Here is a 53,863-nt window from a genome sequence, read left to right on the forward strand (position 1 = left end):
GGCCTCGAATACGGCGCCACCGACGTCGTCGCCGAACGCGGTGAGGCCGGCATCGAGAAGGTGCGCGAGCTCAGCGGCGGCGACGGAACGCACACCGTCCTTGAGTGCGTGGGGCACCGGCCGGCGTACGACCAGGCCCTCGGCGTGATCCGCCCGGGCGGCGTCATCAGCCGCGTAGGCGTGCCGCAGTACGAGGACGCTCCGATCGGTTTCGGCTCCATGTTCGGCCCCAACATCACACTCACCGGCGGCCCCGCCCCCGTCCGCGCCTACATTGAGACGCTGCTGCCCGGCGTCCTGGACGGCACCGTGAACCCAGGCAAGGTGTTCGACCGCACCATCAGCCTGAACGACGTACCCGATGGCTACCGCGCCATGGATTCCCGCGAGGCCCTGAAGGTCCTGGTCCGTCCGTAGCGCCACTCCCGAGAGGAAACGCACCATGACTACCTGGCTCATCACAGGCTGCTCCACCGGACTCGGCCGCGCACTTGCCCACGCCGTGCTCGCCAACGGCCACACGCCGTCGTCACCGCCCGCGACGTCACCACGGTCGAAGACATCGCGGCCACCTACCCGGACACGGCCCTGGCCCTTCCGCTCGACGTCACCAAGACCGCCGAGATCGGCCCGGTTGTCGAACAGAGCAGGGCGCGCTTCGGCGGCATCGACGTGCTGGTCAACACGCCGGCTACGGTTACCGTGCGCGGTTGAAGAAGCGGACGACGCCGACATCCGGCAATTGTTCGACACCAACTTTTTCGGCGCCGTCAGCATGATCAAAGCAGTCCTCCCCGGAATGCGCGCCAACAGGGCCGGGTCCATCCTGGAACATCTCCTCCATCGGGGCGCGCATCGCACCGGCCGGATCCGGATACTACTCCGCCAGCAAGGCAGCCCTGGAGGGCCTGTCCGGCTCCCTCCGCAAGGAACTGCGGCCCCTCGGGATTAACGTCACCGACATCGAGCCCGGGCGTTCCGCACCGACTTCGCTGGCCGCTCACTGACCCAGTCAGCGACGCCAATTGAGGATTACGCGGAGACAGCCGGGAAACGCCGTAAGGAGAACGACACCATGCACGGCACGCAGCCGGGCGACCCTGCCAAGGCGGCGGAAGCCATCCTGGCGGTTGCCGCAAGCCCGAACCCGCCGTCCCTGCTGGTTCTCGGCAGTGACGCCTTCAACGCATTTGCCGCCGTAGCTATCGCGCAGCGCACCGAACTGGACCAGTCGGCCAGCAACCCTCCCGCGCCCGGCTGAATCTGGTGCGCTTCACCCCTGGTGCACACACCGCCTGGCACAAGCATGCCGTCGGGCAGACCCTGCACGTCACGGAAGGCATGGGGTACGTGCAGTCGCGGGGGAAGAGCTGATTGAGCTGCAGCCCGGCGATACCGTCTACACGCCCGCGGACGAGTGGCATTGGCACGGTGCGACGGAAAGCAACTTCATGTGCCATCTCGCCCTGTGGGAAGCGCCCGAGGACAGCGCGAATCCCGAAACGGTCTGGGGCACCAAGCTCACAGCCGACGAATACCCCTCGACGAAGTAGGAAACGACAGGGCACCCGCAGTTGGGCCGCAGCGCGGCGTTACTGCGGGTGCTTTGCAGTTGGTGCCGGTTCGGCAGAGGCCTCGTCGTGCGTGGCAGCCCAGGAGGCCAAGAGCTGCAAGGCGTCAGCCGTCGGGGAACCGGCGGGCGCGGTGTACACGTTCAGCACCAGGCCCGGCTCGCTGGGCAGCTCCATGGACTGGTAGTTCAAATCCAGGTCACCCACCACCGGGTGGTGCAGCCGCTTAAGCCCGCTGCGGTGGAAGACCACGTCCCGGGAAGCCCACCGGTCCCTGAACAGCTCGCTCTGCGTCGACAGCTCGCCAACGAGCCGGATCAGGTCGGGGTCGTGCGGGTGGCGGCCTGCTTCAAGCCGGAGCATCGCCGCGGCATCGTTGGCGATCTGATCATAATCTCGCCAGAACTCCCGGGCCGCCGGGTCAAGGTACGTAAACCGGGTGGTGTTCACGGGCCGGTGCGCGCTTTTGAACACAGGTGAGTAAAGGGCCCGCCCCATCCGGTTTGCCGCCAGGATGTCGTGGCGGCCGTTGCGGACCCACGCCGGCGCGTCAGCCATTGCATCGAGCACCTGCTGGACTTCAGGCCGGACAGTACCGGACGGCTTGCTGCGGCTCCTGCGAGCCGGCCCGGCGGCGCGGGCGAGGTCAAAAAGATGCTCCCGCTCGGCTTCGTCCAGCTTCAGCGTGCGTGCGAGGGCATCCAGCACGCTTTCGGACGCCCCGGCGAGGTTGCCGCGTTCCAGGCGCACGTAGTAGTCCACGGACACACCGGCTAGCATCGCCACTTCCTCACGCCTCAGGCCAGCGACCCGCCGGTTCCCGCCGTACGCAGGCAACCCGGCTTCCTCGGGCGAAATCCGCGCCCGCCTGGAACTTAGAAACTCCTTTATGTCCGCGCGCACGTCTCCCATACCCCTACGGTAAGCGCCCGCGGTCCCGGGCGGCAGGCACTGTCAGTACCTGCCTGCCCGGCGCCCAAGGAATGGAAGCTAGGGAATGCAAGCCCAGACGCCGGGTTTCGACAGGCTCAACCACCGGGAGCAGTCTCAACCACCGCCGCTACCGCTGGGTGGTTCCGCTGGCGGTGGCGCCCAGCATGGCGAGCTCGGCCCGGCTGGGCAGGCCCTCCCAGTCGCCGGCCGTGCTGACGGCGAAAGCCCCCATAACGGCGCCGCGTTGCAGGCGGCCGGCGACGTCCTCGCCGTCGAGCAGGGCAGAGAGGTAACCGGCGGTGAAGGCATCCCCCGCGCCCACGGTATCGATGCTTGTCACTGAGATGGCGGGCGCCTCGAACCGTCCGGCGGCGGTGTGGACGCCGGCGCCGGCGGCACCCCGCTTGACCACAACTTCCCCGACCCCCTGCTCCAGCAACGAGGCAGCGAGCGCGGTTTCGGCGTCGTCGTTCCTTGGGGAATCGGAGCCGCTCGAGGCGGCGGAGGCCACCAGGTCCAGTTCGTCGTCGGACGCTATCAGGATGCTGGCGTGCCGCGCGATGGGGCCCAGGACGACGCGCGCCTCGTCCCGGGACCAGAGCCGGCTGCGGTAGTTGACGTCGAGGGAGACCACCACACCGTCGGCCGCGGCGCGCTCGGCGGCGTATTCAAACGCCTTCCGGGCTTCCGGGCTGAGGGCGGGGGTGATGCCGGTCAGGTGCAGCACGCGCGGGCCGGCAGCGAGGGCGCTGTCCACGTCGTCCCTGCTGACGGTGGAACCCGCAGAACCGGCGCGGTAGTAGAAGGCCCGGGTGACGTCCGCGGTCCGCTGTTCGAGGAACATCACGCCCGTGCTGCGGGACGGATCCACCCGGCACTGCGTCCCAATGCCTTCGGAGCGGAGCTGCCGCAGGATGTATTCGCCGTGCGGATCGGCGCCAACTGCACCTGCCCACTTCACGCTGTGCCCCAGCCGGGCCACGCCCACGGCGACGTTCGATTCGGCGCCGGCCACGTGCATCGCCAGGCTGCCGCCTGCGGACAGCGGACCGGCGGACCGTAGCGACACCATGGATTCGCCGAACGTGAGAAGGTCGACGACGGCGCTCACCGCACGCCCGCGGCGGCGGTTGCTGCGGCGGTCGCTACGGTCGCCGCGGCCGTCCGGCGGGCAAAGGAGTCCGCCAGGTCCACAAACGCGCGGGCACGCCCGCGCATCGGGGCCAGGTCACCGCCGGAGCCGGCATCGCCGAACAGCGGTCCGCCAAGTCCGACGGCGACCGCGCCGGCTTCCCAGTAGCCCGCCGCTTCGTCAATGCCCACGCCGCCGACGGCGATGAACGGGATCCCGGGGAAGGGATCGCGCAGCGCCTTGAGGTAGCCGGGGCCGCCGATGGAGGCGGGGAACAGCTTGATGGCTGTGGCCCCGCGGTTCATCGCTTCGTACGCCTCGCTGGGCGTCAGGGCACCGGCCAGCACCGGGATTCCCCGCCGCGCCGATTCCTGGATGGATGCGGCCAGGGACGGCGTGACCATGAACTGGCCGCCGGCCTCGGCGACGTTGTCCACGTCCTGCACCGTCAGGACGGTTCCGCCGCCGACGTAGCAGCCCGCCGGTGCGGCGGCACGGACCTCGCGTATGGCATCCAGCGCCCCCGGCGTGGTCAGGGCGATCTCGACGAAACGGAACCCTTCCGCCATCGCGGCGAGGGCGGCCTGCGCCGCGGCCGGCCCGTCGGTGCCGCGCACGATTCCCACGAGCCGCGACTCCCGGATTCCGGCCAGCAAGCTTTCGGGCGTGATGTTCGTGCTGTCAGAAACGTCAGTGCTGTCAGTCATGTTGTTTACCATTCTGCAAAGGATCCGTCCGAGTGGCGCCAGACCGGCCCGCGCCAGGCATGGCCGCGCTTGTCCGCCGCGCGGACCACGGCCTCGTCGATTTCAATGCCGAGGCCGGGACCGGTCAGCCGTTCAATGTGGCCGTCCACGAACTTCAGCGGGGACTTGTCCACCACGTAGTCCAGGACTTCGGCGCCCTTGTTGTAGTGGATGCCGATGCTCTGTTCCTGGATCAGGAAGTTGGGCGTCGCGAAGCCCACCTGCAAGCACGCCGCCAGGGCCAGTGGCCCCAGCGGGCAGTGCGGGGCCAGCTGGACGTCGTAGATCTCCGCCAACGAGGCGATCTTGCGGACCTCGGTGATGCCGCCGGCGTGCGAAAGGTCCGGCTGGGCCACGGCGATGCCGGCCTGCAGGGCGGGCAGGAATTCCTGCCGGCTGTAGAGCCGCTCACCGGTGGAAACCGGCGTCGTGGTTGACGAGGTGAATTCGCGCAGCAGGTGCGTGTTCTCCGGGACGACGGGTTCCTCGAGGAAGAACGGCCGGTACGGTTCCAGCAGCGGCGCCACCCGGCGGGCGTTGGCGAGGCTGAAGCGGCCGTGGAAGTCCACCGCGACGTCGCGGTGGTCCCCCAGCACCTCGCGGGCCGCGGCAACACGGCGGACGACGCCGTCGATCTCCGCCACCGAGGCGACGGGGCTCATCCGGCCGCTGGCATTCATCTTGACGGCGGTCAGGCCCACTTCCAGCTGGGCGCTGATCTGGTCCGCCACCTCGTTGGGTTCGTCCCCGCCCACCCAGCCGTACATCCGGATCCTGTCGCGGACGTGGCCGCCCAGGAGCTGGTGCACGGGGGTGTTGAAGTGCTTGCCCGCGATGTCCCAGAGGGCCTGGTCCAGCCCGGAGACGGCACTGGCCAGGATGGGTCCGCCGCGGTAGAAGGAACCTTTGGTCATGACCTGCCAGTGGTCTTCGATCCGGAGGGCGTCGTTGCCGATCAGCAGCTCCGAGAGCTGCCCGACGGCGGTGCGGACCGTTTCGCTGCGCCCCTCGCAGGTTGCCTCGCCCCAGCCGACAATCCCGCTCTCGGTCTCGATCCGGACAAACAGCCACCGCGGCGCGACGAGGAAGGTTTCAATTCTGCTGATGAGTGTCATGCCGGACCTAGCCCTTGGTAGCTCCGGCGGTCATGCCGGAGACGATGTACTTCTGCGTGAAGAGCGCAATGATCATGATGGGGATGGTCACCACGGTGGCGGCCGCCATGAGTCCGCCCCAGTCGATGCTCGCGTAGGAGACGAAGTCGAAGATCGCCACGGGAAGCGTCTTGGTCTTGGACCCGGAGAGCACCAGGGCGAACATGAAGTTGTTCCACGAGAAGATGAAGGACAGGATGCCGGCAGTGGCCATGCCGGCAACGGACAGCGGCAGTGTGATGCGCTGGAACGCGCCGATGGGGGTGAGTCCGTCCACCTGCGCCGATTCCTCCAGTTCCAGCGGGAGCGAATCGAAGTAGCTCATCATGATGTACACGATCAGCGGCAGGGCAACGAACATGTGGCTGAGGATCAGCACCTCGAACCCGCCCACCATTTTCAGGTTGGAGAACACGTAGTACCAGGGCACCAGCAGGGAGACGCCCGGGATGACGCGGGCCATCAGGACCACCAGGGCCGAGCGGTGCATGGTGAACCGGCTCATGGCGTACGCGGCCGGGACGCCCAGCACCAGCGAGAGGGCCGTGGAGACAAAGGCCACCCAGAAGCTGTTGAAGATGAAGACGAAGTAGTTGTTGCGCTGCAGCACGTTTGCGTAGTTCTCGAACGTGGGGCTGAAGATGAACGATTTGGCGGTGTCGTAGATGTCAACGTTGGTCTTCAGCGAGGCCAGCAGCATCCAGAACAGCGGTGCCACCAGGAACAGCACCACGGCGATCAGGGCCGCGACGCGGAAGACCTTGTAGGCGCGGGTGCCGAGGGGCTTCTTCGGGCGTCGGACCGGCAGGGGCTGCCGGGGCTGCCCGGCGGACGTTTGGGTTTTGGTGTTTTCTGTGTTTTTGTTCAGGACGGTCATTTGCTTACCGCTTTCTTGCGCATGGTCAGCAGCCACATGGAGCCGATGATGATCATGAAGAACAGGATCAGCACCGCGGAGGACAGCCCGTACTGGTTGTAGTCGAAGCTCAGGCCGTAGGCGTAGACGTTCAGGGTCTCCACCTCGTGGAAGGACCCGCCGCCCTTGCCCTTGGTGGCGTACAGGATGTCGAAGGTCTTCAGGGCGTCGATGCCCCGGAGCAGGATGGCCACAATCACGGTGGGCATCATCAGGGGCAGGGTGATGAAGAAGAATCGCTGGAACGCGTTGGCTCCGTCCATGCGTGCCGCCTCGTCGGGCTCCTCGGAGAGGGAGGTCAGGCCGGCGAGCAGGATCAGGACCACCATGGGGGTCCACTGCCACACGTCCATGAAGATGGTGGTGCCGAGCGCGGTGTCCTGGCCGGAGAGCCAGGGCTGGGCGGGGATGCCCACAGCGGCGAGCAGCTGGTTCGCGAACCCGATGTTGGGGTCGAAGATCAGCCGCCACATCATGCCGACGGCTACCGGGGTTGCCACGAGCGGCAGCAGGATGGCCACGCGGACCCACTTCTCGCCGCGGAAGGGCCGCCACAGCAGCAGGGCGATGCCCATGCCGAGCGCCACTTCGCAGACCAGGGCGATGCCGGTGAAGGTGAGTGTGCGGCCCACAGCGGGCCAGAAGCGTTCGACGTCGGACAGGACCGTCAGGTAGTTTTCCAGGCCGATGAACTCGGTGGCTGCGCGGACGGAGCCCTGCGAATCGGTGAGGCTCAGGTACAGCGTCCAGGCCAGCGGGAAGATGATCAGGACGCCGACGAAGGCCATCGCCGGGGCTGCGAAGAGCCATTTGCGGTGCCGGTTGGCCCAGTCAGAGAATTTTTCGAGGGCACCGGGAGCACGGCGTGCGTTCCGGGCTGCGCTGCGGGGAGGAGTCATTACAGACATGGTTCGCCTAAGGAGTTGGGGGGGTGAAGAGTGGCCGGGGCAGGACGGCAGCGTCACTGCCGTCCCGCCGGGGCTGTTGGGTGCACCGGGCCTCATTGGCTGAGGCCCCGTGCACCGCGTGCGTTACTTCTTTTCGCTGTCCAGGAACTTCTGGAAGGCCACGTGGGCCGAGTCGGCTGCGGCGGAAGCGTCAGCGCCGGTGATGCTGGCAACGATCGGCTCGCCCACGATTTCGCGGGCCTTGCCAACGGTGACTACCTCGGGACGGTCGTGCCCCACACCGTTTTTGGCGCTGGCGGCAATGGCTTCGGCCAGGTCCTTCGGGTACGTGGAAGTTCCCGCGGAGTCAGCCCAGACGGAGGCGCGGGGTCCGGGGACGCCGGCCTTCTGTGCGGCCAGGGTGCGTTCCTTGCTGGTGGCCCACTGGATGAACTTCCAGGCGTTGTCCTGGTTGCCCGAAGCCTCGTTCACTGCCAGGCCCCAGGACGGGATGTTGTACGGCTTGGAACCGGCGGGACCGGCAGGCAGGGCGGCGAACCCGACAGTCTCGGACACCTTGGACTTGGCCGGATCGGTGGCGTTCTTGTAGAGCGAGTCCGCCTCGGTGTAGAAGGCGGCCTTGCCCTGGGTGAAGATGGCCATCGCTTCGGGCCAGCTCATATCCGTGCTGACGTTGGCGGGGCCGTAGTTCTTGATCAGGCCGCCGTAGTACGCGTAGGCCTCTTTGGCAGCGTCCGAGTTGACGGTGGACTTGCCGCTGGAATCGGTGAAGTCGCCGCCGAAGCTGTACAGGAAGCTGGAGAACTGGGTGACGGCGGCGGACTTGCCGGTGCGGGCCACAAAGCCGGCGGTGTCCGCGTTGGATTCCTTGATGGCCTTGGCGGCCGCCTCAAGCTCCTCCATGGTCTTGGGGACCTCAAGGCCGGCGGCCTTGAGCAGGTCCTTGCGGTAGTAGAGGACTTCGCGCTCGGTGATGATGGGGACGCCCACAACCTTGCCGTCAGCGGTGGTGGCCTTGACCGGGCCCTCCTGGTAGTCCTTCCAGTCCCAGCCGGAATCCGAGGAGACCTTGCTGGTCAGGTCCGCGAGGTAGCCGTTCTTCGCGAACGCCTTGCCTTCCTGGAGCGGGCGGTACATCATCACGTCAATCTCGTCGCTCCCTGCGTTGAGCTTGACGTTGTACTGGTCCGAGAGCTGGTCTTCGCCGAGCTGGGTCAGTTCCACCTTGAGCCCTGAGGACTTCTCAAATTCCGGGATGGCGGCCTTGATGCCTTCGGTCCAGACGTGGTTTGCGAGAGTTACCCGGACGATGCCGGATTCCTTGGCGTCGCTGCTGCCGCTGCCGCCACCGCAGGCGGTGAGCCCCATGGAAAGTGCCGCGGCGACTGCCGCGTACTTCATTACTGAACGTCGCTTCATGACGACTCCCTTGCTTCGAGGCTGACGTCACTGTCCAGCCGTCCACAAATGCATCTTTACATCTGCTCTGGAAGAGAGCATAGGTAAATAAGGCAGACTTAAACAACCCCATTTGGTAGCCAGTATGATTTATTTATGAAAACCCCAAAGGCGGAGTCCCCTACCGACCGGCATACCGCGTTGGTCCAGAGTTTGGGACTCGCCATCGCCGAGGGGACACTCGCGCCGAATTCGGTGGTGCGGCTGGACGAGCTGGAGGCGCAGCACAAGGTATCCCGCTCGGTGGTCCGGGAAGCGGCCCGGGTTCTGTCTTCCAAAGGCATGCTGGCATCCCGCAGGCGGTTCGGCACCGTGGTGCAGCCCGAAGAGGCCTGGAACCTTTACGATCCCCAGGTGATCCGCTGGCGGCTGGCCTCGTCCCGGCGGCTGGAGCAGCTTCAGGCCCTCAACGAACTCCGCGGCGCGATCGAACCACAAGCTGCCCGGCTCGCGGCCGAGCGGGCCTCCTGGGATGCCGGCAGCGATCTTGTCTCACTGGCTGCGCGGTTATGGGCCGCGGGCCAGCGCGGAGAGCAGGAGGAGTTCCTCCGGCTGGACGTGGAGTTCCATGCCGCCGTACTCAAGGCTTCCGGCAACGCCATGTTTGCCCAGCTCCAGAATCTTGTGGCCGAGGTCCTCACCGGCCGGACGGAACACGGCCTGATGCCAGATCTGCCGCACCACGAAGCACTTCAGCTTCACGTTGACGTGGCCAGCGCCATCCAGCGCGGTGAGGCCGACGCCGCCCATGCCGCCATGAGCAGGATCATGGAACAGTTCGCTGAGGAGGTGGGCCATATCTGGTCCAAGCACCATCAAGGCGTGACGCCGGATGCTTTCCCGCAACACACAACAGAGGCCGACGGCGCCCCCCAATTGCCGCCGTCGGCCTCCCTTTCCACCACCGACAGCTAGAACGAACCCGTGGTGAACTGCCACGTCTTCGTGGCCAACTGATTCCCTGCGAGGTCGCGGATGGACGTCCCGCCGCCGGTTACGGTCACCGTGTATTTCGTCTTGGCTGCCAGGGTGTTCTGCGGGTCCAGGATCCACTGATTGGTGGTGCCGTTGCGGAAGACGGCGGCCGTGACCACTGCCCCGGTGTAGGCGTTCTTCACCGTGAACGTGGCGGCGCTGACGCCCTGGACCGGCTCGCTGAAGGTCACCGAAAGGTTGTTGTTCCGCCGGACCAGGACGGAGTTGCTGCCCGGCGTGAACCCTGTGACCGTGGGCGCCGGGCCGGTTGTGAACGTCCAGCTCGTGCTGGCCAAGGGCGTGCCTGCGGTGTCTCGGATGGCGGTGGCGCCGCCCACCAGCGTGGCAGTGAAGGTGACATCCGCGGCCAGGTTGGCGGTGGGATCGAGGGTGGCCGTTTTGGTTGTCGCGTTGTAGCTGACCGTTGCCGGGACTGCGGTGCCGGCGGCGTTCCGGAGCGTAAATGTTCCGGCACCAACACCCTGGACGGCCTTGCTGAACGTGGCCGTCACATTGCTGGCCACGGGTACCGCCGTCGACTGTGCTGCGGGTGATTTGGCCGTAACTGTGGGGGCAGGCGCCACGGGATCCGGTGCGGGCGCAGGTGCCGGAGCCGCCGCGGCGGCGTACAGCAGGCGGTTCGGCGTGCCGGTTCCGATGCCCGTGATGGCGCCGGCAGTGGCGTTCGAGGCCAACGACGCAGCGACCTGGGCCGGTGTAAGCGCCGGGTTCTGGGACAGCAGCAGCGCCGCGGCGCCGGCCGTGTGGGGCGCTGCCATGGACGTGCCGGACATGGAGGCGGTTGCGGTGGCCGAGCTGTACGACGCGGAGACAATGCCGACGCCGGGTGCATACAGATCCACGCAGGAACCGAAGTTGGAGAAGGAGGCCTGACGGTCGGCGGAATCACTGGCTGCCACCGTGACCGCTGCAGGTAGCCTCGCCGGCGAGCTCCCGCAGGCGTCCGCGGCAGAGTTGCCGGCGGCAACCACTGCAGTAACGCCGTCGTTAATAACACCCTGGAGCGCCGAATCCACGGCCGCGCTGGCCACTCCGCCCAGGCTCATGTTCACCACGGCTGGAGTTCCCGCAGCGTGGTTGGCGGCGATCCAGTCCAGGCCGGCAACGACGTCGGAGTTGAAGCCGGAGCCGGAGCAGTCCAGCACCCTGACGGGAACGATCGTCGCCGCCTTTGCCACGCCGTAGGTGGTCCCGGCCACCGTTCCGGCCACATGCGTGCCGTGGCCGTTGCAGTCGCCGGATCCGCGGCCATCGGCCACGGCCGTCCAGCCTGCTGCCACGCGGCCGGCAAAATCTGAGTGCGACGCGAGCACGCCGGTGTCCACCACGTACGCGCTGACTCCCGTTCCGGCGGCGGTCCACGTGTAGGAACCCGAAAGAGGCAGGGGCCGCTGGTCCACGCGGTCCAACCCCCATGGCGCGGGCTGCTGCGTTGCGGAGAGTGTGATGGGCGCATCCACCTCAACCGACGCGACGCCCGCCTCACGGGACAATGCCGCGGCTTGCGCCGGCGTCGCCGTGACCACGGCGCCGCGCAGGGCGTGCGAAAAGGAGCGGCCGACGCCGATGCCCTGGGACTTGAGGCGCGCCGCCTCGGCCGGGACGTCCGTTTCCGCGGTGAAGCGGACCAGGTAGCGGACGCTTGCGTCGTTGCCGGCCGGGGCAAGGGGCGGTGCAACGGCGGCGGCGGGCAGGCCAGATGCGGTCAGGGCCACCGCAGATATCAGCATGGCGGCAGCGGGCAGCACAAAACGGAAGGTGCGCATGGCGGGGTCCTAATGTGACGGTCTGGATTGATGCTGGCGGCAACAAATCCCCGCCTATCACCAGATTAGGAGCCCGCCACGCGCCGCGGCCGGGAATTGAGCCGATCCTGCGCCAACCTTTCGGCGCCTGCGGAATTCTTGAGGGACCGCCCTCCCCCGCCTACCCTTCCGATCAGCCTTCCGCGCCTCAGTCTTCCGTGGGCGTGGTCCTGTTGGAGTGGTAGGTCCGCCACGTGTGTTCAGGCTCGTAGCCCAACAGGCGCCGGGCCTTGTCGATGGACAGCAAAGTCTCGTGTTCGCCCAGCTCCTTGGTCACGGTGACGTTGGGGAATACCTCCGCGGCGAGGCTGGCGCTGGAACGCGTCATGACAGTGTCCGCGTTCGCGATGATGAAAGCCTGGAACCCGGGCTGGCCGTTTTCCAGCGCACGGGCCACAGCCTGTGCGCCGTCGCGCCCGTCGATGTAGCCCCAGAGGTTCCACTTCCGCGCATCGGCGTCCGAATCGAACGACGGGAACCGTTCGTAGTCCTCAGGATCCATGACGTTGGAGAACCGCAGGCCCGCAATGCTGAGCTCCGGATCCCAGCGCGTCAGCTGGATCGCCATCTGCTCCTCGAGGTGCTTCACGAGTGAGTACGTGCTCTCCGGCCGGGCCGGGTATTCCTCATCCACCGGGATGTAGGGCGGGTCGACGTCGAACGGCAGTCCCAGCACCGTCTCGCTGGAGGCGTAAACCACCTTCTTGATCCCGGCCCGCCGCGCCGCCTGGAAGACGTTGTAGGTCGAGAGCATGTTGTTCTCGAAGGTGGCGGCATCCGGGATGATGCCAGGCGCCGGAATGGCTCCCAGATGGACGATTGCGTCGAAGCCGTCATGCCGGTCGTCGAGACCCAAGAAGACGTCAAGGACCTGGCCATAGTTGCGCAGGTCCACGATGGCCAGCCCGGGGCTCCTTTCCCCGGCCCGGTCCAGGTTCAGCACCTGGTGGCCGTCGTCGGTCAGCCTGCGGACCACATGCCGTCCCAGTTTTCCGCTGCCGCCGGTCACTGCAATTCTCATGGCGACACCCGGGTGGCCAGGAACTTTTCGACGGCGCCAATGGCACGTGTGGTGATGGCACTTGGGTCACCGCTGCCATCCACCGAAACCAATATGCCCCGGCCGGCGTAGACCGCCACGACCTCGTGGGTTTCGCGGTGGTAGAGGTCCAGCCGGTGCCGGAACACTTCGATGGTGTCATCCTTCCGGCCTTGTTCCTTGGCCCGCCGCAGCATCCGTTGCTCCAGTTCGGAATCCGGTGCGCGGAGTTCCACCACCGCGTCGAGGCGGTGGCCCTGGGACGCCAGTATGTTGTCCAGTTCCATGATCTGGGGAGCTGTCCTGGGGTATCCGTCCAGCAGGAAACCGGGCTGCAGATCGGCGTCGAGGAGCCGGTCCTTGACCAGGGCGTTGGTGAGATGGTCCGGGACAAAAGCGCCGTCGTCGAGATACTTGGCGGCCTCTACGCCCAGCGGCGTCTCGTCGCTGACGTTGATCCGGAAGATTTCGCCCGTGGATACGGTCGGAATGCGGAAGTGCTTGGCGATCTGCACCGCTTGGGTGCCTTTCCCTGAGCCCGGCGGCCCGATGATGAGGAGTCTGGTCATGTTCCTGTCCCTCCACGGCGTCCCTGCCGGCTGGTCTCGGCTCCACTGTCGGCAGCGCCAACGTGTGCTTCATTCTGCCCACAAGTCGCAGCACAACGCCAGCCTCCGGGAGGGCACCTGGAGGCTGGCGTTGGATTGGGGGGAGTTAGAACTTGGAGTTCGTCCCGGCAATTTGCGCGGCGGACAATGGATTGCCAGCGATGTCCGCGATCCCGGCGTCGGGGGTGTAGTTGGGTCTCACGTTGCCATTCACGTCCAGGGGCGAGCCGGTACCGGTACCGAGCGTAATAGTGAGTTGATTCGCTGTTACGTTCCATGAAAGGGATGATCCGGCGAAGGTCAGCCCGCCTGTCCCCGCATAGTTGCCGACAAGCCCGACTTTCCCGACCCTCAGAGTTGTACAGCCGTCCGCTGTTAGGCGGAGGACGTCATCGGAACCCACGGTAACAAGCACTTGGTTCACCGACTGGCTGCCGCCGGCCGCGGACCAGCCGCTGCAGATTGTTGACGGGTCAAGCGCCTCGTTGAACTTGAGGAAAATCTTGTCCCCCAGATCAATGATGCCGCTCGTTCCGCCGTTTTCGAGGCTAACCGTGGAAGCAATTGGCACGGAGACGTCCTTGGTGCGCGTCACTATTCGGGGATCACTCACATTACCTGCCGCATCCTTGGCGGTGGCAGTGTAGGTGACGGCTCCTGGGCTGAAGGCCGTGAGGTTGAAATCGGCTGTGGTCCAGTCTCCGCTCTCGGTGGCAGCGACCGTCTTGGAGACAGGAAGCGAACCGGACCCCGAAACAGTAACTGTCACCGATGAACTTGGCTCGGCGGTGCCACGGACTGGGACGCCTGAAACGTTGAGACTATTGACGTATGCGGGTGCGATGATCAACGGCGGGTCCGGCTTCGTCGTGTCGGCGACGAAGACTCCCACGCTGCGGGCAGACTCCGGCGCCGCCCATGAGCCGAGCACAGGTGTAACCGTGTAATACCAGGTGCCGGAAGGCAAGGCAGCCTCGCTGCAGCTCAGCGTGGAGACTGTTCCGGCGCAGGTTCCGACGGCGGCAACCTTGTCGCCGGTCGCCGCCGAGTAGCGGGCAACGGTGTAGCCGGAGACAGCCCGGCCCGCCGTCGTCGTGCTTTTCGCCCAACCGAGGGAGGCGGCACCGGCGGAACCTGAGGCCAAGGGTGCTTCCACACCAAGGATGGAGTCAGCCTTGGCGCCACCGTTGGTGCTGCTGAGCGTCTGCCAATAGGCGCTGGCCGCAGGCCCGCCCCAGGAAATAACAAGGGCTGCTGCGAGAACTCCGGCCAACCGGGCCTTACGCTTCTGCGGTGTCTGGATGGGTCGGCTCATTTCCGTGCCTCCAAGGTGACGGGCAGGCCGAACGTCGCGCCCTGGCAAAGTGACGGGGAGTCCAAGGACATGGCGGCAGCGCCCGGCAGCGTGATCACAATGGATGAGTTCGGGGGAATGGTGACCACCGGGTTTAGCGGGGCGGCAGGACTGGTGAAGGTTACTCCGCTGCAGGCAGAGTGGTTCGCGTCGACCGTCGCGGCCCCGTTGCCGCGGATGGCGTAGACCTGCACGGCGTGGCCGTTGGGGTTGTGTGCCCGGACGGCAACATCGGCGGTGCCGCCCGGGACAAGGGTGTTCTGCGGGCTGTCGCCCGCCACGAGGGCCTCTACGGTGACGGTGGCCATGCTGCCGTTGGTGGCGGCACCGGATCCGGCACCCACCGTGGCCCAGTAGGCGTACGCTCCGCCCACTCCCGTGGCGAGGCAGAGTGCGACGGTTGCTGCCGCAGTCTTGGCAGCCAGCCGTCGGGACGTCTTTTCCGGTGTGGCGGACATGTCAGTTCCCCTCCCCTGCTCCGGAGTAGGCGAGCTGGAGCGTGGCGCCCTTGCAGCCGTCCTGGTTCAGTGCCGTATCCTGCATGGCGATTTGGGGCCACTGGGCCGAATCCGGGTTGAGCGACTGGAGCGTTTTGGACCCCGCAGGAACCGTGAGCGGATAGGCCCCGCTGTAAGTGGTCACCACGTAGTCTGCCGTTGTACAGGGGAGCCCCGCCGCAACGGCAGCCTGCGTCCGGGTGATCCCGGCGATTGAGACCGACAGGCTGGACAGTGCCAGGCCCTTGTTGTTGGGGTTGGAGAAGGAAAGATTCAGCGGAATCTTGGCGCCCGGCGTGAGCGGGGTTCCGAGGTTCCCGGAAATGCTGAAGGTCTTTTTGGACGACTGGACAAAGAGCTGGACCACGACGCCGGCCGCCTGGCTGGCGCCGGCCGCGGTGGCAATAGTCAGGTCCGACTTGCCCTCCGGTGTGGTGGCCGCCGTCGTTACGGTGAGCACCACTGTGGCGGTTTTACCGGAACCCAGCGTCACCGACGCCGGTGCGAAGGCCGCCGTCGTACTGGCCGGCAGGCCCGAAACAGTGGGGGTGACGCTGCCGCTGAACCCGTTGGTTGAGGTCAGGGACACCGAATAGCTGACCGGGTCGCCCCGGTCAACCGTCCGGCTGGAGGGATTCACCTGGATGGTGACGCCCTTTGTGTTGTTGCCCTGGCTCCCGCCCTGGCTGGCCGCGAAGATGGTGCCCGCCGAAACGAGCATCACCACAAGACCCACCAGCAGCACCTTCGCTGCCGTGGTGGTTCTTCGCATGGCTGTGCGGAAATACCCAGTTTCATTCTGCACGTTCAGCCCTTCTGACCTGATCTGCAATGGGCGGGAGGAGGTGGTATTCGCCGGCGGGGAGGTTCTGCTCCTCCCCGCCGACGACGCTTCTTAGACGCTGCCCACGGTGATGGTCACGACGGCACCCTTGCAGAGGCTCTGATCGACCTCTGCGAGGTCGTTGAACGTCAGGGTTCCGCTGCCCACGGACGTGCCGGTCGCGCCCTTCGCGACGGTGGTGTTGCTGGTGTCCGCGGTGACCTCGAACCATTCGGTATTGCAGCCCACGATACTGGTGCTGGTTACCTCAGCGGTCAGAACCCCCACCTTGGTGCTGGTGTTCGGGTCGGCGTTGTCAGCCGTGTACGCCACCGTGCGGAAGTCTCCGGGGGCAAGGCCGCCGTCGAACGTTGCGTACAGGGTCACTGTGCCTTCGCCTGCCGAGTTGGTCGCCTCACCTGAACCTTCGCCCGTGGTGGTCCAGTAGGCGTAGGCAGCGCCGCCGCCGCCGGCTACCAGTGCCAGGGCACCGGCTGCTGCCAGGACCTTGTTCTTCTTGGTCATTTTGCGCATGAGAGAGACTCCTTTGGGCTGGGGGTAAAGACAGATGCTGAGACGCACAGCCATCGGGAACCACTAAGGGACCTTGCTTCCGGCTGATCGATGACGCCCATACTTCCCGGCGCTGGTGATCCCATCAACGCGTAGCAGTACTGGACTTTTGCGGGTCTCCCCGGCTACGACCTCTTGGATGAGGGGCAGGGTACTCAGTTTTGGTCGACGAGGCGTGAGGTGTCCGATGTGCAAGGACTCTTCGTGTGGGCGCTCGGCAACCCACCGCTCTCCTTGTAGTTTCAAACCCAGAGGCCTCACTGCCGGATCCTCCGGCGGTGCCACCCGCGCGGTAAGCAGGTAGTACTTGAGTCCTCCCTGGCCTGGCCGCCTTGTGGCGCTTCCCAAGGCGCTGGCCTGTATATACTTCTGGATATCGGTTTAGCAGCAGGCCGTTGGACAGTTCGTCGATCCAGCGACCGTCGCCACCCTTTTGCCACTACGGCGGGTTGTGCGGAGGGTTGCCGGCTCCTTTGACCTGAGCGAATGGCACTAAGAACCGTGGCCAGCGAGTCAACAGCAAAATCAGCTACATCAATCACCGAGCACCTCCACGAAGAACTCCTCAACAGCTCCGATGTGGAGGAGTTCCTGGATGAGCTCGCCCGGGTATCGGCCCGCAATCTTTCCGAACCCGGCGACGAAGTGCTGTGCGGCATCACTCTCCTGCGTCAGCGCAAGGCGGCCACCATTGCCAGCAGCGGCGCCGCTGCCCGCGCTGTCAGCCAGATTGAATACCAGTCCGAGCAAAGCCCCGGCATGGCTGCCTCGCTGGAGCAGGTGACGGTCCATGTTCCTGACGTGAAAGACGAAGCGCGCTGGCCCGAATACTGCGAAGCCGTCCTGGACCAAGGCATCCGGTCAGTCCTGGCCATCCCGTTCCGGCTGGAGGGGGAAACCAAAGCCACCCTGCTCCTCTACTCCCACCGGACCTCCCGCTTCGAAGGCCGCGTCCTGAAGGCTGCGGAGGATTTCGTCCGCCAGACCTCCCTGGCCCTGCGGCTTGCGGTGCGTTTCGCGCATTACAGCGAGACTGCGGCGCATCTGCGTGCCACCCTCGAATCACGCACGGTGATCGACATGGCGGTGGGCATCATCATGGCCCAGAACCGGTGCAGCCAGCAGGACGCGTTCGAGCTCCTCAAAGCGGCGTCCAGCACCCGTAATTCCAAGCTGCATATCGTCGCCGCGGCCGTGGTGAATGCGCTGGGCCAGGGGCCCGCCCGGACTCATTACGACGGCTGAACCGGCCCCCCGCAGAGGGGTTCAACGAGGTGTCCGCTGAGGTGACCGGCGGGCGGTTTGCGGAATATGTCATTGTGACGCTCTTCGGCCCACCGGCCCCGTACACTGGTGGCAAGGTTGGCTGAGGGGCTTTCATGGAAACAAAACGCATCTGTCTTGTCATCGAGGACAACGATGACATCCGCGGTCTGATCACGGTGGTCCTGACCCGCGCAGGCTTTTCCGTGCGTTCGGTGGCCAACGGCGCCGAAGGAATTGCCGCGGCCGCGGACCCATCGGTTTCGCTGATCACCCTGGACCTTGGCCTGCCGGACATGGACGGGCACGTCGTAGCCCGGGCAATCCGTGCGTTAAGCACTGCTCCCCTGCTGTTCCTCACGGCCAGGTCCGAGGAGGACGACATCCTGGCCGGAATGGCCTCCGGCGCTGCCGCCTACCTGACCAAGCCGTTCCACCCCAAGGAACTGCAGGAGCTCGCACTGCAACTCTGCCCGGCGGATGCCCCCGCCCGCCAGCAGTCGACGCCGCAACGGCAGCAGTAAGCCGCCCGCCTCCGCTACTCCAAGCCCAGCACCGGCGCGAATTCGCTGGAGAGCTGCCCGTTTCGCCCGGAGCCTTCCGGCATGCGGGACGCTCTCCAGCGACTTCGGCGCCGTCGGCCAGCACTGCGCACCGTTTCACAGGCGCGGCACAACTTCGGCAAATCGAAGCGATAGCTTGGTTGCCTACGAACGAGGCATGACTCCTCTCAAGAACAAACCACGCAAGGGCAGCCGCAGGACGACAGCGCGTAGACCTGAGAACCTGGCGGAACTCGATCCGAAACTACCCCAGCTCCAGCTTCAGGCATTCAGGTCCGAGCGCCGGGACCAGGATCCGGGCGTGCTGCACCAGTACCTCGCGGGGATGGGTGCCTTCGACGCAGATGGCAACCATGCCCGCGGCAGCTACGGCTCCCAGGCCCGGCAGCGAATCCTCAAACACGACAATGCGGGCAGGGTTCTCCAGCCCCAAAGCGGCGGCAGCGCGCTGGAAGCCTTCCGGATGCGGCTTGCCCTCCGAAACATCCTCGTCCGTCACGACGACGCCGAACAGGTCCAGCAGGCCCGCCCGTTCCAGGGCAGGTAGTACCTGCGGCCTGCTGGCCCCTGTCACAACGGCCAACTTCAGTCCCGCGGCGTGAAGGGCGCGGACCAGCTCACAAGCGGCCGGCCGGATCAGGCTCTCGCGTGCCACCCGGGCATTGTAGGACGCGTCGATGAGGCCCATGAACTCCTCCACCCTGCGCGCCGGTCCGGAGGCCAGTGCCAGGATCGATGCCATGATTTCGCGGTCGCTGCGGCCAGCCAGGTCATCTTGGTATTGCCGTTCGGTGATGGTGACGCCGCACTCGGTGTGAGCCAGTTCGACGAACAGGTCCCGTAGCACGCTCTCGTCATCGGAGAGCGTGCCGTTGAAGTCAAAGAGCGCGCCATCGAAGCTGGCAAGGGTTGATGGCGTGCTGGCGGCGGCTGCGCCCATGGTGTGGTTCCTATCTGCGGAAAGGCTGCGCGGCGAAGGCAAATCAGGCGGTGCGACCGCCGTCCAATGCACCCCGCGGCAAGCAAGTTCGGTCTAGACCATCAGGGTCCATGTGACAGTGTAGCCGGGTGATTGGCCGCCGGTGGACACCGCTGGCTGGAGGTCGGCTGGAGGTCGGCCGGAGGCCGGCGCTCGAATGGACCTATGCTTGGTTCCGGGGCCACTAGGTTCACTGGAGGCCTCGGCGGGGCGGTATGAAGGAGTCGAAAATCAACAGCGACGAGTTGCTGGAGCAGGCGCAGGACCTCAGCTTTGATCCGTCCCTGCCGGCCCACCAGGTGGTCCGAGGCTGGCTGCTTGGATTGATTCTTGGCGGCTCACTGCCCCCGGGCAGCAAGCTTCCCGCTGAGCGGCAGCTGGCAAGCGCGCTGGGCATCAGCCGGATGACGCTCCGCCAGGCGCTGGACGCCCTGCAGCACGAAGGGCGCCTCAACCGCGCTGTTGGCGGCCGGGGCGGATCCTTCATTGCGGAGCCGCGGGCCTCGGTGGATATCTCGAACCTGATGGGACTCAGTGCGCAGTTGCTCAAGAGTGTCCACAGCGCCTCCTCTCGCCTGCTTGACGCCCAAACCCGCCCCGCCAGCAAGTTGGTCGCGGAGGCCCTGCAACTGCCGCCCGGCGCCGAAGTCCATAGGATCCGCCGCCTCCGGTACGCAGCGTCGACGCCGGTGGTCCTTGAGGATTCGCACTTCCCTGCGCATCTGTTCCCAGGGCTGCTCGGCCGGCAACTCACTGGCTCCATGTATGCCGTCATGGGTGAAGAATTCGGCCTGGCGCCGTTCTCTTCCGTCGAGGAACTGAACCCTTCCGTGGCCGGCGAGGCGAATTCGAAGTTGTTGGAAATCAGCCCCAGCGCCCCCGTGCTGACCATCAAGAGAACCGCACTCTGCGAAGACGGCCGGCCGGTGGAGTACTCGGAGGATGTTGTCCGCACTGACCGGCTGCGGATCATCGTCTCCGGCCGCGTGGATCCCGCCGGGCGGTAGCTGGCGAAGGTCCACTGCGGTGGCGCGGCCCGCTTCCTGGCCGCCAGATGAATTTATGGTCTAGACCATAGTTCATCTGCATGACACTTTGCCTTCATCAGGAAGCAACATTGCGCTGCGACGTTGGAGTCTCCACGCTGGCCTCTGCGCCACCTAGAAATCTGGAGAACACCAATGAATCCCCAAGCCATTTCGTCGGCTTCACCTTCGTTAGCAGTCTCCCGCCGCGGACTGATGCGCGGCGCACTGGGGTTGGCAGGCCTTGCCGCAGTGGGCGGCGCCCTGGCTGCCTGCGGCAGCACGCCCAATGGCGCCGCCACAGCAGGAACCAACCTGGCTGAGATCATCGCCGGCGCCCAGAAGGAAGGCAAGGTCCAGCTCATCGCCGTGCCGGGGGACTGGGCCAACTACAAGGGCCAGTTCGAGGGCTTCAAGAAGAAGTACGGCATCGAGACCCCGGTCGCCAACCCGGACGCCTCCAGCGCCGATGAGCTCACGGCGGTGAAAAACCTCAAGGGGCAGGACACCCAGCCAGACGTGATTGATATCGGCTACTCCTTCACCAAGCCCGCCATCGACCAGAAGCTGATCGAGGCCTACAAGCCGAGCAACTTCGAGGAGATCCCGGCCGACTTGAAGGACCCCGACGGGATGTGGGTCGGGGCGTACTACGGCGTGGTCCAGATCGGCACCAACACCACGATCGTCGAAAGCCCCAAGTCCTGGGCCGATCTTCTGGACCCGAAGTACAAGGGCAAAATCGCCCTCCCCGGTGATCCCCGCAAGGGTGCCTCGTCCATCGCGGCCGTCTACGCGGCGGCGCTGGCGCACGGCGGCAGCCTGGACAACATCCAGCCGGGCATCGACTTCTTCGAAAAGCTGGCCAAATCCGGGAACCTGGCGAGCATCACTTCTCCCGTCTCGGCACTGAGCACCGGCCAGGCCGCCGTCGTCTTCGACTGGAACTACAACTTCCTGGGCATGGCAGGCGAACTGGCGAAATCCGGCGCCAAGCTGGAAACCCAGGTGTTCTCCGAAGGTGTCTTTGGCAACTACTACGCCCAACCCGTCACCACGAAGAGCCCCCGGCCCAACGCCGCGCGACTTTGGGTGGACTGGCTGACAAGCGACGAAGGTTCCGAACAGTTTGCCCTGGGAGGCGCCGTGCCTGCGCGGTTCGTCCAGCTCAAGGCTGCAGGCAAGCTCTCGGCTGAAGCGCTCGCCAAGCTGCCCAGCGCGGACGTGATTGCCAAGATCAAGTTCCCGACGATTGCCCAGGGGGCTGCGGCCAGCGCCCTGATCGTCGACCAGTGGGGCCAGAAGGTCGCCGCGCTGTGACGCTCCAAGCCGAACGCGCCTTGGGCGCAGCTGGTCCGGCGCCGGCGGGACGTGAACGTCCCGCAGCGCCGCGGCGCGGGCGTGTCCGCACGGCTGGCTGGCTGGGGGCCCTGCCGTACCTGCTGTTCCTGGCGGTTTTCCTCGTTGCTCCGATTGCCACCAACATTTGGGCCAGCTTCCACGTGGACGGGAACCTTTCGCTGGCCTCCATGGCCAAGCTTTTCGAGCCGCAGTACCGGGATGCGTTCATGCAGACCATCCAGCTTTCCCTGCTGACCGCCGGGGCCGGCGGCGTGCTGGGGCTGATCCTGGCCTGGGCCCTGGCCACCTCCGAGCGGCCCAAATGGCTGCGGAACCTGGTGCTCTCCTTCTCGGCAGTGGCGTCCCAACTGGGCGGTGTGGCACTGGCCTTCGCATTCGTCGCCGCCATCGGGGTCCAGGGCCTGGTGACCCGGATGATTCTCAGCCTGACCGGCTGGAATCTCAGTGACAGCATCCAGTTGGCATCCTTTTGGGGCATTGCACTGGTCTACCTCTATTTCCAGATCCCGCTGATGGCCATCTTGATGCTGCCGGCCTTCGGAGCCCTGAAGAAGCAGTGGTCCGAGGCCGCTTACAGTCTGGGCGCCAGCCGCTTCCGCTACCTCAGGGACATTGCCTTCCCCATCATGTGGCCGCCCATCATCGGTGCGCTGCTTCTTCTGTTCGCCAATTCCTTCAGCGCCTATGCCACCGCCTATGCACTGGCCGGTGGCCGGGTCAACCTGGTGCCGATCCTGATCGGATTCTTCGTCTCAGGCAACGTGATGACCGACGACAGCTTCGCCGCCGCCTTGGTCACGGGCATGATCGTGATTGTGGTGGCTTCCATGGGCCTGCGGACACTGCTGGAACGGAGGAGCAACAAATGGCTGCGCTAGACGCCCCCGCTGGATCGAAGCCCCCGTCGGGGCGGCGCCGCCCCGGTACTCGGGGAACGGCCCAGGCGACTATCTTTTCCATCGCGCTAATCCTTTTTTTCACGCCGTTGGTAGCCTCCGCGGCCTTCGGCTTCACGCTGCCGGGCAAGGGATTCACCTTGGATTCCCTCGACGTCGCAGTGCAGAACACCAATTTCCTGCCGCAGCTGTCCACCACCCTTCAGTTGGCGGCGCTCAGCACCCTGGCCTCGCTGCTTCTCCTGGTGCCGACCCTGCTCTTCCTGCACCTCCGTGCACCCAAGATGCTGCCGCTGACCGAATGGCTCTCCGTGGTCCCGTACGTGGTGCCGGCCATTGCCCTGGTGAGCGGCGCCAACCTGTTCTTCCGCAACGTGGCCCCCAGCCTTCTAGTCGGTACCTATTCGCTGGTGCCGTTCTACATGGTGCTGACCCTGCCGCTGGTGTACCGGACGCTTGATGCCGGCATCCGTGCCTTGGACATCAGGACCCTGTTCGCGGCCAGCGCCAGCCTGGGAGCCACGCCCCTGCAGACCCTGGTCCGGATCATTCTGCCCAATCTGCGCGCCGCGATGCTGGGGGCAAGCCTCCTGTCCTGCGCGCTGGTGCTGGGCGAATATGCACTGGCCAGCCTGCTGCTGCATTCAACGTTCCCGGTGTTCATGGTGGAGGTGGGCATGAACCAACCGCGCGCCGCTGCAGCCTTGTCCTTCTTGTCGATCGTCGCCACCTGGTTGTTACTTGCGGCGCTCTCCGGGGCGTCAGCCAAGCGGATCAGGAAACGCAGCTCCACTCGCTCCAAAGGGCAGGCTTCCAACGGCCTGCAACTCCAAGAGTCCGCCCCCGCGGGGCCATGCTCCGCTACGAAAGGAATATCCCGATGACCCGGGACGCAGCTGAAGTTTCATTGACCGGAATCAGCAAGAGTTTTGGCGGACGGTTGGTGCTGGACAAGCTGGATCTGACCCTCGACGGCGGAGAGCTCCTGGCACTGCTGGGACCGTCCGGGTGTGGCAAGACCACCATACTGCGTGTCCTGGCCGGCCTGGAATCCCCGGATGCCGGAACGGTGCGGATTGCCGGCCGGAACGTGACCCATACCAACGTGCGCAACCGTGGCATCGGAATTGTGTTCCAGGCCTACAGCCTGTTCCCGCACATGACAGCCTTGGAAAACGTCGCCTACGGACTCCGGATCAGGGGGGCAGGCACGGGCAAACGCACGGCGCGGGCCACGGAACTTCTCGAGACGGTCGGACTTGGCGAACATCGGGACAATTTCCCCTCACAGCTCTCCGGGGGCCAGCAGCAGCGCGTTGCCCTGGCCCGAGCACTGGCGATCGAGCCGCGCGTGCTGCTGCTTGACGAGCCGCTCTCCGCACTTGATGCCCAGGTACGAGTGCATCTGCGCGACGAAATCCGGCGGATCCAGACACAGGCAGGAACCACCACGCTGCTGGTGACCCACGACCAGGAAGAAGCCCTGACCGTGGCCGACCGCGTTGGCGTGATGCTCAACGGCCGAATCGAGCAGCTGGGCACACCGGAGGATGTCTACCAGCGTCCCCGGACGGCCTTCATTTCCGAGTTTGTCGGAGCCGTGAACCGCATACCGGCGGATCGGTTTGGCGCCCAGGTGCTGGTTCTGGGCCAGCGCATGGCCATATCCAACGCGGCCCCGGAGGCTTTGCCGGCCACGGAATTGGAGGCCCTGGTGCGGCCGGAGGACCTCGTGCTGAGGGCCACGGGCGATGGGCCAGGCGTCATCAGGTCACTGGTGCTGCGCGGCGCCGTGACAAGTGCGAATGTCTCGCTTGGCGGCTCCCTGCTGCGCGTGGACCTGCCCTCGCATGAGGCGGCCAACTTCACCCTTGCCCAGCGCGTGGACGTCTCCCCCAGGCACAACATTGCGCTGGTGGATGGGGTCCGCAACGGTGCCGAGGCCACGGAAGAGGTCGCTGCGTGAGCCCGAAGATTTGCCTTGTGGGCATCGACGGGCTGCGCGTGGACCTGGCCCGGGGCAGCGGCCTGATGCCAACCCTAGATGCGGTGATCGCTGACGGGGTCTTCAACGAGCTGCGCATGGAGGTGCCGACGCTGTCCGGACCCGGCTGGTCCACCCTGCTGACCGGCCGTCCCCATGCCGATCATCAGGTCAAGGACAACCACTTCGTGGGCCATGCCCTGCTGCATTGCCCGGATTTTCTCAGCCAGGCCTACTTTGCGGACCAAAGCACCACCACCCTGGCCGCAGGGGGTTGGCCCCCGCTGGTGGACCCGTCGGGTATCGGTCCCGTGATCTGGGAGCGGCGCGAGCAGCAGCGCTCCGGGCAGCATCGGGTGATTGCCCGCGACGGCGAGACCTACGGCTACAAACTCGTCGATGCCGAGATCGCAGACCATGCGGTCGATGCGATTTCCGGGCGGGGGCCGGACCTGTCCTTTGTCTACTTCTGCGACGCCGACGACGAGGGGCATGTCTACGGGCCGCACACACCGGAGTATGCGGCAGCCATGGGCCGGGTGGACAACCATCTTGCGCGGATCCGGTCCGCTATCCGGCACAGGGTGGAGGTTCTGGGCGAGGACTGGTTCATGGTGCTGACGACTGACCACGGGCACCTGGATGAGGGCGGACACGGCGGTGACAGCCAGGTGGAGCGGACATCCTTTGTGGCAACCACCCGCTTCGGCGGCTCCCTGGCGGACTGGCCCGCCCAGCTGACACCCAGCCAGCTTGCCCCCCTGCTGCTGAGCTGCCTCTCCGCCTAAAACTTTCTCGGCGGCGGGGCTTCCGATGTCCTGCGAGTGACGGACTCATCCATGGACAGACAGGTCCGGGCAGCCCTTCTTGCCGTCGCTGGGTGCCGTCGGCCGGCCTGTGGCGGGACGCCTTCATTGGGGTCGGTGAGAGAGCGTCCGGGATTTTCCTGCGGGACGTGAGAGAGCGTCCGGGGGTGGGGAGGGGGGCGGCATTTTTGGTCCTGTGAGCTTTCCGGATATCGGCGCATACTTGAACGCACAGGCCACGCCATGGGAGGACACCATGAAGTTTCTCGGAGCACTTATTGTCATCTGGCTGATCATCGGAGGAATTGCCGCCTGGCAGCGCGGCTATTTCGGCGGGGCTCCAGGGTCCTGCGCCGCGGCGGGAACGGTGGCCGTGACCATCGTCGCCGGGCCCTTGAACTACCTGGGCGTCAACCCGCAGGTCAACTGCGAGCTGCCCCAACCCACCCAGTAGCCACATCCTTGGTGCCCCGGCGGGCGGTCCCTAGAGTAGGGAATGCCGGGCGCTGGCTTTTGCTTGCGCCCGAAACTGATCCCGAAGCTTCGAAAGGACCGCCGAGATGGCATTCGTCACCGTTGGAACCGAGAACAGAACCGATACCGAGCTCTACTTTGAAGACCACGGGAGCGGCCAGCCCGTTGTCCTGATCCACGGCTACCCGCTGGACGGATCCTCCTGGGAAAAGCAGACCACCGCCCTTCTGGAGGCCGGCTACCGCGTGATCACCTACGACCGCCGCGGCTTCGGCAAGTCCAGCAAGACCACCAGCGGCTACGACTACGACACGTTCGCCGCCGACCTCAAAACCCTCCTGGAATCGCTGGACGTCCACAACGCCGTGCTGGTGGGCTTTTCCATGGGTACGGGCGAGGTTGCCCGCTACCTGAGCACCTATGGCTCCGCCCGGGTGGCCCGCGCAGTGTTCCTCGGATCGCTGGAACCCTTCGTCCTGAAAACCGAAGACAACCCGGACGGCGTTCCGCAGGACGTCTTTGACGGGCTCACTGCAGCCGTCACCGCGGACCGGTACGCGTTCTTCACGGAATTCTTCAAGAACTTCTACAACACGGACACATTCCTGGGCACCCCGCGGCTCAGCCAGGAAGTCCTGGATGCCAGCTGGAAAATCGCCTCAGGAGCCGGCGCCACCGCATCCGTCGCCGCCCAGCCCACGTGGCTGACCGACTTCCGCGGGGACATCCCCCGGATCAATGTTCCCGCACTGATTCTCCACGGCACGGCGGACAGAATACTGCCCATCGATTCCACCGGGCGCCTCTTCGCCAGGGCCTTGCCCAGCGCCGACTATGTGGAGATCGACGGCGCCCCGCACGGCCTGCTGTGGACGCACGCCGCGGAAGTCAACGAGGCCCTGCTCGCCTTCTTGAAAAAGCAGACCGGATAACAAAAAAGAGTGGAGGGGCCAGGCGTTTCGCCTGGCCCCTCCACTCTTTTAAGGCTTAGTCAGCTCAAGCCCTGGCAGACTTGCCCGGCAGCGCAAGCTTGAAGACCTTCGCCCAGGACGAGCCCACCTGCTTCAGCAGCGGACCCGTGGTGTACTTCAGGCCGTAGCGCTGGCAGATCTCGCGGACCCGCGGAGCAACCTCGGCGTACCGGTTGGACGGCAGGTCCGGGAAGAGGTGGTGCTCGATCTGGTGCGACAGGTTGCCGGTCATGAGGTGCATGAACTTGGACCCGGAGATGTTGGCGGAACCGATCATCTGGCGGACGTACCAGTCGCCGCGGGTTTCGCCTTCCACCATATCCTCGGTGAAGGTGTCAGTGCCTTCCGGGAAGTGGCCGCAGAAGATCACGGCGTGTGCCCACACGTTGCGGACGGCGTTGGCGGTCAGGGTGCCATAGAGGGCCTGCTTGCCGGAACCGGTCAGCATGGCGACGGCGGGCGTGGCAGCGTAGTCCTTGGTGAACTGGGTGACCACCTTGCGGCCCAGGGCCTTGAGGTCCTTGTGCAGTGCTTCCTTGGACTTCTTGCCTGCCTGGTACTCAGCAAGCTCAAGGTCGTAAATGGCGATGCCCCATTCGAAGAGCGGGGAAAGGATAGCGTTGTACAACGGGTTGCCCAGGTTATGGGGCTTCCACGGCTGGCTCTCGTCCATACGAAGGAGGTTGTACCCGACGTCGTTGTCCTTGCCCACCACGTTGGTCCAGCGGTGGTGGAGGTCATTGTGGGTGTGCTGCCAGGCGCGCGCAGGGGTGACGAAGTCCCACTCCCAGGTGGTGGAGTGGATGTCCGGGTCCCGCATCCAGTCCCACTGCCCGTGCAGGATGTTGTGGCCGAGTTCCATGTTTTCCAGGATCTTCGCGAAGCTCAGCAGCGTGGTGCCGGTGACCCAGGCTGCCTTGTTCTTGCTGACCAGCAGTGCCGCGCGGCCGGAGATCTCCAGCCCGCGCTGGATCTTGATCATGCGGCGGATGTAGGCGGCGTCGGAGGCGCCGCGCTTGGCCAGGATTTCGTCGCGGATCGCGTCGAGTTCGCGGCCCAGCTCAGCCACCTGTTCGTCGGTAAGGTGCGCGGCGGCAGGTGGGCGGACCAGGGGGCTGCCGGACTCGGCCAGCGCTCCGGGGCGCGTCTTTGCCGCTCCGGTGGGGGCGGTGTTGCTTTCGGAGACTTTCTTGCTTTCTGAAACTACTGACATGCGGTATTGCTCCTCAGAGTTCGAGGTTGACGGGTCCGGCGGCTGCCGAGACACACGTTTGGATTAGTTGGCCGGGTTCGCCGTGGACCTCGTTGGTGCGAAGGTCACGGACCTGTCCGGCCAGGAGCGGCGTCAGGCAACTGTGGCAGATTCCCATCCGGCAGCCGCTGGGCATCAGCACCCCGGCGTCTTCGCCGACGTCGAGCAGCGGGGTATCGCCGTCGGCGTCAACTTCCCGGTCCGACGCCTCAAAGGTGACCAGGCCGCCGTCGTGCCCTACACCCCCGGCGAAGGTGGTGTTGAACCGTTCAATCATCAGGTTGCCGGGATCGCCGGCGAGCGCAACATCGGAACCGGGGGCACCGGCGGTGAGGGACGCCTGCTTCCACAGGGCCTCGGCGTCGTCCAGGAAACTGTCCGGACCGCAGGCGTAGGCGGCCCGTTCCTTCCAGTCCGGGCAGATGTCATCGAGCTCGGCCGTGTTGGTCAGGTCCATCCGGCCCTGCTCGCCGGTGTACCAGTGGGCCAGCCGGAAATTGGGGAACTGGTCAGCCAGTTCGGCGAGTTCCTCGCGGAAGAGGCTGTCGCCGGGCGTGCGGGCGGAGTGCACCAGGACGACGTCGGCATCCGGGCGGCGGGGAACAAGCGTGCGGATCATGGACATCACCGGAGTGATGCCGCTGCCGGCGGTGACCATCAGGAGCGGCCTGGGGTGCTCGGGCAGGACGAAATCGCCTTGCGGGGGCGCCAGGAAAAGGACGTCGCCCGGCTTGGTGGTCCGGACCAGGGTTCCGGAAACAGCGCCCACGTCCGTGACGGTGATGGCGGGGTCCTTGCCGGCGGGGGCGCTCAGCGAATAGGAGCGCCAGTGTCGGACGCCGTCCAGCTCAACGCCGATGCGCGCCCACTGGCCAGCTAGGTGGGAATGCCAGCCGCGGCCGGGACGGAAGAAGATGGTGGCCGACTGTGCCGTTTCCTGGACCACACGGGTCACCACTCCACGCAGCTGACGCGCGGAGAAAACAGGGTTAAAGAGCGCCAGAATATCTTCCGGTGCCAATGGCGTTGTCAGTACGGAAGCCGCCTGTGCCAGCTGACGTAGCCGGATCATGCAGTCAAACCTAAAGCGGTGCGAGCCATATGTCTCTCTCCTGACCGTTCCGCAGTCACGCAGTAATGTTTGGGCCTTAGCCCCCCAAGCCCGCTACAAGCCTAACGGCTGTGGCTTGCTGATGGTTCCCCGGGTCAGCGGGCGTCTCGGTCTTCGAATTCTTCATCAAGGTCATGGTGCCGGAACTCCGTCTCCGGATTCGGTTCGCCCTCGGCCACGTACTCATAGTCCAGTTGACGCTGCACCTGGCTGTCCAAAACCTGCAGCTCACGGTCCGGGAGGCTGGAAAGATCATCCGGGAACTCGTCTTCCGGTGTCAGGTGTAGTTTTTCGGACATGGTGAGCCTCTCTAGGCCGTGAGGAATAACCGGGCCTCAATGGCCCGCACCTTCTCAGGATATTACGTTCCGGGCGGATCACCCAGCGGAATCGGCGCCGGATCAGGAACGGGCCGGGGTCCAGCCGACGGCGGGCGCAATGTACCGGGCGATGTTTCCCAGTATTTTGGCATTAAAATCAACGCCCAGCTGGTTAGGCACTGTCACCAGCAGCGTGTCCGCGGCCTGGACCGCGGCGTCGGCCGCCAACTGCTCGGCCAGGACATCCGGAGCGCCCGCATAGGTCTTGCCAAAGCGGGCCGTCAGTCCGTCGATGACGCCCACCTGATCCCGGCTGTCCCGCAGCGCGCTGCCCGCAAGATATCTGCTGTCCTCGTCGTCCACGATTGGCAGGATGCTCCGACTGACAGAGACGCGCGGCTGGTGGCTGTGTCCTGCCGCGGCCCAGGCCTCCCGGAAGAGGTGGATTTGCTCCGCCTGCAGCTGGTCGAAGGGGACGCCGGTGTCCTCAGTGAGCAGGGTGGAGCTCATCAGGTTCATGCCCAGGCCCGCCGCCCACACGGCGGTGCTGCGGCTTCCGGCGCCCCACCAGATCCGCTCTGTGAGGCCCGGCGACTGCGGCTGGACCGGCAACAGGCCAACGGCTCCGCCGGCGTAGCGCGGGTCCGCCTCGGCCACGCCGGCGCCGCTGATGGCGTGCCGGAACTCGGCAGTGTGGCGGCGGGCCATGTCGGCGTCCGTCTCCCCTTGTGCAGGTTGGTGGCCGAAGGCGGCGGCCCCGTTCCGGGCGGGCTCGGGTGAACCACGGCTGATGCCCAGCTGCAGCCTGCCGCCGCTGATCAGATCCGTGGCGGCGGCTTCCTCAGCCATGTACAGCGGATTTTCGTACCGCATGTCGATGACGCCGGTGCCGATCTCTATCCGGCTGGTCCGGGCGGCGATGGCTGCCAGCAGCGGGAAGGGCGACGCCTGCTGACGGGCGAAGTGGTGCACCCGGAAGAAGGCGCCGTCGATTCCGAGTTCCTCGGCGGCCACCCCCAGCTCAATGCTCTGGCGCAGGGCCTCGCCGGCGGTTCTGGTGCGGGAGCCCTGGCCGGGGCCCCAGTGGCCGAAGGACAGGAAGCCGATGCGTTGCATGTTTGGCCCAACCACCCTGCGGCCGGCCGCATTCCCGGCTGGCATGATGAGCCTGTGAGTATTCCTGCTGAAGCCGTGGCGATTGCCAAAACGACCGTGCTGTTCGTCCTAGCCGCCGCTGCTGAGATAGGCGGCGCGTGGCTCGTGTGGCAGTCAGTCCGCGAGGGAAAGGACTGGTGGTGGGCAGGGCTGGGTGTGATTGCCCTAGGCCTCTATGGCTTTGTGGCCACCCTGCAGCCCGATGCCCATTTTGGCCGGATCCTTGCCGCTTACGGCGGAGTGTTTGTGGCTGGTTCGCTGGCGTGGGGAATGATCTTCGACGGTTTCCGGCCGGACCGGTGGGACGTCGCGGGCTCCGTCGTCTGCCTGGTCGGGGTGGCTGTGATCATGTTTGCCCCGCGAAACGCGGGCTGACCATGGGGACGTGACAGCGTTCGGAACTCCCAGCGGAGGTAGCCCGTACCCGCGGTTGGGAGCACAATTGATCCATCCTTTGGATGTGGATGGTGATCAGCGATGGCCACAATAATTGTGGTGGGGTCCGCCCTTTTTCTGCTCCTTGGCCTGCTGGTGGTGGTGCTGTGGGGAGGCCGCAGCATCCGTGAGCCATCCGCCTCACGACCCCACCCCTCCACGGGCACCGGCGGGCAAGAGTTCCGGACTGACGTGAAACTGAGCGGGCTGCGCCGGTTCTTCTGGTGGGCCAACGTCGTGTCCTTTTCCGCACTGGCCTCGGCGTTGCTTGCCGCCTGGCCCGGCGGGCGGCTGGTCATGCGCATTTTGGCGGACACATCCCCCGCTTCCGCACAGGGCCGGCTAACGGAGGCCCAGGCATTCGTGGGAATTCCCAGCGTTGGGGGGACCATGGCCCTGCTGTTCTTCGGTGGCCTGCCGGCCGGCTTCCTTGCCGCGATCCTGTTCCCCCTCGTGCGCCGCTGGCTTCCACGCGGACGTCTCGCCGGACCGCTGTTCGGTTTGCTCCTCCTCGTGTGGGTAGGGTCCTTGATGGATCCCCTGCGCGCGGACAACATCGATTTCAACATCGTTGGACCCGGCTGGCTGTCGGTGGCACTGTATGCCGGACTTGCCCTCCTTCACGGCTCCGTCGTCGCTGCCGCGGCAGGTTGGTGGAGTGAGCGCCTTCCGATGTGGGGCCCCGAAGCGGCTAAATTCTATGTTCCGTTGCTCGCTGGTGCCATCTTGTTTCCACCGTTCGCAGTCCTCGTCGTCATTGGGACCCTCCTCTTGTTCCTCTGGCTGAGCGTCGTTCCGGTTTCCTGGCTGAGATCCGCGCGGCCCCGCCGGACAGTGCCGGCTTGGGTGGGTGCCGGGGCGATAGTGCTGATCAGTGCCGCCGCGCTTCCTGTTTTCATCAGCGCCGTGGTTTCCATCTCGTCCAGGACCGGCTGACGCCAACGGCTAAACTGGCCCCGTGCCCAGCAACCAGACGCCGCCCAACGACCCCTTGCCGCCGTCGCGCGGAAAGATCGCCGAACGGCTGCTGCCCGGCGGCACCGAGCCGGACCCGCGCTTCACGCTGGCCAATGAACGAACCTTCCTCGCTTGGATCCGCACGGCGCTGGCGCTTCTGGCCGGCGGCATCGCCATCGAGGCCTTCACCTCGGACCTGTTCCTGGAACCGGTCCGCAAGAGCCTGGCGGTACTGCTCCTGCTGCTGGGCATGCTGCTGAGCGCCGGCGCCGCAGGGCGCTGGATCCGCGTCGAACGGAGCATGCGCAACAAAACTCCACTCCCGCTGCCGCTCATTGTGCCGCTGCTGGCTGGCGCAGGGGCACTGGCTGCCGCCGTCGTCCTCGTCTTTATCCTCTGGCGTTAGCCCGGTGGTCCGCACCAGGCTTCCGGACCCCGGGCCGCACGGGGATCCCGGGCTCCAGCCCGAGCGGACCACGCTGGCGTGGGGCCGGACCATGATGGCGCTGCTGACGGTCAGCGCCATCTTCCTGCGCTGGCTGCCCCACCACGGCTTCCCCATCCTGCTGCTTTTCGCCGTATCCGCGGCCGCAGCGGCGGCCATCTACCTGACTCAGCGCCGGCGGTACGGCGCCAGCGCGCGAGGAGTTTCGCGCGAAAGGGTCGACGCCGATACGTCCGCGGTGCTCTGGACCGCCTTTGCGGGTGTTGCGTTGGGCGCGCTCGGCATCGGCGTGGTGCTGGCCGGCTGATTCAGCCGCGCTACGTCAGAACATCGGCAGCAGGAAGCCCGCGATGAGCGCCACGGCACCGATCCCGGTGAGCACGCGGCCAAGCACGACGGCGGTCCGCCCCACCGGTTCGGGCGCTGCGGTCTGCCACCGTGTGGGGCGCTTGGGGTGGTAGTAGATCGGCAACGTGTCGCCCACGGCCAGGTCCTTGATGTCGTGGGGTGACATCGGGGCGTGGTGGACCTGGAACTTGCGGTCAAACCAGCGGAAGCCCGTTCCGGTAGCGTCCGCGTAGACCACAGCTTCCGCAACGTTCCAGGGGTGCACAAACCTCCGAAGGATGCCCGAGTAGAACAGCAGGGCAAGCCCCGGCGGAAGGCACAGCCAGGTCATCATTTCCAGGATGGGACCTGCCATTTCAAGCGCAGTGGGCATAGCAATGATGCTACCGGGAGTTGCGGCCCCCAGTGTGCCCCCGACCTGCGGAATCAGCCGGCGGAATCAGCCGATGGGCTCGGCCATCTGCTCCACCACGTACTGGGCATCCACGGTGGTTCCTGTCACGGGGTCTGTCATCTCCACTTTCCAGCTGCGGGCGAACTGGTTCACCCCGCCGGTCATGGCCACCGTGCCGGAAATGAGGACCGTCCCCGGCTCGTTCAGGCCGCGCTCGGTCAGCACCTCCAGCCAGTAGTCCGGAGTCAGCAGGGCTTCCAGCGAGCTGTCCTGGATCAGCGTGTCCGGTGTTTCGCCCTCGCCCACCCAGCCCTTCAGCGTGATCTGGTCCAGGTGGCCGCGCACGTCCTCCAGCCGCCACGCCTTGCGGCCCAGGACGTCCGGGCTGGCGTTCTTGCTCCAGGCCACCCCATGGACCTCAAGCTCGCGGTCCGTGTGGTCGCACGCGACCGTCAGCAGCACGCCGTCGTCCGTGATGACCAGCGCCCATTCGGCTTCCCCGGAGGTCCGGGCATGCTGCACGCGGACTTCGGAAACCTGCTGCGCCAGGTACGGCGAGACCGGGTAAAGCGCCGGGGTGGTGGTGGGGCCCGGAACGCCCAGTTCTGCCAGCTCGGCAATGTGGGCCTGCACTTCCTCCTGCTCCCGGCCTGCATATCCGGCGTTCAGGAGGTGCTTGACCTGGACTGTCCGGGTGCTGCCGTCGGGAAGTTCGAAGCTCAGAGTCGTCATGTTCTGTCCATCCTTTTGCGTGTCCTGCTGGAGAAATTTACAAACTGGAAACCGGAAACGGTGGCCAATGTACATCCAGTATGCGTAATGTATACATTTAACGCCAGCGTGACAGGCGTCACCCGTAAACATCTCGTGGAGGTCAACACCATGGCTAACGTCCCAGTTCCGGCTTCCGGCGCAGCGCCGCGTCCGGACAAGCCGATTCACCCCAAGGGCCTGTACAAGGCCTTCGCCGCCAGCCTCACCGGCACCGCCTTAGAGTGGTACGACTTCGCCGTCTACTCGGCCGCGGCCGCCGTCGTATTTCCCCTCGTGTTCTTCCCGTCTTCCGATCCCCTGACGGGCACTATCCTGGCCTTCTCCACATATGCGGTGGGCTACGTGTCCCGGCCTGTTGGTGGCATCATCTTCGGCCGTCTGGGTGACCGGATCGGACGCAAGAAGGTGCTGGTGACCACCCTGATGATCATCGGCGTGGCCACGGTGCTGATCGGCGTGCTTCCCGGTTACGACAGCATCGGCATCAGCGCCCCGATCATCCTGGTGCTGTTGCGCTTCGCACAGGGCGTGGGAGTCGGCGGCGAATGGGGCGGCGCCGTTCTGCTCTCCAGCGAATACGGCGACCCCCACCGGCGCGGCTTCTGGGCGTCTGCAGCCCAGGTGGGCCCGCCTGCCGGCAACCTTATGGCCAACGGCGCCCTGGCTGTCCTGACCCTCGCCCTGACCGAGGAACAGTTCATCGGTTTCGGCTGGCGCATCGCGTTCCTGGTCTCGGCCGTGCTGGTCGGTTTCGGCCTCTGGATCCGCCTGAAGCTGGAAGACACCCCCATCTTCAAGGCCATCGAAGCCCATGGCGAACAGCCCAACGCCCCTGTCCGTGAGGTCTTCAGCACGGAGCTCCGGCCCCTCATTGCCGCCACGCTGTGCCGGGTGGGCCCGGACGTGCTCTACGCCCTGTTCACCGTTTTCACCCTCACCTATGGCATCCAGACACTCGGCTACGAACGCAGCCAGGTGCTCACGGCAGTTCTGATCGGCTCGGCGTTCCAGCTCTTTATGATCCCGCTGGCCGGTGCTGTGTCCGACCGCTTCAACCGCCGCATGGTCTACGGCACCGCGGCTGTGGCGGGCGCCGTGTGGACGTTCGTCTTCTTCGGCGTCCTGGGCGCCAACAACCAACCGATGCTCATCATCGGCATTGTGCTCGGCCTTATGGCGCACTCGTTTATGTACGGCCCGCAGGCCGCCTTCATCGTGGAACAGTTCTCACCCCGGCTCCGCTCCACCGGCAGCTCCCTGGCCTACACCTTCGCCGGCGTGATCGGCGGCGCCATCGCACCCCTGATGTTCACATTGCTGCTGGCGCAGTTCGGCACCTGGATTCCGGTGGCTATTTACGTGGCAGTCGCTGCAGGTGTCACCGCCGTGGGCCTGGCCCTCGGCCGCGATTCCAACACTGTGGAGGACGAGGACTACCGCCTGCTGCTGGAAGGATCCGCGCTGGAGCGCCAGCAGGCGGCCACCGGCCACGGCAACTGACAATCCCCCAATCACCAGACCGGAGTTTTTGTCCACATAACGCACCCAAAACGACTCTCAACTCGCGTTATGTGGACAAAAACTCCCTTAAGTGCGGAGCAGGATATCCCGGGTGACAGCCAAGTGATGGTCAATGGCCTCCTGCGCCTTCGCGGCGTCGCCGGACACCAGGGCATCGAGGATGTCCTGGTGTTCGGCGCACACCTGTCCGCGCCGGTCACCGGTGCGGAACAGGGCAGCGACGCCGACCAGGATCTGCCGGACGTGGAGCTTGCTGTACGTTCGGGAGATGAGCTCATTGCCTGCGGCGTCGATCAGCAGCTGATGGAAGAGGGTGTCCAGCCGGATGAACTCCTGCGCGGCCTCCGCATTCAGCTGCTCGGGAAGCTGGGCCTGCTGGTCCAGGGTGTCCTGCATCGTTTCCGCAGGAACGCGTCGCTGTTCGATGACCAGGCGGGCGGCATGGCTTTCCAGCACACCGCGAAGTTCCATCAGCTCCGACATTTCGCGGCCCGTCACCGGCGGAACATAGGCCCCGCGCTGCGGAATCAGCTCCACCAGGCCGTCGGAGACGAGCAGCAGGAGCGCCTCCCGGACCGGAGTTCGCGAGACGCCGATCTCGGCGGCCAGCTCCTGCTCGTTCAGGAACTTCCCCTGCACCTCCGGGTCAATCAGGATGTTTTCCCGCAGGTACGCGTACGCCTTCTCGCGGCCGGACGCCGCCGTCCCCGAACTTTTTCGCATACTTTATGTATACAACAGACTGGAGTAATTTCATGCGTTTAGCAGTGGCCCAAATCATCACCGGAGCCGATCTGGCCGCCAACCTGGAGCTCATCCGAGAGTACGCCACCCGGGCCAAGGCCGCCGGAGCCGAGCTCGTTGTGTTCCCGGAAGCCGCCATGCGCGCCTTCGGCAACAGCCTGAAGGACATTGCCGAGCCGCTGGACGGGCCATGGGCCGCCGCCGTCCGCAGCATCGCCCAAGAGCTGGACATCACAGTGGTGGCGGGCATGTTCACCCCGGGCGACGGCGGCCGCGTGCGGAACACGCTGCTTGTCACCGGCCCCGGCGTCGAGACCTCCTACGACAAGATCCACCTCTTTGATGCGTTCGGATTCGCCGAGTCCGATACCGTGGACGCCGGAACAGCCCCCGTGACCTTCGAGGTGAACGGCACCACCTTCGGCCTGGCCACATGCTACGACGTGCGGTTCCCGGCACTGTTCACGGCCAACGCCAAAGCCGGCGCCGAAGTCAACATTGTCTGCGCCTCATGGGGCGCCGGCGAGGGCAAGGCAGAGCAGTGGGACCTCCTGGTCCGGGCCCGCGCACTGGACAGCACCACCTTCGTGGTGGCCTGCGGGCAGGGCGACCCTGCAAGCGTCGGCATCGCCTCCGTCGGCAAGGCTCCCACCGGTGTCGGCCACAGCGCCGTCATCTCTCCCCTGGGTGCTGCACTGGTGGCCCTCGGCGGCGAACCGGAACTCGCCGTCGTCGACCTTGACCCGGCCGTCGTTGCCGAGGTCCGCGGCAAACTGCCCGTCCTGGCCAACGCCCGGACCTTCTGACCCCGCCGAGCGGCCCTTTCACCGGCGCCCCACGGCGGTGAGCCGCCGTTCACTTTCAGGAAACGTTGCCCTTTTCAGCGCCCGACGGCGGCTTCTCACCACGTGCGCGGACCGGCGCCCGCCGTCGCTGGTATCAGGGCCGTAGGGCTTCCCTCGCCGGCGCCCTTCAACAGGTCCTGTTTACATGCCGGAAACATCACGGTCATGCGATCTTCACGAAATCGGCCTTGCCGTAACTTGTCCGCAACTTAGCGAGGTGCAAACGGAAACACGCGGCGACAAATATTGATCGGGGGGATTGCGCGGGCCACATAGGAAAGTCCCCGTATTCAGGATCAATGGAAGGGACCCACCGGTGGAGATCAGTGCGCAACACGTCTGGATGATGATCGCGGCGGCAATGGTGCTATTCATGACCCCCGGGCTCGGTCTCTTCTATGGCGGCATGACGCGCGCCAAGGCAGCGCTGAACATGATCATGATGAGCTTCATCTCCGCCGGCATCGTAGGCGTTGTGTGGGTCCTGTGGGGGTACTCGATGACCACCGGCGAGGGAATCCTGGGCATCTTTGGCAACCCCTTCGCCAACTTCGGGCTGCAGAACCTCATGGGCTCCCCTGACCTCATCAAGGCAGGCTTCAGCGCCACCTTCGCCATCATCACGGTGGCCCTCATCAGCGGGGCCATCGCGGACCGCGCCAAGTTCAGCGCCTGGGCAGTGTTTGTGCCGCTGTGGATCACGCTGGTCTATTGCCCCTTGGCCTACATGATCTGGGGCGGCGGGCTCATGAGCGCCGGCGGAGCCATCACCGAGACCTTCGGCCAGGTCATCGACTTCGCCGGCGGTGCAGTGGTGGAAATCAGCTCCGGCACGGCGGCCCTGGTACTGGCCCTGCTGGTCGGCCAGCGCCACGGCTTCGCCAAGGATCCCAGCCACCGCCCGCACAATGTCCCCTTCATCATGCTCGGCGCGGCCATCCTGTGGTTCGGCTGGTTCGGGTTCAACGGCGGCGCCGCCACCACCGCGGAGCAGGCCGGCCTGATCTGGATCAACACCCTGGTGACCCCGGCCGCGGCCATGCTCAGCTGGCTCCTGACGGAGAAGATCCGCCACGGCCACCCCACGTCCTTGGGCGCTGCCTCTGGTGTGGTTGCCGGCCTGGTGGCCATCACACCGTCCTGCGCCAACATCAGCCCAGTGGCCGCCATCGGTCTGGGCCTAGTGGCCGGTGCTGCCTGCTGCGTGTTTGTTGACCTGAAGTACCGGTTCGGCCTGGACGACTCCCTGGACGTGGTGGGAGTCCACCTCGGCGCCGGGCTCATCGGCACACTCGCCCTGGGCTTCGTCGCCCTTCCCGTGGAGGGCCAGGGCGGCGGCCTCTTCTACGGCGGCGGTCTCCAGCAGCTGACCGCACAGTCCGTAGCGGTAGTGATCACCGTGGTTCTCTCCGGCGGTGTGACCCTGGTGATCGGCCGGGCCATCAACAGGACCATCGGGTTCCGGGTGAGCCACGAGGCCGAGATGGCCGGCGTGGATCTCTCCGAGCATGCCGAGACCGCCTACGCCTTCGGCGGGCTGGGAAGCCACTTCAACCCGCTGGGCCACGGGCATCCGGCGCCGGCTGCCGCCCACGCCAAGGAAGACACCTTCGCCTGACCTGAGTGGGCTCAGTCGGCCAGGATCTGATAAAGCGCGCGACGGGTTTCGTCGAGCTTTTCCACAGCTGCGTTGCGCTGTTCGTCCGTAGCGGCCGTGCGGAACTGATGAATGACCCCCATCAGCTTGCCCACACTCTGGTGGAAGGCGGGTCCGGATCCTTCCGCATCGCTGTTCCACGCGTTCTCCAGTTCCTCCGCATGCTCGGCCACGTAGGCCTTGCCGGCGTCGGTGAGGGTGAAGTCAGTCCGCCGGCCCTCGCTGAGGGGCGCAATGAGGTCCTCGTCCACCAACTGCTGGAGCGTCGGGTAGATCGACCCGGGGCTGGGCCGCCACGCGCCGGATGTTTTCTCCGCGATGGTCTTGATCAGCCCATAACCGTTGGACGGGGCCTCGGCCAGCAGCGACAGGATGGCCCACCGGACGTCCCCCCTGCTTGCCCGCCGGGGACCGGGCCCAAAGCCGGGACCGAACCCTCCGCCAGATCCAAAACCAGGTCCGAAGCCGGGACCAAATCCGCCCCGTGGCCCAAAGCCCGGGCCAAACCCTCCCCCGCGGTGCCCGTGCGGTCCGCGGCGGCCCCTACCGCGCTCAAACCGTCCGCGCTCGAACTGTTCCCGCCCGAACGGCGTTTCCAAAAACTTGTCGTCGTGAATGCCTTTCATGGTGGCATCGTCCCTTCTCTGTCTTTTTGAATGCTTCTTGGCCTTTGCTGAATGGTTATCGGTCAACTACTCACCGACACTTAAAGATATATCGGTATGTATCGCGCGATAAGGCGCCCGGAGCGGACTTAGTGACGGAAAGTACCGGCTTGGCATCAGTTCGTCCAGCATCTGGATGCTGCAGGTGCAGCGGCGTATCCTGTTCACACGTCGCGAGCTTGGGGCTGAACAATGGCGCAGCAAAAGAAACGCAGGCACCGGTTGGCCGCCGCCCTGGGAAGGGTCATCGGATTCTTTGCTGCGAGCGCCATGTGCGGCGTCCTGGCCGCAAGCCTGGTGGTCCCCGCTGTTGCCACTGTCGGCTACGGAGTCAGCACCTCCATCAGCTACTTTGAAAATCTGCCCTCGGAACTGATCGTCGCGCCGCCGTCGCAATCCACCAAAGTCCTCACCTCCGACGGCCAGCCGATCGCCACGTTCTATACCGAAAACCGGATCAGGATCCCCCTGGACCGGATATCGCCTTTTGTCCGGGATGCCATCGTGGCCATCGAGGACAGCCGCTTTTATGAGCACCCGGGCATCGACCCGCAGGGGATCGTCCGGGCTGCGATCTTCAACCTGACGAATGAGGGCAGGCAGGGCGCCTCCACTATCACCCAGCAGTACGTCACCAACGTGATCAACGAATCCTTCGTGTCCCAGGACAAAACCGAAGAGGTGATCCTCAGCGGCCAGAAGAGCATCGGGGACAAGCTCCGGGAGATGAAGCTGGCCATCGCGCTTGAGAAAAAGTTCAGCAAGGACCAGATCCTCGAGGGCTACCTGAACATCGTGTTCTTTAACCGCGAGGCGTACGGAATCGAGGCGGCGGCACGGTATTTCTTCAGCACCACGGCCGCGGATCTCAACCTGCCGCAGGCGGCCCTCTTGGCCGGGCTGGTCAACAGCCCCAGCTACTACAACCCCGCGGTCAATCCGGAGCAGGCCACAGGCCGCCGGAACCAGGTTCTTGCGGAGATGCTGGCCACGGGCAAGATCACCCAGGCGGACCATGACGCCGCCGCGGCCGCGCCCATCGAGCTCAAGCTCAGTCCGGGGAAGCAGGGCTGCGCCCACGCCCAGATGGCGCCCTACTTCTGCGACTACATTTCGCATCTGATCCTGAACAACCCGGCCTACGGCACCACCCTGATAGAGCGCGAGCGGAAGCTGTACCGCGGCGGGCTCACCATCGTCACGACGCTGGACAGCCGGCTCCAGGCGGCGGCCCAGGCGCAGGTGGACGGCACCGCCGGGGCGAACCCTGACCGCTGGGGAGCGTCCCTGGTCACGGTGCAGCCGGGCACCGGAAAAATACTGGCCATGGCGCAGAACACGGTGTTCCTGCCGGCCGAGGGCAGGTTCGATACCCAACTGAACTTCAATGTGGACTCCCGCGATCCGCAAGGCAATGACCTTAATGGGGCGGGCGGTTTCCAGCCCGGCTCCACCATGAAGCCCTTCACGTTCGCAGAGTGGCTGAACGAGGGCAAGCCGCTAACCGGGGTGGTGGACGCCTCCCGCCGGGTGTATCCGTTGGGCTTCCCGTGGCGTTCCAGCTGCGGAAGGGTGCTGGGCGCCTACAGCACGGCCCAGAACAACCCTGAGCTGGGAGCCGCCGATGACCTTCAGAACGCCGACGAGGGCTACTACCGCCCCATGCCCGTGAACTACGGGCTGTACAACTCGATCAACACGGCCACCTTCGCCTCGGCCACCCAGCTCGATTTCTGCGGCATCCAGAAAATGGTGGACAGCGTGGGGCTGCACAGCGGACTCGATGGCGCGCAGATCAACATGCATCAACTGGGCAATCTCCTCGGCGCCATCGGCGTCGCCCCGGTCCACCTGGCCAATGCCTTCGCCACCTTCGCCAACGACGGCCGGTACTGCGCCCCCATTGCCGTGCTTGAGGTGACGGACATGTCGGGCGGGAAACTCCCGGGCCAGACAAGCGAGTGCCGCGACGCCGTCAAACCGGAGGTTGCCCGAGGCGTCAACGCAGTGCTCCAGGACGTGCTGAAGGTCGGCTCCGGCGTGTGGATCAACCCCAAAATCCACACCCGGATGCCCGTTGCCGCCAAGACCGGCACGTCCAACAACAACGGCGCCACCTGGGTGGTGGGCTACACCTCGGGGCTGGCGACAGCGTCCTTCTTCGGCGATGCACTGGAAGGCCAAAACCGCCCCGGCCAGAACGTCACCATCAACGGCCAGTTCTACCCCCGCCTTGACGGCTACATGATCGCCGGGCCGCAGTGGGTCAACTACATGCTCCAGGCCGCCCCGCTCTACCCGGCAAACCCGTTCCCGGCCCCGCCGGCATCCATGATTGCTCCGCCGAAACCGACTCCCGCACCGGCCGCACCGAGGCCCTCACCCGCCCCTGCGCCCGTTCCGGCCCCCGCACCCGCTCCAGCGCCCGCACCAGAGCCAGCACCCGCGCCGGAGCCACCTCCTGCTCCTGCTCCCGCGCCTGTCCCGCCGCCTGTGCCCGAGATTCCGGGCGTTCCGCCGCAGAACGGCTCCCCGGGCGGAAGACGCTAGGAGCCGAAGACCCTGAGAGCCGACGACGGCGGGAGGCGCCGCCGTCGTCCGTTGCCCCTCGTCCGCTCAGCTAAGTGGTGCCGCGCCAGAGCCGCTGCCACCAGGAGCGCTGCGGCTCAGGTTCGGGTAGGGCGTCCTGTGCGCGGGCGGCGCGGCGTTCACGCCAGCGCGCTACTTCCGTTTCGACGTCGCGCGTTTTGGTGATGACGGGCGGGCCACCCTGGAGCTGGCGGCGGGCGTCGACCACCCGGGCATTGAAATCGGCCAGGATGTCCCGGACCTGCTTTTCGGTGAACTGCGCATCAAGCCGGCCGTCCAGTTCGGCGTCTTCGGTGCGGAGCAGGATGGCTTTGGGCCCCAGTCCGCTGATATTCTCACGCTGGATCAGGCCCTTGACCCACCAATCGGGATCGTAGGCCTCCCCGAGCCCGGGGATGGGCTTGCCGGCGTATTTGAGGTTGTCGAATTTGCCCTGTGCCATGGCGTCCCGGATCAGATACTCCGCCCGCTGGGCATCGTCTACCTTCTTGCGTGTGTCCCGTTCCTGCGCTTCGGCGGCCTCGAGTTCCGCCTCTTCTTCAGCGTTGATCCCCGCTCCGCGGTAGGAACGCAGTTCCACGGCACGTTCCAGCCGGCGCTTGAAATACCCCGCCCCGCCGCTCATAAAATGCCACCGCCTTCGTGCCTGAATCGAGTCTTTTTCCAGTATTCAAGCGTCCGCATCTGATTTCAACGGTGCCAATGGCAGCCGCTTGGAAGCTCAGGGAAACCCTACGGACGGCAGCTCCGCGGTTGAGACCACGACGGCGCCGCTCGCCGTCGAATCCGGGTTCAGCATCCAGCCCATCCGCTTGGCGCTGCTCAGGATCACGACGCTCTCCACGAGCTCGATCTGCGGGATGCGTTGCTGGAGGGCCAATTCGGCGTTCATCACATCGGCCAGCGAATTCAGCCACATGAGGATCACAAAATTTGTGCCTCCGGTGGTGGACGCGCTGAACCGGACAGTGCGGAGGCTGCGGAGTTCAGCGGCCGCGGCCTCGTGCTGGCCCGGCGGCACGCTGGCGAACCACTGGCAGCTCACCGGGTAGCCGGAGAGATTCTGGGCAATTTCACAACGGAAGGACAGCAGCCCGCTGGATACCACCCTGTTGAGCTGCCGCTGGACCGTCGCCGGGCTCCGGCCCAGGCTGCGCGCGATGTCCGCTGCGCTCGCTCGCGCGTCCCGCGCCAGGAACGGGATCAGATCCAGGTGGCTGGGCGGCAGTGGCGCCCCGGGTCTCGAGGCTGCCGAACCGGTGACTTCAGGACTGGCAACGGCCGAAAGCGCATTCTGCTTCGCCTTGTCCAAGGTATTGAGCCGCCACGCATGGCCAGCGGAGTGCAGACGGGTACCCAGCGAGGTCCGGTACTTCACCAACCCGCGGATCTCCTTGAACCGCGGAAGGACATGATCCGTGAACCGGGCCAAGGTGGGCGCTATGACCGTCAGCATGAGGTCCCTGTTGCTTGCCGCCTCTTCCACTGTGACCACCTCAGGGATGGCGGCGAGCGCCGCGGTCACCTCCGCGCGCAACCGCATTTCACAATCCACGCTCACCAGTGCCAGGCACATCTTTTTGGGATCGCCGATCAGGTGGGCCGTCGTCCAGGCCGCCCCCGACAATCTCAGCCTGTCCCAGCGCGCAGCCAGCGTTGTGGCGTGCACTCCCAGCACATCGGCTGCATCCGACCAGCTGATCCGCGGCGCGACCTGCAGCACGTTGATCAGGGCAAGGTCTTCCTCGCTGAGTACCACTTCGCACGCTTCCATCTCTGGTGAATGAATCCTGCCGTATCCATCATACTTTTGATTTTTTCCAGCTATTTCGCAGCTTGTGAACCGCATCACTTCACAATGGAAGCGAGTCACTGACCAAACGTTCAGAAATTAGGAGAGCGGATGTCGATCACCACCGACGCCAAGGAACTGCAGGGCGAGATCGCCCGGTTCCGCCACGAGCTGCACCAGGAACCGGAGATCGGGCTGAACCTCCCCCGGACCCAGGAAAAAGTCCTCAAGGCCCTCGACGGCCTACCGTTCGAAATCACCCTGGGCAAGAGCACGACGTCGGTCACCGCGGTCTTGCGCGGCTCCGCGCCGCACGCATCGGCAACGAAACCAGCGGTCCTCCTGCGTGCCGACATGGACGGCCTCCCTGTCCAGGAGCGGACCGGTGCCCAGTTCTCATCGAAGATCGACGGCGCCATGCACGCCTGCGGCCACGACCTCCACACTGCCATGCTCGCCGGAGCAGCCACCCTTTTGGCGGAGCGCCGGGACCAGCTGGCCGGCGACGTTGTGCTCATGTTCCAGCCAGGCGAGGAAGGCTTTGACGGAGCAAGCCACATGATCCGCGAGGGCGTGCTGGAGGCGGCCGGGCGCCGGGTTGACGCCGCCTATGGGATGCACGTCTTTTCCGCCTTGGAGCCGCACGGCCGGTTCTGCACCAAACCAGGGGTGATGCTCAGCGCTTCGGATGCACTGACTGTCACGGTTCTTGGCGCCGGCGGCCACGGTTCGGCCCCGCACACGGCCAAGGACCCCGTCACGGCGGCCGCCGAAATGGTGACCGCCCTGCAGGTCATGATCACCCGCCAGTTCAACATGTTCGATCCCGTCGTCCTGACCGTGGGCGTCCTCCACGCAGGCACGAAGCGCAACATCATTCCGGAATCGGCGCGCATCGAAGCCACCATTCGAACCTTCTCGGATGCCTCCCGGGAGCGGATGATGTCCGCCGTTCCCACGCTGCTGAAGGGCATCGCCGCCGCCCACGGCCTTGAGGTGGACGTCGACTACCGTCACGAGTACCCCCTCACCGTCAACGACGACGACGAAACGCGCACCGCAGAGAAGACCATCGAAAACCTCTTTGGACACTCGCGCCTCACCCGCTGGGCCACCCCGCTCAGTGGCTCTGAAGATTTCTCGAGGGTGCTGGCGGAAGTACCCGGGACGTTTATCGGGCTCAGCGCCGTCGCCCCCGGCGCCGACCACACCGAAACCTCCTACAACCACTCCCCGTACGCAGCCTTTGACGACGGAGTGCTGTCCGACGGAACCGCTCTCTACGCAGAGCTGGCCGTCTCCCGCATCGCGGCCCTGGCCTCGGCCAACTAAACTTCCCTCACTTCATGGAGCACACGATGACCACTACTGCAGGCGTCCCAGCCGACGTCCAGGTTCACAAGTCCCACCTGCGCACCCTCGTCGGCACCGGCATCGGCAACGCCGTTGAATGGTACGACTGGGCCATCTATGCCACATTCTCGCCCTTCATCGCGAGCGCACTGTTCAGCAAGGCGGATCCGACGTCCGCGTTCCTCGCCACCCTGGCGATCTTCGCCGTCGGCTTTGTCGCCCGCCCGTTCGGCGGCTTCGTGTTCGGCTGGATTGGAGACCGGATCGGCCGCAAGACGTCCATGACGTTCGCAGTGGGCCTCGCCGCGCTTGGCAGCCTGATCATCGGCGTCGCCCCCACGTTCGAAGCCGTCGGGGCCTTCGCCTCGGTCCTGCTGCTGGTGGCCCGGCTCATCCAGGGCCTTGCCCACGGCGGCGAGCTGCCGTCGTCGCAGACCTACCTCTCCGAGATGGCGCCCAAGGAAAAGCGCGGTTTCTGGGCAACGCTCATTTACACGTCTGGCACCGTCGGCATCCTGGCCGGGACCATGCTCGGCGCTGTCCTGTCCAACGTTTTGAGCACAGCTGACATGAGCGCCTGGGGCTGGCGCATCCCGTTCATCCTCGGTGGGGTTATGGGGCTTTACGCCCTGTTTATGCGGGCCCGCATGAAGGAAACGGCGGCGTTCGAGGCAGAATCGCCCAAGGAAAAGCACGAGCCGATGTGGCCCCAGATCTACAAGCACCGCAAGCAGGCCCTGCAGGTGATTGGCCTGACCGTGGGCCTGACCGTGTCCTACTACATCTGGGGCGTCGTGACTCCCAGCTATGCCGCGTCGGTCCTGAAGATGGACCGTGGAGAGGCCCTCTGGGCCAGCGTGATCGCCAACGTGCTGTTCATCGCTGCGCTTCCATTCTGGGGCAAGCTCTCGGACCGCATCGGCCGCAAGCCCGTCATGATCATGAGCGCCGCCGGAGCCGCGCTGTTCCACTTCCCCATGACCTGGCTGCTGAAGGACTCCCCGTGGCAGCTCGCGGTCACGATGTCCGTCATGCTGTTCTTCATCGCCGGCAGCGCAGCAATCGTCCCGGCCGTCTACGCCGAACTGTTCCCCACCAAGATCCGCACGGTCGGCGTGGGCGTCCCGTATTCCATCTGCGTCGCAGTCTTCGGCGGTACCGCACCGTACCTGCAGGCCTGGCTTGGCTCCATCGGACAGGGCAACCTCTTCAACGTGTACGCGGTGGTCCTGCTGGCCATCAGCATCGCGTTTGTGTTCACCATCCCGGAGACCAAGGGCAAGGACCTGACACACTAACCAGCAACGCCGCCTCCGTAGCCGCGGCCACCACCACGCGCGAAAGGACACTTGGGGCCCCGGATCCTAGGGCCGCAAGTGTCCTTTCGCGCTAGCCTTTGCGTCAAAACCGTCAGCGTTACTCAGGCGCGGGCGTGTTCGGCGAGGACGGCGTCGATCTGGCCGGCAGCCTCCTTCATGCCTTCCTCCATGCCCATCTTGACCATTTCTTCCATCTGCTCTTCGGAGTCGAACGTGGACATAATGGTCATCCGGGTGCGGCCACCCAGATCCTCGAGGTCAACAGCGGCATGGGCACTGCCCATGGCATCCACGGGCGCTCCGGTTTCGTCAGCGAAGCCGTCATCAAATTCGAGCTTGCGCGGCGCCTCGATGGTTCTGAATTTCCACCAGCCTCGGGGCTTCTCGCCTTCGGGCGTGGTCATGTAATAGCCGGCCCGCCCGCCGGGCTGGAAGTCGAACCGGTCAAACGTGGCCGGATAGTTGGGCGGACCCCACCAGCGCTCCAGCTGGCGCGGGTCTTCCCAGATCTGCCAGACGCGCTCGACGACGGCGTCGAACTCCGCCACGAGGGTGAGGCTGAGTGCCTCGAGATTCTTGGTGGAACTGATAACAGGCATTGCGCAACCTTCCTATCCTTCAGCCAGAATGTCTGCGATCCGCTCGGCGCGCTGCCGCCAGATCGCTTCATACTCGTCAAGCAGCTGGCGGGCCTTTTCCAGTCCTTCGTGGTTTCCCCGCACAATCTGCTCCCTTCCGCGTTTCTCCTTGGTCACCAGGGAAGCGCGCTCCAACACCGCCACATGCTTCTGGACGGCGGCGAAACTCATGGCGTAGAGGGCGGCGAGGCCGGAGACGGAAGACTCCCCCGCCGTCACCCGCCGGACAATGTCCCTCCGGGTGGCGTCCGCGAGCGCCTGGAACAGGCGGTCCACGTCCGCGTCTCTGAGCTGATCTACAACCATTTGGTTGTACGATACGCCGGTGGCGGAGGGGTGTCAAGGCTTGAATGCTGCCCCCGAAATGCCATCTCGAAGGGACCCTGACGGAGACCTCCGATGCCTCCGGGTTTGACGCGGGTACCCGCCATTGTCCACAGTGGGTCAGTGCCTGACACTGTCCCCAACGAAGCGCAAGGTCCGGCAGTCCCGGACGGGCCGTCCCGACGGCGGCAGGTTGCCGCCCTGATCGGCTTCCTCGCGCTTTCCTGGGCCGTGTCGTTCGTGGGGTCCCTCCCGATCCGAACGGCTGCCGGCGGCTGGTACGCCCTGGCGGACAAAGCCCCCTGGACGCCTCCCGGGCTGATGTTCACGTCGGTCTGGCTGGTCCTTTACGCGGCAATGGCGGTGGCGGCCTGGCTGGTGTGGCGGCAGCGGCGCCACCCCCGCCGCCGCGCACTAAGGCTCTATGGGCTCCAACTGGCCCTGAACCTAATCTGGCCCATGACGTTCTTCGGGCTGTATCCCATACTGGGGACCGCGGCGCTCTGGCTGGCCCTGGCCGTCCTCGCCGCCCTCGTCCTCACAGCGGCCCTGACAGTTCTGCGCTTTGGACCCATCAGCCCAACGGCTGGACTGCTGATGCTGCCGAACGTCTCGTGGCTGGTGTTTTCGGCGTCCCTGAACCTTTACGCTGCCGTCAGTAACTAAGGCCGGCCCGAGCGTGTAATCGCTCACACTTTCGCCGTTTCGGTTGCAAATGTCGGCGGCGAGCATGAAGCATGAGATCGGGACCCCGTTCCCGCACTACCAAGATCAGCAATCCTCACCGACGAGGATGCGGCCCCCTCAAGGACGACGCGGAGCCGTTAACTGCATGAGCGAAAGTACTGACAATGACGTTTGAGAACACTGACTCCATCACGCTGAAAATCTGGGACCGGTCTTCCCTTGAGCACACCCTTGAGAGCGTTGTGCACGACCTCTCGGTCAAGGCGAACACCACCAAATGCCGCATTGCGGTCCAGTGCAGCGGCCCCAACACTTTCACGGTCAGCATCCGTGGCCAGGAACGCCAGCTCGCCACCGTCTGATCGGTTCACGGCCAAAACTGAAGCGGACGACGGCGGGAGGTTCCCGGCGTCGTCCGCTTTCGTTTTGCTTCCGGGCCGACAGTCTTACGCGGTGGCCTGGCGGCTCACCATCTCGTTGATCCAGACCGGCGCGAAGGGTGACGTGCAGTTCGGGGGCGTCGGGTAGTCCTTGAGGACCTCGAGCCGTTCGCCGATATCGAGCGCCCGGGCCCGGTGCTCGGGATGCTCGATCCCAATGAAGGCCAGCGTGTGGTTCATGGCCCACTGCAGCCGGTCCGGGGCGTCCTTCATCTGGGCCTCGATAATGTCCAGCAGCCCAGGGAGGTCGAGCCCTGCGGGCTTTTTCGCCACCCGTTCGCTGGTCAGGGCCCACCCGGCACTGGCGACCACCGGATCCGGATCAGCCATCCAGGCCACGCGCAGGTCCTCGGCGTGCGGGCTCTTCTTCACGACGTAATTCACGAGCCAGTCGTGCACTTTGGGGGCGCGCGCCTCGCGGAGCATGGTGTCCAGTTCGTCGCGTTCGAAGGCCTTCGGCCGGCAGATCAGCAGGGCCACCAACCTGGCCGGAGTGTCGTTCGTGGACCAGAGCTCGCGCGCGAGTTCCTGCTGGGTCTTCAGCCGCTTCGCGACCGCGCGCAGCTTGGACAGGTTCACCCCGTGGTCGTCGCCGCGCTTCTCGTTCGCATCGCGCATCTTCGGGTCCTCAAGCACGGCCAGCTCGGCCATCACTTCGCCCAGCAGCCCGGCCGTTATCGTTTCCGACATGTCACCCCTTCGGTCACCCTTTTGTCGGTTCCAGCCTACGGCTGCCGGCGGGTTTGCAGCAGATGCGGCCGTCAGTGGTCCGCGTCAGTTATGCGGCCATTACCGACCGCCGGTGGCCACCCAGGAACCGAGCGGCTCCTCCGCCACTTCCGTGTCCGCGTCCTCGGTCCCGCAGGGCACAAACCCGCGGGACTGGTAGTTTGCCAGGGCCGCGGGACCGTCCAGCGTGCAGGTGTGGACCCAGACACGGGACACCTGCGGGAGGCCGCAGCGTTGTGCCAGCGACCATGCGGCCGTGATGGCGTGTTCCAGCAGCCCGCCGCCGAGACCCCGTCCGATCGCCTGCTCTGAGAGGCCGAAGTACCTGACCTCAACGTGCGTTCCATCCTCGGCGACGACGGGCTGAAGGTGGACATAGCCCCACGGCACGCCCTCCCCATAGAGGACCCAGAATTCCGTCCCCGGCACGGCGAGCTCCTCGGCCCACTGCTGCCGTGTCCACTCGAGCCGATCCGTCCAGTGCCTCGGTCCGCCCACCAGGCCATAGAGGAAACGGGCATACTCCGGGGTGACCCCAACAGCCCGGTCCAGCCGTGCCTCATCGTGCAACGGGCGCGCCGTCCAAGCTGGCGGTTGGAGCATCTGGAGCGTTGTGGTGGTGACCTTCATGGACAGCTCAAACCCTTCGATTTCGATCGTCCGTCAATCCTATTTGAGACCGAAAGCAGGGGGTCTACTCCTCGCCGGTGTCCCGTGCTTCCAGGTGCTTCGCCATGGCTTCGCAGGCCTGGTTCCAGCGCGCCGTGAGGGCTTGCCGGTTCAACGGTTCGAACATGCTGTTGAGGACTTTCTCAACTGCGTCGTATGCGGCGTCCCGAACCCGTTCCTGCGCCGCGTGGCTGTAATAGTTCATGCCGGGGATTCGTTACGGCGACGCCGAAAGATGGCGGTTCAGGGCTACGAGGTGCGGAGCCGGCCGAGGCAGTAGTTCTTGACGCAGTGCCGCACCGGCCGCGGCAGCCGTGGATACACCAGGGCGGACCACCGGGTGGTGCGGTCGAACAGGCGGCTGTGGCGGTCGCTCCACGGCAGCCCGAAGCCGGCGCGCAAGTGGTCCGGCAGCAGCCCGGCGGTGATGAACCGGATCAGGGGCATGCTCATCCGCAGCCAGAGTGGCCCGGCTGGCGGGTACAGGAGGTCGCGGCCGACGCCGGCGGTGACGGCGTCCAGCTCCAGTGTCAGCAGGGAAGTGTCCCAGTATGTCCTGAAGGCTGCGCGGTCGGCCGGCCACAGGTTCGCCGGCAGTTGCAGGACGGTGCCGATTCTTGCGTAGTCGCTGTACATAAGGTCGGCTGCCTCGTCGTCGAGCGGGCCGTAGATTTTCTCGTAGACGGTGATGGCGGTGTCGTACAGGGTGGCCACCACCCATAATTGCGCCTGGGCATCGAACGCGCTGTACCCGTGGGAGCCGGCTTCGGGCTTGCGGCGGACCGTGGAGTGGGCCCGGTTGACGCTGCGGCGAACGGCCGCGACCTGCGCCTCTGTTCCGTAAACGACCGCGTAAACGTAGGTGACCGTAGCCCGGAAGCGGTCCAGGGGACGGGAAACAAAGTCACTGTGCTCGGCGACGCCATGGCCCACCGCGGGGTTGGCGATCTGCAGCAGGATGGCGCGGCCCGCCCCGGCGAGCAATACACCTTCAGCGCCGATGTCGGCCAGGTTCCGCACCATGGACCCACGATACCGGAGAGGCAACCACTACTTCCCCGCGGCGACGTCAATGCGGGCTACCTCAAGGACAGCGACATGTATTCCGTCTGCGCAACCATCGAGGAGTTGCCCCGGACTTTTGGAAGCGGACGACGGCGGGGAGCTCCCGCCGTCGTCCGCTTCCTCATTTAACGCAACATTTGAGTGAACCTGGCTGACCGAACTTCACGGGTAATCTCGTACGGATCAACGGGACCGCCACTATGCTGGGCAGACCATCAAAGGAGATGGCACGGCAGCGCAAGGGGGAACTGTTGGAATCAGATTCTGGCGGCAGGGAGTTTCCCCGCATCCGCCGTTCGCCCAGCGGGCGCATTCCGCAGTGGGCAATCGATGAGGCACTGGGCAAGCCGCCAGCGCCCGAGCCGTGGCGCGGTGCCCCCATCTCGCCAATCTCGGCAAAGAGGACCGTCCACCGCCGGAAAGTCTGCGGGCGCAAGTGGAAATCGCGCACCGCCACGGTCCTGGGCATCGCCCTCTTGGTGGGTCTCTACTTCACTCCGACCCTCTTCGACCGGTTTGTGTTGCCGGCAGCCATGCCCTACCTGCCAGGCGCCAAAGTGCCGCCGCCAGGGTTTGAAGCCGCATCAGCCCCGCTCGGCGTGCCGCCGGCCACCAGCGGATCCACCGCCTATGTCCTGCAGAAATCCCCGGACCCGGGCCAGGCCTTTGTGGCCTACGACCCGTGCCGTCCGCTGCACTACGTGGTCCGGCCGGACAATGCGCCGCCAGGAACAGACGTAATTATCGAGGAGGCCGTATCCGCAGTTTCCGCGGCCTCGGGACTGCAGTTCGTGTATGACGGAACCACGTCCGAGGCGCCATCCGAAGCCCGCGAAGCGTACCAGCCTGCGCGCTACGGCAAGCAGTGGGCGCCGATTCTCATTGCGTGGTCGTCGCCGGCGGAAGCACCCAGGCTGGCAGGGAAGGTTGCAGGGACCGGTGGAAGCGCCTACGCCCATATTCCCGGCGAGCCCTATGTGTACGTCGCCGGCCAGGTGACCCTCGATGCGCCGGGCCTCGCGGAAACACTGGCCTGGCCGGAGGGACCTGCCCACATCCGCGCCATCATCATGCACGAGCTGGGGCACGTCCTGGGGCTGGACCACGTGGACGATCCCACGCAACTGATGCATGAGGAAAACAGCGGGCAGTTCGACTTCGGCGATGGCGACCGCGCCGGGCTGGCGCTGCTGGGAACCGGGGAGTGCGTCCCGCGGCTGTAGCCACGGGTGTCACCACGGCGGTGCAGCTGCGCGTTTTGCGGGTCAACCGACTTGCCCGTCAGCAGACGACGGCGGGAGTTTCGGCGGCCAGGGCGCCCACCAGTTCGGGGAGGTCCTTCACGCCGGGAAGAATCCGCAGGTGCGGGTGGCGGCCCAGCTCCTCCGCGCCGAGCTTCCCGGTCAGGACGCCGACGCCGGCCACGCCGGCGTTTGCCGCGGCCTGCAGATCGACGACGGTGTCCCCGGCCGCCAGCACGGCGCCCACGCTCAGGACACCGGTGCGCTCCATCGCACGGTGGATCATGTGGGGAGCCGGGCGTCCGCGGGGCACCTCGTCGGAGGTGACCACGGCGTCCAGCAGCTCGCCGTCGCCCACGCGCCAGCCCAGCGTGGCCAGCAGCGGATCGGCCACATCCCGCGAGAATCCGGTGGTCAGGGCCACCTTGATGCCCATGGACTTCAGGGCCCGCAGCGCGTCCTCCACACCGTCCAGGGGAACGGGTGCGTTCGCGGCGTAGAGGGCCGCCAGGATCTCCTGGAAGCGGACAAATGTGTGCGCAACGAGCCCGGATTCGGCAGCGATGCCGCCAAGTTCCAGCAGTGCTGCGATGGCTTCGGTCTTGTCCGTGCCCATCCACGCCTGGAGGTCCTCGGGGGTTACCTCGGCGCCGGCCTCGCGGACGGATTCCCCGAGGGCGCTGTAGACATCCCCGTGTTCGTCGATGGTGGTTCCGGCCATGTCGAGGGCTACAAGTTCGATCATTATGGTGTTCCTTAGGCTGTGGTTGGCACGCGGACCAGGTTGGCGCGGTGCTCGCTGGTGTTTTCGATGGTGAAGTTGGTCAGGCCGGGGATGTACCTGTCGTCGGAGTATTCGATCGGCTCCCCGGCTGCGGAGGAGGTCAGGCGCCGCTCGCGGAGCAAGGGTGAACCGGGTTCGACGCCGAGCAATTCCACGTCCAGTCCCTCGGCTGCCACGGCATCGATGGTGTGCCGGCCCCGGCTCAGGTCCACGCCCTGGCTTTTCAGGAAGCTGAAGATGGAGCCGCTGTCCGTATCAAAGTCGAACAGCAGCCGGCCGACGTTAAGGACAAAGCTGGTCCGCTCCACCATGGCCGGCGCGTCCCCCAGGAGCCGCAGCCGCAGGACCTCCACCACAGGCTCGCCCGCTTTGATGCCCAGCTGGGCTGCCACCTCGGACGAGGCCGGGCGGCGGGCGATCTCCCGGGTCTGCTGCCCCGGGGACTTGCCAATGGATCTTGCCCACTCCGTAAACGACATAAACGTGGTGAACGGCTGGGACAGCGCCGCCCGGCCGGCGACCGGCTGCTTGCCGCGCCCGCCCAAAATGAGGCTCTCGGTGCGCAGCGCCGCGAGAGCCTGCCGGACGGTTCCCCGGGAGGCTTCGAATTCCCGGCAAAGCTCTGCCTCGCTGGGAATCTGGAACCCCTCAGGCCACAGGCCCGACGTGATGCGGGTACGAAGCTCGTCGGTCAAGCGCTGGTGGAGAGGCTGAAGCTGCGAAAGGGACATGACTTGATCATACAAGTTGGATTGGCGTGATTTCGAAGGATTT

At 65.7% G+C, this 53,863-nt stretch carries 61 protein-coding genes (1 of these 61 running past the window's edge); 28 read left to right on the forward strand and 33 right to left on the reverse strand.

Going from position 1 to position 53,863, the window contains the following annotated elements; genetic code table 11:
* The 4 genes from CXR02_RS02555 to CXR02_RS23145 form a co-directional block, all read left to right on the forward strand.
* A protein-coding gene (locus CXR02_RS02555; protein WP_104060562.1) for a zinc-dependent alcohol dehydrogenase family protein crosses the window boundary here: on the forward strand, nt 1-417 show its end. The gene continues 621 nt to the left of window position 1, outside the view; 417 of the gene's 1,038 nt are visible here — the last part of the coding sequence; the start codon falls outside the window, past its left edge; its stop codon occupies nt 415-417.
* A gap of 48 nt (nt 418-465) precedes the next feature.
* Nucleotides 466-714 carry an SDR family oxidoreductase gene (locus CXR02_RS23135; protein ID WP_308470658.1) on the forward strand — a complete coding sequence of 83 codons (249 nt, stop codon included), beginning with the start codon at nt 466-468 and terminating at the stop codon, nt 712-714.
* Between the two features lie 140 nt (nt 715-854).
* Nucleotides 855-1,007 (forward strand): SDR family NAD(P)-dependent oxidoreductase, encoded by a 153-nt coding sequence (locus CXR02_RS23140; RefSeq protein ID WP_308470659.1) that lies wholly within the window; start codon nt 855-857, stop codon nt 1,005-1,007.
* A 68-nt stretch (nt 1,008-1,075) separates the two neighbouring features.
* On the forward strand, nt 1,076-1,261 hold the full coding sequence (locus CXR02_RS23145) for a hypothetical protein (RefSeq protein WP_308470657.1): 186 nt from the start codon (nt 1,076-1,078) through the stop codon (nt 1,259-1,261).
* A gap of 331 nt (nt 1,262-1,592) precedes the next feature.
* Here CXR02_RS23145 and CXR02_RS02565 read toward each other — a convergent pair whose 3' ends face one another.
* The 7 genes from CXR02_RS02565 to CXR02_RS02595 all read right to left on the reverse strand — a co-directional run bounded on the left by CXR02_RS02565 (nt 1,593) and on the right by CXR02_RS02595 (nt 8,779).
* Nucleotides 1,593-2,483 (reverse strand): helix-turn-helix transcriptional regulator, encoded by an 891-nt coding sequence (locus CXR02_RS02565; protein ID WP_104060563.1) that lies wholly within the window; start codon nt 2,481-2,483, stop codon nt 1,593-1,595.
* Between the two features lie 148 nt (nt 2,484-2,631).
* Complete coding sequence (locus CXR02_RS02570) at nt 2,632-3,615, reverse strand: sugar kinase (RefSeq protein ID WP_258060682.1); 984 nt, start codon at nt 3,613-3,615, stop codon at nt 2,632-2,634.
* Nucleotides 3,612-4,343, reverse strand: a complete 732-nt coding sequence (locus CXR02_RS02575; RefSeq protein WP_258060683.1) for a bifunctional 4-hydroxy-2-oxoglutarate aldolase/2-dehydro-3-deoxy-phosphogluconate aldolase — start codon at nt 4,341-4,343, stop codon at nt 3,612-3,614. The genes CXR02_RS02570 and CXR02_RS02575 overlap by 4 nt, the downstream gene beginning before the upstream one ends.
* A 5-nt stretch (nt 4,344-4,348) precedes the next feature.
* A complete protein-coding gene (gene dgoD / locus CXR02_RS02580; RefSeq protein WP_104060565.1) occupies nt 4,349-5,497 on the reverse strand; it encodes a galactonate dehydratase in 1,149 nt (382 codons plus the stop codon).
* 7 nt (nt 5,498-5,504) lie between these two features.
* The gene (locus tag CXR02_RS02585) at nt 5,505-6,413 is read right to left on the reverse strand and encodes a carbohydrate ABC transporter permease (RefSeq protein WP_104060566.1); all 909 of its coding nucleotides are present in this window, start codon (nt 6,411-6,413) and stop codon (nt 5,505-5,507) included.
* Nucleotides 6,410-7,351: a carbohydrate ABC transporter permease gene (locus CXR02_RS02590; RefSeq protein WP_181037102.1), complete on the reverse strand. Its 942-nt coding sequence runs from the start codon at nt 7,349-7,351 to the stop codon at nt 6,410-6,412. Before CXR02_RS02590 ends, CXR02_RS02585 begins: the two co-directional genes overlap by 4 nt.
* A gap of 132 nt (nt 7,352-7,483) precedes the next feature.
* On the reverse strand, nt 7,484-8,779 hold the full coding sequence (locus CXR02_RS02595) for an ABC transporter substrate-binding protein (protein ID WP_104060567.1): 1,296 nt from the start codon (nt 8,777-8,779) through the stop codon (nt 7,484-7,486).
* 135 nt (nt 8,780-8,914) lie between these two features.
* Here CXR02_RS02595 and CXR02_RS02600 point away from each other — a divergent pair, with 135 nt between their 5' ends.
* The gene (locus CXR02_RS02600; RefSeq protein ID WP_104060568.1) at nt 8,915-9,733 is read left to right on the forward strand and encodes a FadR/GntR family transcriptional regulator; all 819 of its coding nucleotides are present in this window, start codon (nt 8,915-8,917) and stop codon (nt 9,731-9,733) included.
* Here CXR02_RS02600 and CXR02_RS02605 read toward each other — a convergent pair.
* The 7 genes from CXR02_RS02605 to CXR02_RS02635 all read right to left on the reverse strand — a co-directional run bounded on the left by CXR02_RS02605 (nt 9,730) and on the right by CXR02_RS02635 (nt 16,474).
* Nucleotides 9,730-11,580 carry a S8 family serine peptidase gene (locus tag CXR02_RS02605; protein ID WP_258060687.1) on the reverse strand — a complete coding sequence of 617 codons (1,851 nt, stop codon included), beginning with the start codon at nt 11,578-11,580 and terminating at the stop codon, nt 9,730-9,732. The genes CXR02_RS02600 and CXR02_RS02605 overlap by 4 nt on opposite strands.
* Before the next feature lie 187 nt (nt 11,581-11,767).
* Nucleotides 11,768-12,640: an NAD(P)-dependent oxidoreductase gene (locus CXR02_RS02610; RefSeq protein WP_104060569.1), complete on the reverse strand. Its 873-nt coding sequence runs from the start codon at nt 12,638-12,640 to the stop codon at nt 11,768-11,770.
* A complete protein-coding gene (locus CXR02_RS02615; RefSeq protein ID WP_104060570.1) occupies nt 12,637-13,227 on the reverse strand; it encodes an adenylate kinase in 591 nt (196 codons plus the stop codon). Before CXR02_RS02615 ends, CXR02_RS02610 begins: the two co-directional genes overlap by 4 nt.
* Before the next feature lie 145 nt (nt 13,228-13,372).
* Nucleotides 13,373-14,581 (reverse strand): hypothetical protein, encoded by a 1,209-nt coding sequence (locus CXR02_RS02620; protein WP_104060571.1) that lies wholly within the window; start codon nt 14,579-14,581, stop codon nt 13,373-13,375.
* On the reverse strand, nt 14,578-15,078 hold the full coding sequence (locus CXR02_RS02625; protein ID WP_104060572.1) for a hypothetical protein: 501 nt from the start codon (nt 15,076-15,078) through the stop codon (nt 14,578-14,580). Before CXR02_RS02625 ends, CXR02_RS02620 begins: the two co-directional genes overlap by 4 nt.
* 1 nt (nt 15,079) lies before the next feature.
* Nucleotides 15,080-15,922 (reverse strand): hypothetical protein, encoded by an 843-nt coding sequence (locus CXR02_RS02630; RefSeq protein ID WP_258060688.1) that lies wholly within the window; start codon nt 15,920-15,922, stop codon nt 15,080-15,082.
* A 90-nt stretch (nt 15,923-16,012) separates the two neighbouring features.
* Entirely contained in the window at nt 16,013-16,474 is a 462-nt protein-coding gene (locus CXR02_RS02635) for a hypothetical protein (RefSeq protein ID WP_104060573.1), read from the reverse strand.
* Between the two features lie 540 nt (nt 16,475-17,014).
* Between CXR02_RS02635 and CXR02_RS02640 the strand changes: the two genes are divergently transcribed.
* Together CXR02_RS02640 and CXR02_RS02645 are read left to right on the forward strand one after the other, a co-directional pair.
* Nucleotides 17,015-17,758, forward strand: a complete 744-nt coding sequence (locus CXR02_RS02640; protein WP_104060657.1) for a GAF and ANTAR domain-containing protein — start codon at nt 17,015-17,017, stop codon at nt 17,756-17,758.
* 134 nt (nt 17,759-17,892) lie between these two features.
* Nucleotides 17,893-18,300 carry a response regulator transcription factor gene (locus CXR02_RS02645; protein ID WP_104060574.1) on the forward strand — a complete coding sequence of 136 codons (408 nt, stop codon included), beginning with the start codon at nt 17,893-17,895 and terminating at the stop codon, nt 18,298-18,300.
* Between the two features lie 283 nt (nt 18,301-18,583).
* Here CXR02_RS02645 and CXR02_RS02650 read toward each other — a convergent pair whose 3' ends face one another.
* Nucleotides 18,584-19,279, reverse strand: a complete 696-nt coding sequence (locus CXR02_RS02650) for an HAD family phosphatase (RefSeq protein WP_104060575.1) — start codon at nt 19,277-19,279, stop codon at nt 18,584-18,586.
* A gap of 254 nt (nt 19,280-19,533) precedes the next feature.
* Here CXR02_RS02650 and CXR02_RS02655 point away from each other — a divergent pair, with 254 nt between their 5' ends.
* From CXR02_RS02655 to CXR02_RS02690, 8 genes are all read left to right on the forward strand, one after another.
* A complete protein-coding gene (locus CXR02_RS02655; protein WP_104060576.1) occupies nt 19,534-20,325 on the forward strand; it encodes a GntR family transcriptional regulator in 792 nt (263 codons plus the stop codon).
* 174 nt (nt 20,326-20,499) lie between these two features.
* Nucleotides 20,500-21,663: an ABC transporter substrate-binding protein gene (locus CXR02_RS02660; RefSeq protein ID WP_219816379.1), complete on the forward strand. Its 1,164-nt coding sequence runs from the start codon at nt 20,500-20,502 to the stop codon at nt 21,661-21,663.
* Nucleotides 21,660-22,583: an ABC transporter permease subunit gene (locus CXR02_RS02665; RefSeq protein WP_219816380.1), complete on the forward strand. Its 924-nt coding sequence runs from the start codon at nt 21,660-21,662 to the stop codon at nt 22,581-22,583. Before CXR02_RS02660 ends, CXR02_RS02665 begins: the two co-directional genes overlap by 4 nt.
* Nucleotides 22,571-23,485 carry an ABC transporter permease gene (locus tag CXR02_RS02670; RefSeq protein WP_104060577.1) on the forward strand — a complete coding sequence of 305 codons (915 nt, stop codon included), beginning with the start codon at nt 22,571-22,573 and terminating at the stop codon, nt 23,483-23,485. The genes CXR02_RS02665 and CXR02_RS02670 overlap by 13 nt, the downstream gene beginning before the upstream one ends.
* Nucleotides 23,482-24,567 carry an ABC transporter ATP-binding protein gene (locus tag CXR02_RS02675; RefSeq protein ID WP_104060578.1) on the forward strand — a complete coding sequence of 362 codons (1,086 nt, stop codon included), beginning with the start codon at nt 23,482-23,484 and terminating at the stop codon, nt 24,565-24,567. Before CXR02_RS02670 ends, CXR02_RS02675 begins: the two co-directional genes overlap by 4 nt.
* On the forward strand, nt 24,564-25,373 hold the full coding sequence (locus tag CXR02_RS02680) for an alkaline phosphatase family protein (protein WP_104060579.1): 810 nt from the start codon (nt 24,564-24,566) through the stop codon (nt 25,371-25,373). The genes CXR02_RS02675 and CXR02_RS02680 overlap by 4 nt, the downstream gene beginning before the upstream one ends.
* Before the next feature lie 274 nt (nt 25,374-25,647).
* Nucleotides 25,648-25,845 carry a hypothetical protein gene (locus CXR02_RS02685; protein ID WP_104060660.1) on the forward strand — a complete coding sequence of 66 codons (198 nt, stop codon included), beginning with the start codon at nt 25,648-25,650 and terminating at the stop codon, nt 25,843-25,845.
* A gap of 106 nt (nt 25,846-25,951) precedes the next feature.
* Nucleotides 25,952-26,797 (forward strand): alpha/beta fold hydrolase, encoded by an 846-nt coding sequence (locus CXR02_RS02690; protein ID WP_104060580.1) that lies wholly within the window; start codon nt 25,952-25,954, stop codon nt 26,795-26,797.
* 64 nt (nt 26,798-26,861) lie between these two features.
* Here the strand turns inward: CXR02_RS02690 and CXR02_RS02695 are convergent, their stop codons facing one another.
* The 4 genes from CXR02_RS02695 to CXR02_RS02710 form a co-directional block, all read right to left on the reverse strand.
* Nucleotides 26,862-28,049: an acyl-CoA desaturase gene (locus CXR02_RS02695; RefSeq protein ID WP_104060581.1), complete on the reverse strand. Its 1,188-nt coding sequence runs from the start codon at nt 28,047-28,049 to the stop codon at nt 26,862-26,864.
* A 13-nt stretch (nt 28,050-28,062) separates the two neighbouring features.
* Nucleotides 28,063-29,160 carry a ferredoxin reductase gene (locus CXR02_RS02700; protein WP_104060582.1) on the reverse strand — a complete coding sequence of 366 codons (1,098 nt, stop codon included), beginning with the start codon at nt 29,158-29,160 and terminating at the stop codon, nt 28,063-28,065.
* A 134-nt stretch (nt 29,161-29,294) separates the two neighbouring features.
* Entirely contained in the window at nt 29,295-29,498 is a 204-nt protein-coding gene (locus CXR02_RS02705) for a hypothetical protein (RefSeq protein WP_104060583.1), read from the reverse strand.
* 102 nt (nt 29,499-29,600) lie between these two features.
* On the reverse strand, nt 29,601-30,635 hold the full coding sequence (locus CXR02_RS02710) for an LLM class flavin-dependent oxidoreductase (protein ID WP_104060584.1): 1,035 nt from the start codon (nt 30,633-30,635) through the stop codon (nt 29,601-29,603).
* A gap of 75 nt (nt 30,636-30,710) precedes the next feature.
* Here CXR02_RS02710 and CXR02_RS02715 point away from each other — a divergent pair, with 75 nt between their 5' ends.
* The 4 genes from CXR02_RS02715 to CXR02_RS02730 all read left to right on the forward strand — a co-directional run bounded on the left by CXR02_RS02715 (nt 30,711) and on the right by CXR02_RS02730 (nt 32,818).
* Complete coding sequence (locus tag CXR02_RS02715; protein WP_104060661.1) at nt 30,711-31,049, forward strand: YnfA family protein; 339 nt, start codon at nt 30,711-30,713, stop codon at nt 31,047-31,049.
* 102 nt (nt 31,050-31,151) lie between these two features.
* Entirely contained in the window at nt 31,152-32,045 is an 894-nt protein-coding gene (locus CXR02_RS02720) for a hypothetical protein (protein WP_104060585.1), read from the forward strand.
* Nucleotides 32,046-32,067: 22 nt separating this feature from the next.
* Nucleotides 32,068-32,472, forward strand: a complete 405-nt coding sequence (locus CXR02_RS02725) for a YidH family protein (protein WP_104060586.1) — start codon at nt 32,068-32,070, stop codon at nt 32,470-32,472.
* Nucleotides 32,473-32,476: 4 nt separating this feature from the next.
* A complete protein-coding gene (locus CXR02_RS02730; RefSeq protein ID WP_104060587.1) occupies nt 32,477-32,818 on the forward strand; it encodes a DUF202 domain-containing protein in 342 nt (113 codons plus the stop codon).
* 15 nt (nt 32,819-32,833) lie between these two features.
* Here the strand turns inward: CXR02_RS02730 and CXR02_RS02735 are convergent, their stop codons facing one another.
* Both CXR02_RS02735 and CXR02_RS02740 read right to left on the reverse strand, forming a co-directional pair.
* Nucleotides 32,834-33,232, reverse strand: coding sequence for a hypothetical protein (locus CXR02_RS02735; protein WP_104060588.1), 399 nt, complete (start codon nt 33,230-33,232; stop codon nt 32,834-32,836).
* Nucleotides 33,233-33,298: 66 nt separating this feature from the next.
* The gene (locus CXR02_RS02740; protein ID WP_104060589.1) at nt 33,299-33,985 is read right to left on the reverse strand and encodes a DUF2848 domain-containing protein; all 687 of its coding nucleotides are present in this window, start codon (nt 33,983-33,985) and stop codon (nt 33,299-33,301) included.
* A 150-nt stretch (nt 33,986-34,135) separates the two neighbouring features.
* Here CXR02_RS02740 and CXR02_RS02745 point away from each other — a divergent pair, with 150 nt between their 5' ends.
* Complete coding sequence (locus tag CXR02_RS02745; RefSeq protein ID WP_104060662.1) at nt 34,136-35,527, forward strand: MFS transporter; 1,392 nt, start codon at nt 34,136-34,138, stop codon at nt 35,525-35,527.
* 87 nt (nt 35,528-35,614) lie between these two features.
* On the opposite strand, the gene CXR02_RS02750 is transcribed toward CXR02_RS02745, so the two are convergent.
* A complete protein-coding gene (locus CXR02_RS02750; RefSeq protein ID WP_104060590.1) occupies nt 35,615-36,271 on the reverse strand; it encodes a GntR family transcriptional regulator in 657 nt (218 codons plus the stop codon).
* 32 nt (nt 36,272-36,303) lie between these two features.
* Here CXR02_RS02750 and CXR02_RS02755 point away from each other — a divergent pair, with 32 nt between their 5' ends.
* Both CXR02_RS02755 and CXR02_RS02760 read left to right on the forward strand, forming a co-directional pair.
* Entirely contained in the window at nt 36,304-37,098 is a 795-nt protein-coding gene (locus CXR02_RS02755; RefSeq protein ID WP_104060591.1) for a carbon-nitrogen hydrolase family protein, read from the forward strand.
* A 355-nt stretch (nt 37,099-37,453) separates the two neighbouring features.
* Nucleotides 37,454-38,755: an ammonium transporter gene (locus CXR02_RS02760; RefSeq protein ID WP_104060592.1), complete on the forward strand. Its 1,302-nt coding sequence runs from the start codon at nt 37,454-37,456 to the stop codon at nt 38,753-38,755.
* Nucleotides 38,756-38,766: 11 nt separating this feature from the next.
* On the opposite strand, the gene CXR02_RS02765 is transcribed toward CXR02_RS02760, so the two are convergent.
* A complete protein-coding gene (locus tag CXR02_RS02765; RefSeq protein WP_104060593.1) occupies nt 38,767-39,420 on the reverse strand; it encodes a PadR family transcriptional regulator in 654 nt (217 codons plus the stop codon).
* A 231-nt stretch (nt 39,421-39,651) separates the two neighbouring features.
* Between CXR02_RS02765 and CXR02_RS02770 the strand changes: the two genes are divergently transcribed.
* Entirely contained in the window at nt 39,652-42,009 is a 2,358-nt protein-coding gene (locus tag CXR02_RS02770; protein ID WP_104060594.1) for a transglycosylase domain-containing protein, read from the forward strand.
* A 70-nt stretch (nt 42,010-42,079) separates the two neighbouring features.
* On the opposite strand, the gene CXR02_RS02775 is transcribed toward CXR02_RS02770, so the two are convergent.
* A complete protein-coding gene (locus tag CXR02_RS02775; RefSeq protein ID WP_104060595.1) occupies nt 42,080-42,673 on the reverse strand; it encodes a DUF1992 domain-containing protein in 594 nt (197 codons plus the stop codon).
* Nucleotides 42,674-42,769: 96 nt separating this feature from the next.
* Nucleotides 42,770-43,822, reverse strand: a complete 1,053-nt coding sequence (locus CXR02_RS02780) for an Lrp/AsnC family transcriptional regulator (RefSeq protein ID WP_104060596.1) — start codon at nt 43,820-43,822, stop codon at nt 42,770-42,772.
* Between the two features lie 129 nt (nt 43,823-43,951).
* Here CXR02_RS02780 and CXR02_RS02785 point away from each other — a divergent pair, with 129 nt between their 5' ends.
* Both CXR02_RS02785 and CXR02_RS02790 read left to right on the forward strand, forming a co-directional pair.
* A complete protein-coding gene (locus tag CXR02_RS02785; protein ID WP_104060597.1) occupies nt 43,952-45,172 on the forward strand; it encodes a M20 family metallopeptidase in 1,221 nt (406 codons plus the stop codon).
* A gap of 26 nt (nt 45,173-45,198) precedes the next feature.
* Nucleotides 45,199-46,491: an MFS transporter gene (locus CXR02_RS02790; protein ID WP_104060598.1), complete on the forward strand. Its 1,293-nt coding sequence runs from the start codon at nt 45,199-45,201 to the stop codon at nt 46,489-46,491.
* 122 nt (nt 46,492-46,613) lie between these two features.
* Here the strand turns inward: CXR02_RS02790 and CXR02_RS02795 are convergent, their stop codons facing one another.
* Nucleotides 46,614-47,111, reverse strand: coding sequence for an SRPBCC domain-containing protein (locus CXR02_RS02795; RefSeq protein WP_104060599.1), 498 nt, complete (start codon nt 47,109-47,111; stop codon nt 46,614-46,616).
* A 12-nt stretch (nt 47,112-47,123) separates the two neighbouring features.
* Nucleotides 47,124-47,456: a metalloregulator ArsR/SmtB family transcription factor gene (locus CXR02_RS02800; RefSeq protein ID WP_104060600.1), complete on the reverse strand. Its 333-nt coding sequence runs from the start codon at nt 47,454-47,456 to the stop codon at nt 47,124-47,126.
* Between the two features lie 141 nt (nt 47,457-47,597).
* Here CXR02_RS02800 and CXR02_RS02805 point away from each other — a divergent pair, with 141 nt between their 5' ends.
* Together CXR02_RS02805 and CXR02_RS02810 are read left to right on the forward strand one after the other, a co-directional pair.
* Entirely contained in the window at nt 47,598-48,140 is a 543-nt protein-coding gene (locus tag CXR02_RS02805) for a TspO/MBR family protein (RefSeq protein ID WP_258060693.1), read from the forward strand.
* Nucleotides 48,141-48,325: 185 nt separating this feature from the next.
* Nucleotides 48,326-48,523 carry a hypothetical protein gene (locus CXR02_RS02810; RefSeq protein WP_104060602.1) on the forward strand — a complete coding sequence of 66 codons (198 nt, stop codon included), beginning with the start codon at nt 48,326-48,328 and terminating at the stop codon, nt 48,521-48,523.
* Nucleotides 48,524-48,607: 84 nt separating this feature from the next.
* Here the strand turns inward: CXR02_RS02810 and CXR02_RS02815 are convergent, their stop codons facing one another.
* The 4 genes from CXR02_RS02815 to CXR02_RS02830 all read right to left on the reverse strand — a co-directional run bounded on the left by CXR02_RS02815 (nt 48,608) and on the right by CXR02_RS02830 (nt 51,022).
* Nucleotides 48,608-49,291 carry a DNA alkylation repair protein gene (locus CXR02_RS02815; protein ID WP_104060603.1) on the reverse strand — a complete coding sequence of 228 codons (684 nt, stop codon included), beginning with the start codon at nt 49,289-49,291 and terminating at the stop codon, nt 48,608-48,610.
* 99 nt (nt 49,292-49,390) lie between these two features.
* Entirely contained in the window at nt 49,391-49,960 is a 570-nt protein-coding gene (locus tag CXR02_RS02820; RefSeq protein ID WP_104060604.1) for a GNAT family N-acetyltransferase, read from the reverse strand.
* A 64-nt stretch (nt 49,961-50,024) separates the two neighbouring features.
* Nucleotides 50,025-50,204: a hypothetical protein gene (locus CXR02_RS02825; protein WP_104060605.1), complete on the reverse strand. Its 180-nt coding sequence runs from the start codon at nt 50,202-50,204 to the stop codon at nt 50,025-50,027.
* 44 nt (nt 50,205-50,248) lie between these two features.
* The gene (locus tag CXR02_RS02830) at nt 50,249-51,022 is read right to left on the reverse strand and encodes an oxygenase MpaB family protein (protein WP_104060606.1); all 774 of its coding nucleotides are present in this window, start codon (nt 51,020-51,022) and stop codon (nt 50,249-50,251) included.
* A gap of 293 nt (nt 51,023-51,315) precedes the next feature.
* Between CXR02_RS02830 and CXR02_RS02835 the strand changes: the two genes are divergently transcribed.
* A complete protein-coding gene (locus tag CXR02_RS02835; RefSeq protein WP_258060694.1) occupies nt 51,316-52,287 on the forward strand; it encodes a matrixin family metalloprotease in 972 nt (323 codons plus the stop codon).
* A gap of 58 nt (nt 52,288-52,345) precedes the next feature.
* Here the strand turns inward: CXR02_RS02835 and CXR02_RS02840 are convergent, their stop codons facing one another.
* The gene (locus CXR02_RS02840) at nt 52,346-53,050 is read right to left on the reverse strand and encodes a phosphonatase-like hydrolase (protein WP_104060608.1); all 705 of its coding nucleotides are present in this window, start codon (nt 53,048-53,050) and stop codon (nt 52,346-52,348) included.
* Between the two features lie 11 nt (nt 53,051-53,061).
* The gene (locus CXR02_RS02845; RefSeq protein WP_104060609.1) at nt 53,062-53,820 is read right to left on the reverse strand and encodes a GntR family transcriptional regulator; all 759 of its coding nucleotides are present in this window, start codon (nt 53,818-53,820) and stop codon (nt 53,062-53,064) included.
* Nucleotides 53,821-53,863: the final 43 nt, after the last annotated feature.

The sequence above is a fragment of the Arthrobacter sp. 4R501 genome, from assembly GCF_002929755.1.
GTDB lineage: Bacteria > Actinomycetota > Actinomycetes > Actinomycetales > Micrococcaceae > Arthrobacter.

Excerpts from the sequence above, each read along its gene's own strand:
- CXR02_RS23145 (WP_308470657.1), top strand. The coding sequence starts at position 1,076 with ATGCACGGCACGCAGCCGGGCGACCCTGCCAAGGCGGCGGAAGCCATC.
- CXR02_RS02565 (WP_104060563.1), bottom strand. The coding sequence starts at position 2,483 with ATGGGAGACGTGCGCGCGGACATAAAGGAGTTTCTAAGTTCCAGGCGG.
- CXR02_RS02575 (WP_258060683.1), bottom strand. The coding sequence starts at position 4,343 with ATGACTGACAGCACTGACGTTTCTGACAGCACGAACATCACGCCCGAA.
- dgoD (WP_104060565.1), bottom strand. The coding sequence starts at position 5,497 with ATGACACTCATCAGCAGAATTGAAACCTTCCTCGTCGCGCCGCGGTGG.
- CXR02_RS02585 (WP_104060566.1), bottom strand. The coding sequence starts at position 6,413 with ATGACCGTCCTGAACAAAAACACAGAAAACACCAAAACCCAAACGTCC.
- CXR02_RS02590 (WP_181037102.1), bottom strand. The coding sequence starts at position 7,351 with ATGACTCCTCCCCGCAGCGCAGCCCGGAACGCACGCCGTGCTCCCGGT.
- CXR02_RS02595 (WP_104060567.1), bottom strand. The coding sequence starts at position 8,779 with ATGAAGCGACGTTCAGTAATGAAGTACGCGGCAGTCGCCGCGGCACTT.
- CXR02_RS02600 (WP_104060568.1), top strand. The coding sequence starts at position 8,915 with ATGAAAACCCCAAAGGCGGAGTCCCCTACCGACCGGCATACCGCGTTG.
- CXR02_RS02605 (WP_258060687.1), bottom strand. The coding sequence starts at position 11,580 with ATGCGCACCTTCCGTTTTGTGCTGCCCGCTGCCGCCATGCTGATATCT.
- CXR02_RS02610 (WP_104060569.1), bottom strand. The coding sequence starts at position 12,640 with ATGAGAATTGCAGTGACCGGCGGCAGCGGAAAACTGGGACGGCATGTG.
- CXR02_RS02615 (WP_104060570.1), bottom strand. The coding sequence starts at position 13,227 with ATGACCAGACTCCTCATCATCGGGCCGCCGGGCTCAGGGAAAGGCACC.
- CXR02_RS02620 (WP_104060571.1), bottom strand. The coding sequence starts at position 14,581 with ATGAGCCGACCCATCCAGACACCGCAGAAGCGTAAGGCCCGGTTGGCC.
- CXR02_RS02625 (WP_104060572.1), bottom strand. The coding sequence starts at position 15,078 with ATGTCCGCCACACCGGAAAAGACGTCCCGACGGCTGGCTGCCAAGACT.
- CXR02_RS02635 (WP_104060573.1), bottom strand. The coding sequence starts at position 16,474 with ATGCGCAAAATGACCAAGAAGAACAAGGTCCTGGCAGCAGCCGGTGCC.
- CXR02_RS02645 (WP_104060574.1), top strand. The coding sequence starts at position 17,893 with ATGGAAACAAAACGCATCTGTCTTGTCATCGAGGACAACGATGACATC.
- CXR02_RS02650 (WP_104060575.1), bottom strand. The coding sequence starts at position 19,279 with ATGGGCGCAGCCGCCGCCAGCACGCCATCAACCCTTGCCAGCTTCGAT.
- CXR02_RS02655 (WP_104060576.1), top strand. The coding sequence starts at position 19,534 with ATGAAGGAGTCGAAAATCAACAGCGACGAGTTGCTGGAGCAGGCGCAG.
- CXR02_RS02660 (WP_219816379.1), top strand. The coding sequence starts at position 20,500 with ATGAATCCCCAAGCCATTTCGTCGGCTTCACCTTCGTTAGCAGTCTCC.
- CXR02_RS02670 (WP_104060577.1), top strand. The coding sequence starts at position 22,571 with ATGGCTGCGCTAGACGCCCCCGCTGGATCGAAGCCCCCGTCGGGGCGG.
- CXR02_RS02675 (WP_104060578.1), top strand. The coding sequence starts at position 23,482 with ATGACCCGGGACGCAGCTGAAGTTTCATTGACCGGAATCAGCAAGAGT.
- CXR02_RS02685 (WP_104060660.1), top strand. The coding sequence starts at position 25,648 with ATGAAGTTTCTCGGAGCACTTATTGTCATCTGGCTGATCATCGGAGGA.
- CXR02_RS02690 (WP_104060580.1), top strand. The coding sequence starts at position 25,952 with ATGGCATTCGTCACCGTTGGAACCGAGAACAGAACCGATACCGAGCTC.
- CXR02_RS02695 (WP_104060581.1), bottom strand. The coding sequence starts at position 28,049 with ATGTCAGTAGTTTCAGAAAGCAAGAAAGTCTCCGAAAGCAACACCGCC.
- CXR02_RS02700 (WP_104060582.1), bottom strand. The coding sequence starts at position 29,160 with ATGATCCGGCTACGTCAGCTGGCACAGGCGGCTTCCGTACTGACAACG.
- CXR02_RS02705 (WP_104060583.1), bottom strand. The coding sequence starts at position 29,498 with ATGTCCGAAAAACTACACCTGACACCGGAAGACGAGTTCCCGGATGAT.
- CXR02_RS02710 (WP_104060584.1), bottom strand. The coding sequence starts at position 30,635 with ATGCAACGCATCGGCTTCCTGTCCTTCGGCCACTGGGGCCCCGGCCAG.
- CXR02_RS02720 (WP_104060585.1), top strand. The coding sequence starts at position 31,152 with ATGGCCACAATAATTGTGGTGGGGTCCGCCCTTTTTCTGCTCCTTGGC.
- CXR02_RS02735 (WP_104060588.1), bottom strand. The coding sequence starts at position 33,232 with ATGCCCACTGCGCTTGAAATGGCAGGTCCCATCCTGGAAATGATGACC.
- CXR02_RS02740 (WP_104060589.1), bottom strand. The coding sequence starts at position 33,985 with ATGACGACTCTGAGCTTCGAACTTCCCGACGGCAGCACCCGGACAGTC.
- CXR02_RS02745 (WP_104060662.1), top strand. The coding sequence starts at position 34,136 with ATGGCTAACGTCCCAGTTCCGGCTTCCGGCGCAGCGCCGCGTCCGGAC.
- CXR02_RS02750 (WP_104060590.1), bottom strand. The coding sequence starts at position 36,271 with ATGCGAAAAAGTTCGGGGACGGCGGCGTCCGGCCGCGAGAAGGCGTAC.
- CXR02_RS02755 (WP_104060591.1), top strand. The coding sequence starts at position 36,304 with ATGCGTTTAGCAGTGGCCCAAATCATCACCGGAGCCGATCTGGCCGCC.
- CXR02_RS02765 (WP_104060593.1), bottom strand. The coding sequence starts at position 39,420 with ATGAAAGGCATTCACGACGACAAGTTTTTGGAAACGCCGTTCGGGCGG.
- CXR02_RS02770 (WP_104060594.1), top strand. The coding sequence starts at position 39,652 with ATGGCGCAGCAAAAGAAACGCAGGCACCGGTTGGCCGCCGCCCTGGGA.
- CXR02_RS02775 (WP_104060595.1), bottom strand. The coding sequence starts at position 42,673 with ATGAGCGGCGGGGCGGGGTATTTCAAGCGCCGGCTGGAACGTGCCGTG.
- CXR02_RS02780 (WP_104060596.1), bottom strand. The coding sequence starts at position 43,822 with ATGGAAGCGTGCGAAGTGGTACTCAGCGAGGAAGACCTTGCCCTGATC.
- CXR02_RS02785 (WP_104060597.1), top strand. The coding sequence starts at position 43,952 with ATGTCGATCACCACCGACGCCAAGGAACTGCAGGGCGAGATCGCCCGG.
- CXR02_RS02790 (WP_104060598.1), top strand. The coding sequence starts at position 45,199 with ATGACCACTACTGCAGGCGTCCCAGCCGACGTCCAGGTTCACAAGTCC.
- CXR02_RS02795 (WP_104060599.1), bottom strand. The coding sequence starts at position 47,111 with ATGCCTGTTATCAGTTCCACCAAGAATCTCGAGGCACTCAGCCTCACC.
- CXR02_RS02800 (WP_104060600.1), bottom strand. The coding sequence starts at position 47,456 with ATGGTTGTAGATCAGCTCAGAGACGCGGACGTGGACCGCCTGTTCCAG.
- CXR02_RS02810 (WP_104060602.1), top strand. The coding sequence starts at position 48,326 with ATGACGTTTGAGAACACTGACTCCATCACGCTGAAAATCTGGGACCGG.
- CXR02_RS02815 (WP_104060603.1), bottom strand. The coding sequence starts at position 49,291 with ATGTCGGAAACGATAACGGCCGGGCTGCTGGGCGAAGTGATGGCCGAG.
- CXR02_RS02820 (WP_104060604.1), bottom strand. The coding sequence starts at position 49,960 with ATGAAGGTCACCACCACAACGCTCCAGATGCTCCAACCGCCAGCTTGG.
- CXR02_RS02825 (WP_104060605.1), bottom strand. The coding sequence starts at position 50,204 with ATGAACTATTACAGCCACGCGGCGCAGGAACGGGTTCGGGACGCCGCA.
- CXR02_RS02830 (WP_104060606.1), bottom strand. The coding sequence starts at position 51,022 with ATGGTGCGGAACCTGGCCGACATCGGCGCTGAAGGTGTATTGCTCGCC.
- CXR02_RS02840 (WP_104060608.1), bottom strand. The coding sequence starts at position 53,050 with ATGATCGAACTTGTAGCCCTCGACATGGCCGGAACCACCATCGACGAA.
- CXR02_RS02845 (WP_104060609.1), bottom strand. The coding sequence starts at position 53,820 with ATGTCCCTTTCGCAGCTTCAGCCTCTCCACCAGCGCTTGACCGACGAG.